General features: G+C 71.2%; 35 protein-coding genes. 13 read left to right on the forward strand and 22 right to left on the reverse strand.

Annotated features, from left to right (window positions below):
• The first annotated feature begins 131 nt into the window (after positions 1-131).
• From OTB19_RS30270 to OTB19_RS30280, 3 genes are all read left to right on the forward strand, one after another.
• On the forward strand, positions 132-725 hold the full coding sequence (locus tag OTB19_RS30270) for a tyrosine-type recombinase/integrase (protein WP_267801835.1): 594 nt from the start codon (positions 132-134) through the stop codon (positions 723-725).
• A gap of 29 nt (positions 726-754) precedes the next feature.
• On the forward strand, positions 755-943 hold the full coding sequence (locus tag OTB19_RS30275; protein ID WP_267801795.1) for a hypothetical protein: 189 nt from the start codon (positions 755-757) through the stop codon (positions 941-943).
• 190 nt (positions 944-1,133) lie between these two features.
• Positions 1,134-1,406 (forward strand): hypothetical protein, encoded by a 273-nt coding sequence (locus OTB19_RS30280; RefSeq protein ID WP_267801398.1) that lies wholly within the window; start codon positions 1,134-1,136, stop codon positions 1,404-1,406.
• Between the two features lie 245 nt (positions 1,407-1,651).
• On the opposite strand, the gene OTB19_RS30285 is transcribed toward OTB19_RS30280, so the two are convergent.
• Together OTB19_RS30285 and OTB19_RS30290 are read right to left on the reverse strand one after the other, a co-directional pair.
• Complete coding sequence (locus OTB19_RS30285) at positions 1,652-1,807, reverse strand: hypothetical protein (protein ID WP_267801797.1); 156 nt, start codon at positions 1,805-1,807, stop codon at positions 1,652-1,654.
• 10 nt (positions 1,808-1,817) lie between these two features.
• On the reverse strand, positions 1,818-2,576 hold the full coding sequence (locus tag OTB19_RS30290; protein ID WP_267801798.1) for an XRE family transcriptional regulator: 759 nt from the start codon (positions 2,574-2,576) through the stop codon (positions 1,818-1,820).
• Between the two features lie 106 nt (positions 2,577-2,682).
• Between OTB19_RS30290 and OTB19_RS30295 the strand changes: the two genes are divergently transcribed.
• Positions 2,683-2,871, forward strand: a complete 189-nt coding sequence (locus OTB19_RS30295; RefSeq protein ID WP_267801799.1) for a hypothetical protein — start codon at positions 2,683-2,685, stop codon at positions 2,869-2,871.
• Between the two features lie 870 nt (positions 2,872-3,741).
• Here the strand turns inward: OTB19_RS30295 and OTB19_RS30300 are convergent.
• The 3 genes from OTB19_RS30300 to ureA are packed head-to-tail and all read right to left on the reverse strand — an operon-like array spanning position 3,742 to position 7,306.
• Complete coding sequence (locus OTB19_RS30300) at positions 3,742-4,788, reverse strand: agmatine deiminase family protein (protein ID WP_267801801.1); 1,047 nt, start codon at positions 4,786-4,788, stop codon at positions 3,742-3,744.
• 17 nt (positions 4,789-4,805) lie between these two features.
• A complete protein-coding gene (locus OTB19_RS30305) occupies positions 4,806-6,539 on the reverse strand; it encodes an urease subunit alpha (RefSeq protein ID WP_267801803.1) in 1,734 nt (577 codons plus the stop codon).
• On the reverse strand, positions 6,536-7,306 hold the full coding sequence (gene ureA / locus OTB19_RS30310; protein WP_267801805.1) for an urease subunit gamma: 771 nt from the start codon (positions 7,304-7,306) through the stop codon (positions 6,536-6,538). Before ureA ends, OTB19_RS30305 begins: the two co-directional genes overlap by 4 nt.
• Positions 7,307-7,461: 155 nt before the next feature.
• On the opposite strand from ureA, the gene OTB19_RS30315 reads away from it, so the two are divergent.
• Positions 7,462-8,877, forward strand: coding sequence for a cytosine permease (locus OTB19_RS30315; protein WP_267801806.1), 1,416 nt, complete (start codon positions 7,462-7,464; stop codon positions 8,875-8,877).
• A gap of 25 nt (positions 8,878-8,902) precedes the next feature.
• Here the strand turns inward: OTB19_RS30315 and OTB19_RS30320 are convergent, their stop codons facing one another.
• The 4 genes from OTB19_RS30320 to OTB19_RS30335 form a co-directional block, all read right to left on the reverse strand.
• Complete coding sequence (locus OTB19_RS30320; protein WP_267801808.1) at positions 8,903-9,988, reverse strand: branched-chain amino acid aminotransferase; 1,086 nt, start codon at positions 9,986-9,988, stop codon at positions 8,903-8,905.
• A gap of 229 nt (positions 9,989-10,217) precedes the next feature.
• Positions 10,218-11,258 carry a 3-isopropylmalate dehydrogenase gene (locus OTB19_RS30325; RefSeq protein WP_267801810.1) on the reverse strand — a complete coding sequence of 347 codons (1,041 nt, stop codon included), beginning with the start codon at positions 11,256-11,258 and terminating at the stop codon, positions 10,218-10,220.
• Positions 11,259-11,384: 126 nt separating this feature from the next.
• Positions 11,385-11,516, reverse strand: coding sequence for a hypothetical protein (locus tag OTB19_RS30330; protein ID WP_266950054.1), 132 nt, complete (start codon positions 11,514-11,516; stop codon positions 11,385-11,387).
• Positions 11,517-11,786: 270 nt separating this feature from the next.
• Positions 11,787-12,668: a LysR family transcriptional regulator gene (locus OTB19_RS30335; protein ID WP_267801812.1), complete on the reverse strand. Its 882-nt coding sequence runs from the start codon at positions 12,666-12,668 to the stop codon at positions 11,787-11,789.
• Between the two features lie 101 nt (positions 12,669-12,769).
• Here OTB19_RS30335 and OTB19_RS30340 point away from each other — a divergent pair, with 101 nt between their 5' ends.
• Entirely contained in the window at positions 12,770-13,783 is a 1,014-nt protein-coding gene (locus OTB19_RS30340) for an NADP-dependent oxidoreductase (protein WP_267801814.1), read from the forward strand.
• A 119-nt stretch (positions 13,784-13,902) separates the two neighbouring features.
• Complete coding sequence (locus OTB19_RS30345; RefSeq protein ID WP_267801816.1) at positions 13,903-15,930, forward strand: phosphocholine-specific phospholipase C; 2,028 nt, start codon at positions 13,903-13,905, stop codon at positions 15,928-15,930.
• 83 nt (positions 15,931-16,013) lie between these two features.
• On the opposite strand, the gene OTB19_RS30350 is transcribed toward OTB19_RS30345, so the two are convergent.
• Positions 16,014-16,568 carry a GNAT family N-acetyltransferase gene (locus OTB19_RS30350; protein ID WP_267801818.1) on the reverse strand — a complete coding sequence of 185 codons (555 nt, stop codon included), beginning with the start codon at positions 16,566-16,568 and terminating at the stop codon, positions 16,014-16,016.
• Positions 16,565-17,296, reverse strand: coding sequence for a tyrosine-protein phosphatase (locus tag OTB19_RS30355; protein WP_267801820.1), 732 nt, complete (start codon positions 17,294-17,296; stop codon positions 16,565-16,567). The genes OTB19_RS30350 and OTB19_RS30355 overlap by 4 nt, the downstream gene beginning before the upstream one ends.
• 81 nt (positions 17,297-17,377) lie before the next feature.
• On the opposite strand from OTB19_RS30355, the gene OTB19_RS30360 reads away from it, so the two are divergent.
• A complete protein-coding gene (locus tag OTB19_RS30360) occupies positions 17,378-18,079 on the forward strand; it encodes a nitroreductase family protein (protein WP_267801821.1) in 702 nt (233 codons plus the stop codon).
• An 81-nt stretch (positions 18,080-18,160) separates the two neighbouring features.
• Here OTB19_RS30360 and pruA read toward each other — a convergent pair whose 3' ends face one another.
• Positions 18,161-19,792: an L-glutamate gamma-semialdehyde dehydrogenase gene (gene pruA / locus OTB19_RS30365; protein ID WP_267801822.1), complete on the reverse strand. Its 1,632-nt coding sequence runs from the start codon at positions 19,790-19,792 to the stop codon at positions 18,161-18,163.
• A gap of 44 nt (positions 19,793-19,836) precedes the next feature.
• Positions 19,837-20,763 carry a proline dehydrogenase family protein gene (locus OTB19_RS30370; protein WP_267801823.1) on the reverse strand — a complete coding sequence of 309 codons (927 nt, stop codon included), beginning with the start codon at positions 20,761-20,763 and terminating at the stop codon, positions 19,837-19,839.
• Positions 20,764-20,961: 198 nt separating this feature from the next.
• Here OTB19_RS30370 and OTB19_RS30375 point away from each other — a divergent pair, with 198 nt between their 5' ends.
• Positions 20,962-22,347 (forward strand): PucR family transcriptional regulator, encoded by a 1,386-nt coding sequence (locus OTB19_RS30375; RefSeq protein WP_267801825.1) that lies wholly within the window; start codon positions 20,962-20,964, stop codon positions 22,345-22,347.
• 40 nt (positions 22,348-22,387) lie between these two features.
• Here the strand turns inward: OTB19_RS30375 and OTB19_RS30380 are convergent, their stop codons facing one another.
• Positions 22,388-23,032, reverse strand: a complete 645-nt coding sequence (locus tag OTB19_RS30380; RefSeq protein ID WP_267801827.1) for a TetR/AcrR family transcriptional regulator — start codon at positions 23,030-23,032, stop codon at positions 22,388-22,390.
• Positions 23,033-23,122: 90 nt separating this feature from the next.
• Here OTB19_RS30380 and OTB19_RS30385 point away from each other — a divergent pair, with 90 nt between their 5' ends.
• Positions 23,123-24,685, forward strand: coding sequence for an MFS transporter (locus OTB19_RS30385; protein WP_267801829.1), 1,563 nt, complete (start codon positions 23,123-23,125; stop codon positions 24,683-24,685).
• Positions 24,686-24,758: 73 nt separating this feature from the next.
• Here OTB19_RS30385 and serA read toward each other — a convergent pair whose 3' ends face one another.
• The 6 genes from serA to OTB19_RS30415 form a co-directional block, all read right to left on the reverse strand.
• Entirely contained in the window at positions 24,759-26,348 is a 1,590-nt protein-coding gene (gene serA / locus OTB19_RS30390) for a phosphoglycerate dehydrogenase (protein ID WP_267801831.1), read from the reverse strand.
• Between the two features lie 291 nt (positions 26,349-26,639).
• The gene (gene ilvC, locus OTB19_RS30395; RefSeq protein WP_053677673.1) at positions 26,640-27,641 is read right to left on the reverse strand and encodes a ketol-acid reductoisomerase; all 1,002 of its coding nucleotides are present in this window, start codon (positions 27,639-27,641) and stop codon (positions 26,640-26,642) included.
• Positions 27,642-27,790: 149 nt separating this feature from the next.
• On the reverse strand, positions 27,791-28,315 hold the full coding sequence (gene ilvN, locus OTB19_RS30400) for an acetolactate synthase small subunit (RefSeq protein ID WP_053677671.1): 525 nt from the start codon (positions 28,313-28,315) through the stop codon (positions 27,791-27,793).
• A gap of 32 nt (positions 28,316-28,347) precedes the next feature.
• Positions 28,348-30,234 carry an acetolactate synthase large subunit gene (locus OTB19_RS30405; protein WP_267801832.1) on the reverse strand — a complete coding sequence of 629 codons (1,887 nt, stop codon included), beginning with the start codon at positions 30,232-30,234 and terminating at the stop codon, positions 28,348-28,350.
• 228 nt (positions 30,235-30,462) lie between these two features.
• On the reverse strand, positions 30,463-33,342 hold the full coding sequence (locus tag OTB19_RS30410) for a putative bifunctional diguanylate cyclase/phosphodiesterase (protein WP_420716946.1): 2,880 nt from the start codon (positions 33,340-33,342) through the stop codon (positions 30,463-30,465).
• A 273-nt stretch (positions 33,343-33,615) separates the two neighbouring features.
• Positions 33,616-34,563 carry a 2-hydroxyacid dehydrogenase gene (locus tag OTB19_RS30415; RefSeq protein ID WP_267801833.1) on the reverse strand — a complete coding sequence of 316 codons (948 nt, stop codon included), beginning with the start codon at positions 34,561-34,563 and terminating at the stop codon, positions 33,616-33,618.
• Between the two features lie 73 nt (positions 34,564-34,636).
• Between OTB19_RS30415 and OTB19_RS30420 the strand changes: the two genes are divergently transcribed.
• The 3 genes from OTB19_RS30420 to OTB19_RS30430 all read left to right on the forward strand — a co-directional run bounded on the left by OTB19_RS30420 (position 34,637) and on the right by OTB19_RS30430 (position 37,344).
• Positions 34,637-35,644: an aldo/keto reductase gene (locus OTB19_RS30420; RefSeq protein ID WP_267801834.1), complete on the forward strand. Its 1,008-nt coding sequence runs from the start codon at positions 34,637-34,639 to the stop codon at positions 35,642-35,644.
• A 326-nt stretch (positions 35,645-35,970) separates the two neighbouring features.
• Positions 35,971-37,128, forward strand: coding sequence for a PQQ-dependent sugar dehydrogenase (locus OTB19_RS30425; RefSeq protein WP_267801838.1), 1,158 nt, complete (start codon positions 35,971-35,973; stop codon positions 37,126-37,128).
• Positions 37,129-37,158: 30 nt separating this feature from the next.
• Positions 37,159-37,344 (forward strand): DUF6191 domain-containing protein, encoded by a 186-nt coding sequence (locus OTB19_RS30430; RefSeq protein ID WP_420716947.1) that lies wholly within the window; start codon positions 37,159-37,161, stop codon positions 37,342-37,344.
• On the opposite strand, the gene OTB19_RS30435 is transcribed toward OTB19_RS30430, so the two are convergent.
• Both OTB19_RS30435 and OTB19_RS30440 read right to left on the reverse strand, forming a co-directional pair.
• Positions 37,313-40,468, reverse strand: coding sequence for a helix-turn-helix transcriptional regulator (locus OTB19_RS30435; protein WP_267801841.1), 3,156 nt, complete (start codon positions 40,466-40,468; stop codon positions 37,313-37,315). The genes OTB19_RS30430 and OTB19_RS30435 overlap by 32 nt on opposite strands.
• Positions 40,469-40,548: 80 nt before the next feature.
• Positions 40,549-40,743, reverse strand: coding sequence for a hypothetical protein (locus tag OTB19_RS30440; RefSeq protein ID WP_267801842.1), 195 nt, complete (start codon positions 40,741-40,743; stop codon positions 40,549-40,551).
• Positions 40,744-40,950: the final 207 nt, after the last annotated feature.

Here is a 40,950-nt window from a genome sequence, read left to right on the forward strand (position 1 = left end):
GAACCCCAAGCCGTTCACTTGGACCAAGTCCGCCGACGAGATCTTCGAACGCCTCGCCGGCTACCTGAACCGCCTGCCAGAGCCCAAACCATAGTTATGAAGCGCTCCTGAGACTCGGGACACTAGATGTTCTGCGCCTACTCCTTGCACAGTGCGACCAGAACTCGCTCAGCGGTCGCAGGGATGCTGCAATCCTCGTCCTCGGCTATGGCCTTATGGGCAGACGATCAGAGCTGGCCGCCATCCAGCTCAGCCAGTTGACGCTCTCCGATGGCTGGGTGACCGTCTTCATTCCCATGTCCAAGACCGACACCGATGCGAAGGGCGAGGACGTTGACGTCCCGCGGGCCCTTGCACCGGACATCGACGCCGGCCGAGTCGTCGCCTCTTACATTGAGGGGCTCGCGGAGTTCGGCATCAGCAGCGGTCCCCTGCTTCGGGCCATCAACATCCACGGTCAGGTTGGCGAAGGCCTCAGAGGCGAGGCCGTCAATCAGATTGTGAAGAAGCTGGCCAAGGCCGCCAACCTCACGGACGCCGACCGAACCACTGCACATGGCCTCAGGGCGGGCGGCCCGACCGACGCCGCTGAACGCGGAGTGCCCGTCCCATTCATCGCGGAGCATGGACGCTGGAGCAAGAACTCCACCCAAGTCCTGGCCTACGTCCGACCTGCCGACAAGCGCCGCAACAACCCGCTGCTGCCGCGAGACACCCGCCAATAGTCAGACGTTAAGCGCTACAAGGAGGACGCATGAAGGTCATCATCGGCGGCAAGTGGGAGCTCGACCTGACGTCTCCTCCGCGCGTCGGCGAGCTCATCGCCACCACGACGGGAGGGGGGCGCGTCGCGGAAGTCGTCTGGCTCATGCCGGATGAGCACGACAATGAGGTACGTGTGCACGTCCAGCTGGAGAAGGGCGAGACGGCCACGCCCGCCTGATCCCCGCCCGAAGCCCGCCCCCGACATACGCGGGGCGGGCGTTCTGCTATCCGGAATCTTGCTCTGTCATGCGCTTACCACCCCAGGTCACGGCTCCTCGGCGCCTAACCGCCACACCGCCGGGATGCGCGCACGCGCCAGCCGGGTGAACCTGAAGGAGATCCCAACCCCTCACACACCAGGGATAGCCATGATCAAGAAGCTGCACGAGATGGGCATGCGAAGCGAGCACGCGTACATGGCAGCGTTCGCCTCGATCGGTCTTTCCATCGCCACGTGGGTGACGTCCCTCAAAGCCGAACCAGGTGCCGACATCGCCCGCGCCGACCGGTGGGGAATCTTCATTGGCGAGTGGGCCCCCACCTTCTTCGGGCTCGGCCTGGCCTTGTCCCACTACGAGCAGGCGGAAGGCACCCTCCTCGCCAGCGTCAGCGACATCCGCGAGGAGCGAGCGGCCATGTAGCACCTACGCCGGGGGCTCTTCGCTGTCAGTCCCGGCCGCTAGCCTGTTCGGTATCCCATTCAAGGATTGAGGCGGGCTGCCTCGCTGCACGAATCCGCCCCACCGGCCCCCCACGGGGACAGCGACCGGGGGGGCGGAGTGCTGTCAGGGGCGAGCCTTCGCGGCGCCGAGAACCCGGCGCGACCAGGCCTTTCCCGGTGCCGGGAAAGGTGGCGACTATCACTTTCGCGGAGCCGCGAAAGCGATCAGGCCGCCAGCTCCGCCGACTCCGACTCGGCACGCAGCGCCTCCGCCCACTCGACGACCAGCTGGTGATAGCGGTCCCGGACCTCGGGCGGCAGACTCCCACCCGCCCACAGCTGACGGATCTCGGCGTTGACGATCTCAGCGGATCGGATCATGCGGCTGATCCTACGAGGCGGCACCGACAATCGGTACGGGTCGGCCGCGGTCCCACAAGAACTCGGCGTGCTGGACGAACCGGTCGTACAGCCCGTCCTCGCCCAGCCTCCGCAGGTGCATGAGCGGGCTGTCGTGACCGAGGCCGTCGCCGATGTGCGGCGTGTACAGCAGCTGGTCGTCGAAGACGAAGACCGACTGGGAGAGATGCGCCGGCGAGTCACTGAGCCGGGCCTCCACGCCATCGACCGGGCCAACCTTGGCGAGATGCCCCAGCGTGATCCGGATACGGGTACTCACTGACAGCGGGTGCTGCTCCACCACCTCCCGGTCCCGGGTCATCTGCGAGTCCGGGTCGCCGAGAAGGAAGCGAATCGAGCAGCCGGCCGCCGCCTTCGCGCGCAACCGGTCGACGATCTTCGGGTGGTCCTGCCAGATGAAGTACGACGTGTACCCGGCCATGAGGATCGTCTCGCGGGCGCCGTCCAGAAGATCCGCCCACACCGCGGTCGGGCACTCGCTCCGGAATGGATACGCCCGGACGATCTCCCTGTCGGCGCCCAGCTTCAGATTCGACCTGACGGCCTGCGGCCACAACGAATCCGCGCTCACCTTCAGCACCTCTGCCACCCTCGTCTGCGTGTCGGTATGCGGCACCCTCTCGCCGGAGAGCCACCGGTCCACCGTCTTCCCCGCGACGCCGAGCTTACGAGCCAGGATCGACGGGGTCATCTCCGCGGCCACAATGGCAGCGCTGAGCGCGGCGCTCACGGATTCCTCCCAAGGTTGGCGCGGACGGGGGACGCGGCCGGGAAGTGTCTCAGGTGTCCGCGAATGGCACTGCAGGTGTCCCGGATGTCCAGGCAGAGTAAGCCACATGAAGCAGCCACCGCCCCCGGTCCCGCCGATCGCCTCCCTGTCCGCCGCGCAGGTTCGTGGTGCGGCGTGCGTCCACTGCGGGATCACCCTCGGCCCCGACGCCATCGACCTCGGCGAGCGGCAGGCGGGGCGCGCGGGCGAGACGGTGGCCTGGTATCCGCGGGCTTGTCGGATCCCGCACCCCTGACTCCCGCCCCTCCGGCAGCGGCGGCAGCGGGAGGGGCGGGTACCAGCCAGCGTTAGAAGGCGTTCACTTCAACAAACTTTCGGACGCCTGTTCGAGCCGACAGGCGCCAACTCGTGGGTAGAGCCTGACGGTTCGTGACGAATGTGCAGGTCATCGACAAGGTGCATCTGCATACCTCCGCGAACCCCCTGGCGGATGCACGGATGAGACAGGCAGACTGGGGCAATCGCAGGGAGTGGCCGGAAATGACTTTTCGGTCACGATCGCGATGTCAAGGCATGAGGTCCCGCGCCGGGAGGCGCAAAGCCGCAGCAATCCGGAAGAGGTGGCTGAGCTTGAGATCATTCTGGCCCAGCTCTGCCCGCTGCACTGTAGAGCGAGCGGTCCACCTCGGCGCAATGCGCCAATTCCTCTTGAGTCATTTCGGCCCCGACCCGGGCATCGCGAATCCTTAAGCCCACCCGCTGGCGGGCATGAAGGATCCAGTCTGGCCGATCTACGGGTCGCACCTACAAAAAACCGAACCGAAGATCATTAGAAGTCAGCAGTTATCTAGCCGCTTTGCTGACTTGATCCGATCGGGCGGCCGACAGAAACGGCCCCGATCCCGGAGATGACCACCGGCCGACCGCGGTACCCCCTCGGCGGCCGGCCGGTGGCAACAACTCCCCCAAGACGCCGGAGCCGGAGCGCGGTCCACCCCCCAAGGTGAGCGCTCCGGCTTCGGCTTTTCGAACACCCCCCACTCCCATGGGAGGCAGATGGGAGTTGATCAACGCGAGCAACCGCGAGGGTCCGCTAAGAACAGCGAGGATCCGCTAGGTAATTGACCCGTCTGCGCAGGTCAGAATCCTTGCCTGCAGGCCAGAGTCAGACCTTCGGCTGTTGCTGGGTGATGCAGTGGATACCGCCACCCCCGGCGAAAATCGTACGTGCGTCAACCAGTGTCACGGTCCGCTCGGGGAACAGACCCCGGAAGATCTCCGCGGCTTCCTCGTCGCGCGGGTCGTCGAAGGAGCAGAGCACCACGCCGTCGTTGCAGAGGTAGTGGTTGATGTACGAGTAGTCGACCCACTCGCCGTCCTCCTGCAGCACGGTCGGCGCCGGGATCTCCACGACCTCCAGCAGCCGGCCCCGCGCGTCGGTGGACGCGCGCAGGAGGGCGGCGATGGTCTTGCAGCGCTCGTGGTCGGGGTGGGCCGGGTCGGGCTGGCTGTGGACCATGACCACGCCGGGGCGGGCGAAGGCGGCGACGATGTCCACGTGGCCCTGGGTGCCGTAGGTGCCGTAGTCGCCGGCCAGGCCGTAGGGCAGCCAGATCGCCTTGGTCGTGCCGAGATGGGCGTGGATCTCCTCCTCCACCTGCCGGCGGTTCCAGTCGGGGTTGCGTCCGGCGCCGAGCTGCACGGTGTCGGTGAGCAGTACGGTGCCCTCGCCGTCCACGTGGACGGCGCCGCCCTCGTTGACCAGCGGGGTGCTGTAGGTGCGGGTGCCGGCCAGGTCGGAGACGTGGCGGGCGATCTTCTCGTCGTGGCCCCAGCGGGCCCACTCCTGGGCGCCCCAGCCGTTGAAGGTCCAGTCGACGGCGGCGAGCCCGCCGGCACCGTCGGTGACGAAGGTCGGGCCGATGTCCCGCATCCAGGCGTCGTCCAGCTCGCGCTCGACCAGCTCGACGTCGTCGCCGACGATCGCGCGGGCGCCCTGCGCGTCGCCCGGGGAGACGACGAGGGTCACCGGCTCGTACGCGCGCACGGCGCGGGCGACGGCTCCCCAGGCCTCGCGGGCCTCGGCGAGCTCCCTCTCTTCGGTGAAGGTCGGGTTGGGGCTCGGCCAGGCCATCCAGGTGCGCTCGTGGGGGGTCCACTCGGCGGGCATCCGGAATCCGTGGGCGGCGGGCTTGTCGGCAGCGTCAGTCATGGCGGGTCCTTACTGGCTTACAGGAAGTACAGGCGGTTGAGGGAGACCGAATCGGCCGCTTCGGAGCGCAGGGGCTCTCCGTCGAGGGAGACGAGTCCGCTGCGCGCGTCCACATCGACCGCGCCCACCCGGGAGTTGAGCAGGAGGTCCCGGGGGCCGATGCCGCGGGTGCCGCGGACGGCCACCCGGCGGCGGCGGGTCGGCATCTCGTCGGAGCCGAGCGCGGCGGCCGCCGCCGACACGAAGGCGACGGAGATGTCGGCCGCGGTGGCTCCGTACGAGCCGAACTGCGGTCCGAGGACGAGCGGTTCGCAGGTGTCGGTGGCCGCGTTGGGGTCGCCGGTGACGCCGTACGCGGGGAAGCCGGACTTGAGGACCAGTTGCGGCTTGGCGCCGAAGAACTGGGGGCGCCACAGCACGATGTCGGCGAGTTTGCCGACCTCGATGGAGCCGATCTCGTGGGCCAGGCCGTGGGCGATGGCCGGGTTGATGGTCAGCTTGGCCATGTAGCGCAGGACGCGGGCGTTGTCGTCGCCCTCGCCGTCGCCGTCGAGCGGGCCCAGTTCGCCCTTCATCTTCGCGGCCATGGCGAAGGTGCGCCGGATGGTCTCGCCCGCGCGGCCCATGCCCTGGGCGTCGGAGGAGGTGATGCCGATCGCGCCCAGGTCGTGCAGCACGTCCTCGGCGCCCATGGTGCCCGCCCGGATCCGGTCGCGGGCCATGGCCGCGTCGCCGGGGAGGTCCGGCTTGAGGTCGTGGACGGAGACGATCATGCCGTAGTGCTCGGCGACGGCGTCCCGACCGAAGGGCAGGGTCGGGTTGGTGGAGGAGCCGATGACGTTCGGCACGCCGGCCATCTTGAGCACGTTGGGCACGTGTCCGCCGCCGCAGCCCTCGATGTGGAAGGCGTGGATGGTGCGACCGTCCAGGACGCGCAGGGTGTCCTCGACGGAGAGGCACTCGTTCAGGCCGTCGCTGTGCAGGGCGACCTGGACGTCGTACTCCTCGGCGACCCGCAGGGCGGTGTCCAGGGCGCGGGTGTGGGCGCCCATGTCCTCGTGGACCTTGAAGCCACTGGCGCCGCCCTCGGCGAGGGCCTCGACCAGCGGGGCGGCGTCCGAGGAGGAGCCGCGGGCGAGGAAGCCGATGTTGACGGGCCAGGCGTCGAAGGCGTTGAAGGCGTGCTTGAGCGCCCAGGGGGAGTTGACGCCCACGCCCCAGACCGGGCCGAACTCCTGGCCGATGATCGTGGTGACGCCCGCGGCGAGCGAGGCCTCCATGATGCGCGGGGAGAGCAGGTGGACGTGGGTGTCCACGGCTCCGGCGGTGGCGATCATGCCCTCACCGGACACGATCGAGGTGCCGGTGCCGACGACCACGTCGACCCCGTCGAGGGTGTCGGGGTTGCCGGCGCGGCCGATCGCGTGGATGCGGCCCTCGCGGATGCCGATGGAGACCTTGCGGATGCCGAGGACGGCGTCGATGACCAGCACGTTGCTGATCACGACGTCGCAGGTCTCGCGGACGGCGGCGGCCTTGAGGTGCAGGCCGTCGCGGGCGGTCTTGCCGAAGCCGGCCAGGAACTCGTCGCCGGGCTTCTGCGCGTCGTGCTCGACGCGGACGGTCAGCCCGGAGTCGCCGAGGCGTACCCGGTCGCCGGCGCGGGGGCCGAAGACGGAGGCGTACTCGTGCGGGTCGATGTGGCGGCTGCCCGGCGCGCAGTGGTCGCTGTGCGGGGTCTGGCGGCTCATGCGGGGTCACCTTCCGGGTGGTCGTCGCCGCGTTCGGGGGCGCCGGGCCCCGGTGTGTCGGCCGGGGACGCCGGGGCGGCGGTCCCGCCGGCGCCGAGGTAGCCGCAGGCGACGGCGCGGCGCAGGGCCTCGTCCTTGGCTCCGGGGGCGTCGAGGGGGCCGTCGACCAGCCCGGCGAAACCGACGGCCACGCGGGCGCCGCCGATGGGGACCAGTCCGACCTCGGCCTCGCCGTGCGGGTCGAACCGTACGGAGGAGCCCGCGGGTACGCACAGCCGCATGCCGTAGGCCGCGGCGCGGTCGAAGTCGAGGCGCGGGTTGGCCTCGAAGAAGTGGAAGTGGGAGGTCACGCTGATCGGCACGGCGGCGGTGTTGCGCACGTGCAGGTGGATCGTGGGTTCCGGCTGGGGGGCGCCGGGGCCGGGCACGATCGCGCCGGGGGCGTCGTCGCCGAGGGGGACGGCGCCGCGGATGGGGCGCGAGACCACCGCGAGGCGGGAGCCGTCGTCGAAGACGGCTTCCACGTGGACCTCGGTGACCACGTCGGCGACGCCGGGCAGCACGTCGTCGGGGCCCAGCACGCTGCGGGCCTCCTCGATGGCCTCCGCCAGCCGCCTGCCGTCGCGGGCGGCCTCGCAGACCGTGTCCGCGATGAGCGCCGTGGCCTCGGGGACGTTGAGGCGCAGGCCCCGGGCCCGTCGGGCCCTGGCCAGTTCCGCGGCACTGCGGAGCAGCAGCCGGTCGCGCTCGGTTGGGGTCAGCCGCACGCCGATCCACCACCTTCGGAGTCAATGGATTAGAACATCACTCTAACTCTTCATTTCCCGGCAGTGAAGCATTGACCTGAGAGCAGGGACTGAGTCACATTGAATGTCGCTCAAACATTTGCGAACCACCCCCCGCCCTGCCAAGGGAGTTCCCCATGCCCATCGAACAGCGCGGAGTCGACACCATCCCGGAGGAGGAGCGGACGAGCGGTCCCCGCGACCTGATCTCGATCCTCCTCGGCTCCAACCTCTGCCTCGGTGTGATCGTCTTCGGCTGGCTGCCCCCGTCCTTCGGACTGGGGCTGTGGCCCTCGGTGACCGCGATCGTGACCGGCACCGTCGTCGGGATCGCCTTCACCGCCCCGCTGGCGCTGGTCTCCCTGCGCACCGCTACCAACCTGTCCACCTCCAGCGGGGCCCAGTTCGGCGTGCGCGGTCGGCTGGTCGGGTCCGTGGTGGGCCTGCTGCTCTCCCTCGGCTACACGGCGCTGACCCTGTGGATCGGCGGCGACGTGATGGTCGGCACCCTGTCCCGACTGACCGGGCTGCCGGACACCGGCGTCTCGCGCGCCGTGATGTACGGCGTACTGGCCGCCTGTACCGTCGTCGCGGCCGTGTTCGGCTACCGGCTCCTGCTGCGGATGAGCAAGATCCTGTCCGTCGCCATGGTGGTCCTGCTCGCCGTCGGCGTCTTCGCGTACGCCCCCGATTTCACCGCCGCCGCGCCGCCGGAGACCGCCTACCTCCTCGGCTCCTTCTGGCCGACCTGGTTGCTCGCCGCCGTCGCCGCCGGCCTCAGCGGCCCCGTCGCCTTCATCACCCTGCTCGGCGACTACACCCGCTACATCTCCCCCGCCCGGCACGACTCCCGCAAGGTGCTCCGATCCACCGCGCTCGGTCTCCTGGTCGGCCTGCTGGTCCCGCAGCTCTTCGGCACGTACACCGCCCTCGCCGCGCGGGCCGGCGCCGAGTACGCCGGCCCGCTGGTCGACGCCTCGCCGTTCTGGTACCTGGTCCCGCTGCTCGTCGCCGCCGCCGCGGGTTCCGTGGGCAACGCCGGGCTGATGCTCTACTCCATGGGCCTCGACCTGGACGCGATCGTGCCCCGGGCCACCCGTACGACCGCCACCCTGGTCGCGGCCGCCGTGGCCACCGCCTTCGTGTTCGTCGGCTCCTTCGAGTGGGACGTCCAATCCGCGATGACCTCGTTCGTACTGCTGCTCACCGCGCTCGGCACCCCCTGGGCGGTGATCACCCTGATCGGCTACGCCCGCTGTCGCGGCACGTACGACGCCGACGCCCTCCAGGTGTTCAACCGTCGCTCGGTGGGCGGGATCTACTGGTACCGAGGCGGTTGGAACGCGGCCGCCACCGCCTCGTGGGCGATCGGCGCGGGCGTCGGCCTGCTCGCCGTCACCACCCCCTTCTACGAGGGTCCGCTGTTGGCCCTGACGGGTGGCGTGGACTGTTCCTTCGTCCTGTCCGGCCTGGTCGGCGGCCTCGCCTACACGGCCCTCACCCGGCGGAAGGCGGCCGTCCCCGACGCCGCCGACGAGCCGGTCGCCGCCTAGTCCCCCCTGTACGGCGAGCGCCGGCCTAGCCCAGCGGGTGCATCCAGCCGTGGCGGTCGGCGGAGTGGCCGGTCTGGAGGTCGAGGAGCGCCTTGCGGAGCTTCATGGTGACCTCGCCGGGCTCGCCGGTGCCCTGCGTCCAGTTCGCGCGGCCGGACTTGACCGAGCCGACGGGGGTGATGACGGCCGCAGTGCCGCAGGCGAACACCTCGGTCAGGGTGCCGTTCTCGTTGTCGCGCTTCCAGTCCTCGGTGGTGATGCGGCCCTCCTCGGCGGTGTAGCCGAGGTCGCGGGCGATCGTGAGGAGGGAGTCGCGGGTGATGCCGGGCAGCAGCGAGCCGGTGAGCTCGGGGGTGACGATGCGGTCGCCGTACACGAAGTACAGGTTCATCCCGCCCATCTCCTCGATCCAGCGGTGCTCGACGGCGTCCAGCCAGACGACCTGGTCGCAGCCGTGCGAGGCGGCCTCGGCCTGGGCGACGAGGGAAGCCGCGTAGTTGCCGCCGGTCTTCGCCGCACCGGTGCCGCCCTTGACCGCGCGGACGTAGTCCTCGGACAGCCAGACGGAGACGGGCTTGACGCCACCGGGGAAGTAGGCGCCGGCGGGCGAGGCGATGACCATGAAGAGGAACTCGTTGGCCGGGCGGACGCCCAGACCGACCTCGGACGCGAACATGAACGGACGCAGGTACAGCGAGGCCTCGCCGGAGTCCGGGACCCAGGCGCGGTCCTGCCTGATGAGCGCGTCGCAGGCGGCGATGAACAGCTCCGAGGGCAGCTCGGGCATCGCCATGCGGCGGGCCGAGGCCTGGAAGCGGTCGGCGTTGGCCTCGGGGCGGAAGGTGGCGACGGTGCCGTCGGGCTGCTTGTAGGCCTTGAGTCCCTCGAAGATGGTCTGCGCGTAGTGCAGGGTCATGTTCGCCGGGTCCATCGACAGCGGCGCATACGGGACCAGCTCGGCGTCGTGCCAGCCGCGACCCTCGGTCCACTTGATCGTCACCATGTGGTCGGTGAAGTGGCGGCCGAAGCCGGGGCTGGCCAGGATCGCCTCGCGCTCCGCGTCGGACAGCGGGTTCGAGGAGGGCTTGAGCTCGATCGTGGGCGTCGTCATGAGTGCTTGTCCTTCACCGGTTTTGTAGGGCGGACCGCGCTCACGGCGTACTAGGACGTCCGAGCATCCCCGCATTCCGCGGCCTCGCGTTCGATTATCGCGCGCAGGGAGGCTTCGGTGAAACAGGGAGTTTGCGGCCCAGGGGAGATGGTGGCACCCGGGGCCGCACAGGAAAAGCCGCCGGGTGCGGTGTCGCGACCCGGCGGCTTCCTGAGACGGGGTTGCCGGGTCAGCCGGCTACTCGCGCGGCGAGGGCGTCGCCGATCGCCTCGGTGGAGCGGAAGGTGCCGTCGCGCTCGGCCAGGTCGGCGGAGACGGCGTCCTCGATGCGGGCGGCCTCGGCCTCGTGGCCGAGGTGGCGCAGCAGGAGGGCGACCGAGAGGATCGTCGCGGTCGGGTCCGCCTTGCCGGTGCCGGCGATGTCCGGGGCCGAGCCGTGGACGGGCTCGAACATGGACGGGAAGGCGCCGGTCGGGTTGATGTTCCCGGAGGCGGCCAGGCCGATTCCGCCGGTGACGGCGGCGGCCAGGTCGGTGAGGATGTCACCGAAGAGGTTGTCCGTGACGATGACGTCGAACCGATCGGGCTGCGTGACGAAGAAGATCGTCGCGGCGTCGACGTGCAGGTAGTCGGTGGTGACCTCGGGGTACTCCTGGCCGACCTTGTCGAAGATGTTCTTCCACAGGTGACCCGCGTACACGAGGACGTTGTTCTTGTGGACCAGCGTCAGCTTCTTGCGGGGGCGGGCGTCGGCCCGCGCGTAGGCGTCACGGACCACGCGCTCGACGCCGTACGCGGTGTTGAGGCTGACCTCGGTCGCCACTTCCGCGGGGGTGCCGGTGCGCAGCGAGCCGCCGTTGCCGGTGTACGGGCCCTCGGTGCCCTCGCGGACCACGACGAAGTCGATCTCCGGGCGGCCGGCGAGCGGGGTGGCCGTGTTGGGGAAGAGCTTCGACGGGCGCAGGTTGACGAAGTGGTCGAAGGCGAAGCGGAGCTTCAGCAGCAGACCGCGTTCCAGGACGCCGGACGGGACCGAGGGGTCGCCGATGGCGCCCAGCAGGATCGCGTCGTGGTGCTTCAGCGCTTCGAGTTCCGCGTCCGGGAGGGTCTCACCGGTGCGGTGCCAGCGCCGGGCGCCGAGGTCGTACTCCTTGGTCTCCAGCTTCACATCCTGAGGCAGGACCGCGGTAAGGACCTTGAGGCCCTGAGCCACGACTTCCTGGCCGATGCCATCACCGGGGATCACTGCGAGATTGATGCTGGTCGACATGGGAAAACCGTACTCCCTGTCCCAGCCCTCAGACATATTGCGTCCACCATGTGGACGATGGTGAACGCAACATGTCCCGGGCCCGGGCGTGTCCGGAGGGCCGCCCACGAGGGGCGGCCGGTGGGCTCAGTGGCCGGTCGAGCCGCCGTTGTCGCGGCGGTCCAGGGCTCGCTGGAGGGCGGCGGCGGCGTTCTTGCGGTCCGCCTCGGCCTGGGAGGAGTGGCGGACGCGGCGGACTGCGGGGGTGTGACGGGTCATGGTGATCGACTCCTTGAGATCACGGCGTGGCGGGGCCACGGATGAGGGGTTCCTTCAAGGCGCCGGAAGAGGCGGGGAGCGGTGCGCCGCAGGGGTTGCCTGCCAGGGGCGCGCGCTCTCGACCGCCATTCGCCGGATCGGCGAGACGTTCGGCTTCTACAAAGCTAGGCCAGGTCCCGCTGTATGTCTCCGCAATTACTCGGACTTCCTACTATCTGAGACGGCAATGCCCCGGGAAGGCCCCCGGACGGGCCGCCCCGAGGGTCCGTTTCACCCCTTGTTCGCGCGAAGTTCCCTGATCAGGGACCTGACGGCGAGAGTGGAGGCGGATTCCGCCGTCGTGACGTATCCCACGCGTCTCATGGGCCGTTCGGGGCCCAGATCGGTGATCTCGACGGCGTCGGTGGCCTCGCCCAGCGACAGTTCGGGCAGGATCGCCATCCCCAGCCCCCTGCCGACCATCGTCAGCACCATCGCGTCGTCCTCGGCCTTGACGGTGGCCCGCGGGATCCAGTCCTGGGCCCGCCACCACGCGCGGGTGTACGAGCCGCAGTTCTCGTCCCAGTCCAGCAGGGGCAGCGACCTCGGGTCCGGGTGGCCGGCGGGGTGGACCAGGGCGTACGCCTCCCGCACCAGTTCACCGGTCAGCAGCTCGGGCCGGGCGTCCGCCCCCGCGCCCAGGGTGGCGATGCCCAGGTCGGCGCGCCCGGCCAGCACCTCCCCCGCCGCCCCCGCGCCGATCTCGCGCACCACCCGCACCTCGGGCCGGATGTCGGGGTGCAGGGCCGCCAGGCGCTCCAGCGCGGGGGGCAGCAGGTGCAGGGCCGCGCTGCGGAAGGCGGCGATGCGCAGCGTCCCTTCCACCGCGCCCCGGCCGGCGCCGCGGGCCTCCGCGCCCAGCACCTCGTACAGCCGCAGGATGCGCCGGGCGAGGGCGACGGCCCGCTCCCCCGCCGGGGTCGGCGAGGCTCCCGATCGTCCGCGCTCGAACAGCACCGCGCCCACCTTGGTCTCGCTGCCGCGCACCGAGTGCGAGACGGCGGACTGGCCGATCCCCAGGGCGGCGGCCGCGGCGGAGAAGCCGCCGGTGTCGGCGACGGCGACCAGGACGCGCAGTTCCTGGGGGGCGAGTTCGGTCGAGCCCGTGGCCATGGGTGCTCCCACCTCGTCGTATGAGCGCCATTCATGGATGTGCGCCTTCCATGAGCGCAACCCCCTGCCCGGGCCCGGGATTCCTTCCTAGCGTGATCGCCATGACCACCGACACGGCCTTCGCCGTCCACCAGATCGCCCGCCCCTCCGGCTTCCCGACGGCCGCCGCGTTCACCCTCGCGGAGGGCCCCGTCCCCTCCCCCGCCCCCGGCACCGCCCTGGTGGAGAACCTGCTGCTCTCGGTGGACCCGTACCACCGGGGCCTGATGGACGGCGGGGAGGGCGGCTTCGAGCTGAACTCCCCGTTGGAGGGCCGTGCGGTGGGTCGGGTGATCGCCTCGCGGGATCCCGGGCTGGCCGAGGGCGACCTGGTCTTCCACCGGGCGGGCTGGCGCACGCACACCCTCGTCACCCTCGGTGTGGACGGCACCCGTACGCTGCGCGGCCACGAGGGCGTCCCACTGGAGGCGTACCTGAGCATCCTCGGCGGCACCGGACTGACCGCGTACGCGGCGCTCACCCGTACCGCGGCGCTGCGCGAGGGGGAGGACCTGTTCGTGTCCGCCGCCGCGGGCGGGGTCGGCACCGCGACCGGGCACATCGCCCGGCTGCTCGGCGCCCGGCGGATCGTGGGCAGCGCGGGCTCCCCCGCCAAGGTGCGCCGGCTCACCGAGGTGCTGGGTTTCGACGCGGCCTTCGACTACCACGACGGCCCGGTCGGCGAGCAGTTGACGAAGGCGGCCCCGGACGGGATCGACGTGTACGTGGACAACGTGGGCGGCGACCACCTGGAGGGTGCGATCGGCGCGCTGCGCGAGTACGGGCGGATCGCGTGGGTCGGGGGGATCTCGATGTACAACGGCGACCGGTCGCCCGCCGCTCCCCGCAATCTCTTCGAGGTCGTACACAAGTCGCTCCGCCTGGAAGGGGTATTGGTTCGCCATCACACCAATCTGCAGGAGGAGCTGGAGGACTTCCTGGTCCCGCACCTGCGCAGCGGCCGGGTGAGCACCGACACCACCGTTGTCCAGGGCATCGACCGGACGGTGGACGCTTTCCTGGGGGTGCTGCGCGGGGACAATCTGGGCAAGATGCTGGTCCGGCTCGGGGACTGATTCCGGCCACCCGTAAGTTCACCGAACTCTTACCGCACGGATGTAGACCTTTGGCGCGGGTCCGGCCACCCTTGCGCTCAATGTGCCGACGGGGCACGCGAGTTGGAGGCGAGCAGTCAGTGACACCGATCAGCCGCAGGGGTTTCGTGGGAATCGGCGCCGGACTGGTGGCGGGCGCCGGCCTGCCCGCGGTCACCGCGACCTCGGCGGCCGCGGCCGCCGCGACCGGCACGATCACCGACGTGAAGCACGTGGTGATCCTCATGCAGGAGAACCGCAGCTTCGACCACTACTTCGGCAGGCTGAAGGGCGTCCGCGGCTTCGGCGACCGTGCCGCCGGGAACCTCCCGGGCGGCTGGGGCATGTTCAACCAGCCGAACTGGGGCGGCCGTCAGTACCCGTGGAAACTCAGCGCCACCCCGCCGGCGGGCGGGGTGGACGGCGCGACCCTCGCCCAGTGCACCGGCGACCTCCCGCACAGTTGGACCTCGCAGCACGCGGCCTGGAACAAGGGCCGGATGGACAACTTCGTCACCGGTGTCGGCAACACCCGCACCCTCGGTCACCTCGACCGGGGTGACATTCCCTTCCACTACGGGCTCGCCGACCACTACACGGTCTGCGACGCGTACTTCTGCTCCGCCCTCAGCGCCACCGGCCCCAACCGCACCTTCCTGTGGAGCGGCAAGGTCGACGCGAGCAGCAAGGACGGCGGCGACGAGTCCGGGCTGACCTGGGAGACGTACGCGGAGGCGCTCCAGCGGGCCGGGATGAGCTGGAAGGTCTACCAGAACGCCCAGGACAACTACGGGGACAACGGCCTGGCCTACTTCAAAAAGTTCACCGACGCGGCCCCCGGCAACCCGCTGTGGGACCGCGGCATGGGCTCCGTCCCCAAGGTCACCGGCTCCACCCCGGACGACATCGCGGCCGCGATCCGCGCCGACGTCGTCGCCGGGACCCTCCCGCAGGTGTCCTGGGTCGTGGCGAGCGAGGCCTTCTCCGAGCACCCGTACGCGCCGCCCGGTGACGGCGCGCACTTCGTGGACCTGGTCTACCGGGCCCTCGCCGCGAACCCGGAGGTCTTCGACTCCACCATCCTCTTCCTCAACTACGACGAGAACGACGGGTTCTTCGATCACGTGCCGCCGCCCGTCGCACCACCCGGCACGCCCGACGAGTACCTCGACGGCCTGCCGATCGGGCTGGGCTTCCGCGTCCCGATGCTCGTGATGTCCCCGTGGACCCGGGGCGGCTGGGTCAGTTCCGAGGTCTTCGACCACACCTCGGTGCTGCGGTTCATGGAGACCTGGACGACGGCCCTCGGCACCCCCGCGACCTGTCCGAACATCAGCGCCTGGCGCCGCAGGGTGGTGGGCGACCTGACCGGCGTCTTCGACTTCGCGCACCCCGTCCACGGCGTTCCCGCCGGCCTGCCCTCGACCGCGAAGGTCATCGGCCAGGCCACCTGCGCCCCGCTGCCCAACCCCGCCCCGCAGGACAACGCGCTCCCGACGCAGGAGCCCGGCACCCGCCCGGCGCGCGCCCTGCCGTACCAGGTGAACGGCAACCTGGACCGCTTCGAGTTCGGGGCCGCCGGGAAGATCCTGGCCTGGTTCTCGATGTCCAACCTGGGCGCGCACGCGAAGCGGCCCGCGCACTTCTCGATCCACCCGCACCAGCACCGGGACACGACGCCCTGGCAGTACACGGTGGACGCGGGCGCCACCTCGACGGACTACTTCAGCGTCGGCCTCGGCAGCGGCTCCGGCAAGTACGACATCTCGATGCACGGGCCGAACCGTTTCCTGCGCCGCTTCATCGGCGACGCGTCGAAGGCGGGCAAGGCGATCGAGGTCGCGGCGCGCTTCGCGGTGGAGCCGGGCACGGGAAAGACCGCCGTGTACTTCAAGATGACCAACACCTCCGCGGCGGCGGTCACCTTCACGATCCGTTCCGACGCCTACCGCACGGACGGCCCGTGGACGTACAAGGTGCCGGCGAACTCCTCGCGCGAGGATTTCTTCAACGCCGTCGCCTACAACGGCGGTTGGTACGACTTCACGATCCTGGCCGACTCCGACGGCACCTGGTCGCGCCGCTACACGGGCCACATCGAGTACGGGTCGCCGAGCGTCTCGGGCTGAGCGGCCCTGACCGACGAGATCCGAAGGAGACGGACTAGGCCCTGTCGTCAAAGTGGGGCCAGGCGCCACTGTGACGACAGGTCCTAGAGCACGTCCCCGTTGCGCCAGTCGAAGTCGAGCCGCCCGGTGGGGTCCAACAGGGCCCCGCCGGGCGGCGCCCAGAGGTACGTGGAGCCCTCCTCCTCGGCGAGTCGCCGCGGTCCGGCCGGGCCGAGCACGCCGATCCGACCGCCCCAGACCCGCCAGCCGCGCCCCGCGTACAGGGCGGCGCCGTCCTCGGAGGCGGACAGCGCGCCCAGCTCGTAGGCCCGCCCGATCACACCCTCCAGTTCGGCCATGACCCGTCCGGCGAGACCGCGGCGGCGCCGGTCGGAGCGTACGGCCACCGCCTCGACGTACCCGGTCCGCAGGGCCCGGCCGGCGTGCACGACCCGGCGTTGCACCACACTGCCGTGCGCGACCAGCACGCCGTCCTCCCGCACCAGCACGTGCATCCCGCCGAGCGCGTGCTCGAAGTCCTCGTCGGCGAAGTCCCCGTCGAACGCCCCGTCCAGCAGCGCCCGGATCTCGCCGAACTCCGCCGTGCCCAGTTCGCCGGTGTGCCGCAGGAGGGTGCCGTCGCTCGTGTTCGCCGTCATCCGGCGACGGTACCAACGCCCCGGAGCCGACCGGTGAGCCTCTCCAGCGTGCCCGCGTCGAGTCCGGCGTCGAGCAGGTAGGCCCGTGCGTCCAACCGCTCGGCGGTCTGCCGGGCCAGCGCGTGGACGGTCGTGCCGAGCCCGGCGACGTACGTCTCGATCTCCGCGTCGTCGTACGGTCGGCCGCGCGCGGCGTACCCGGCCCGTACCCGGGACTCGCTCAGCCCGTGGTCGACGGCGATCTCCCGCGGGCTCGCCCCGGCGAGCCGGAGCAGGACGAGGGCGATGATCCCGGTGCGGTCCCGGCCCAGACCGCAGTGGAAGGCGACCCCGCCGGGCGGGGCGTCGGCGATCGCACGGGCCACGGCGGCGACGCGGTCGGGGAACCGCTCCAGGAAAGGCTGGAAATACGCGGGGGTGCCGAAACCGGGGGTCCCCCACCACACGTCCCAGAAGTCCCGGTGTTCGAGCCCGTCCAGGGGTATCCGCACCGTGGTCAGGAGGTCGGGACGGGGCGCGCGGTCCCCTTCCACCTCGTCGTCATTGCGCAGGTCGAGGACGGTCCGCACGCCGTGGGCGACGACGGTGGTCCAGCCCTGCCCGGTGAGCCGGTCGAGCCGGTCCGCGCGCACGGCCGCCCCCGGCACGACCTGCCCCACACCTCCCAGGTCACGCGCGTTGAAACACCCGTCCCACTCCAGAAATCGACCGGCCTGCGCCATGTTCATAGCCCCCCTGTCAGTACACATCGGACAGTGACTGATGACGCGACCCTGGCGGCGGGCGGTTCCGCGCGTGAAGATCTGCCCATGTCGCCTGAGACCCAGCAGTGGACCCCCACCCATGGCAGGCCCTACCGGCCCGTCCCCTACCGCCCCGCGCGCATGCCGGGCCCGGAATCCCTCGCGCGCGCGGCCGAGTTGAGGGCCCGGATGGACGAGCGGCGCACCGTCCGTCACTTCTCCACCGACCCGGTGCCCGAGCAGGTCGTCCGGGACGCGATCGCCTGCGCCGCCACGGCCCCGTCGGGTGCGCACCAGCAGCCCTGGACGTTCGTCCTGGTCAAGGACCCCGAGATCCGCCGGCAGATCCGCGCGGCCGCCGAGCAGGAGGAACAGATCTCCTACGACGGCCGGCTCGGCGACGAATGGCTCGCCGCGCTGCGTCCCCTCGGCACCGACGCGGTCAAGAACCACCTGACCGACGCTCCGGCCCTGATCGTGGTCTTCCAGCAGCGGTACTGGCTGGGGCCCGACGGTACGAAGCGCAAGCACTACTACGTGGACGAGTCGGTCGGCATCGCTGTCGGCATGCTCCTGTCGGCGCTCCACCTGAGCGGGCTCGCCGCGCTGATCCACACGCCGAGCCCGATGCGCTTCCTGAGGCACGTCCTGAACCGCCCGGAGAACGAGAAGGCCTTCGCGGTCATCCCCGTCGGCTACCCGGCCGACGACTGCGAGGTCCCGGACCTGCTGCGCAAGTCCCTGGACCAGGTCATCGTCGAGGTCTGAGAACGGTCCCGCAACCGTGACCGCCCCCGCTCCGGACTTGGGGGTACCGGAGCGGGGGCGGGGTTCGGCAGGGCAGGGAGGTCAGCCCATGTGCGGGTACGCGTACTCGGTCGGCGGGACCAGGGTCTCCTTGATGGAGCGGGTCGAGGTCCAGCGCAGCAGGTTGGAGGCCGCGCCCGCCTTGTCGTTCGTGCCGGACGCGCGGCCGCCGCCGAAGGGCTGCTGGCCGACGACGGCGCCGGTCGACTTGTCGTTGATGTAGAAGTTGCCCGCCGCGAAGCGGAGCTTCTCCATCGCGTCGGCCGCCGCGTAGCGGTCCTGGGCGATGACGGCGCCGGTCAGCGCGTACGCGGACACCGACTCCATCTGCTCCAGCATCGCGTCGAAGTCCGCGTCCTCGTAAACGTGCACGGCGAGGATCGGGCCGAAGTACTCGGTCGTGAAGACCTCGTTCTCCGGGTCGGTGCAGGCGATGACGGTCGGGCGGACGAAGTAGCCCTCCGAGTCGTCGTAGCTGCCGCCGGCGACGATCGTGCAGGTCGGGTCGGCCTTGGCGCGGTCGATCGCGGCCTTGTTCTTCGCGAACGAACGCTCGTCGATGACGGCGCCGACGAAGTTCGACAGGTCACGGACGTCACCCATGGTGATGCCGTCGACCTCGGCCGCGAAGGCCTCCTTGAAGCCGTCGTTCCAGATCGACGCCGGGACGTAGGCGCGCGAGGAGGCCGAGCACTTCTGGCCCTGGTACTCGAAGGAGCCGCGGGTCAGGGCGGTCTTCAGGATGTCGCGGTCCGCGGACGGGTGGGCGACGACGAAGTCCTTGCCACCGGTCTCGCCGACCAGGCGCGGGTAGGACTTGTACTTCTCGATGTTGTTGCCGACGGTCTTCCACAGGTGCTGGAAGGTCTTGGTCGAGCCGGTGAAGTGAATGCCGGCCAGCTCGGGGTGGTTCAGGGCCACCTCGGAGACGGCGATGCCGTCGCCGGTCACCAGGTTGATGACGCCCTTGGGCAGACCGGCCGCCTCCAGGACCTCCATCAGCAGGACCGCGGAGTGGGTCTGCGTCGGGGACGGCTTCCACACGACCACGTTGCCCATCAGGGCCGGGGCGGTCGGCAGGTTGCCGGCGATGGCCGTGAAGTTGAACGGCGTGATCGCGTAGACGAAGCCCTCCAGCGGGCGGTGGTCGCTGCGGTTCCACACGCCGGCGCTGTTCGCGGCGGGCTGCTCGGCCAGGATCTGGCGGGCGAAGTGGACGTTGAAGCGCCAGAAGTCGACGAGCTCGCAGGGGGTGTCGATCTCCGCCTGCTGGGCGGTCTTCGACTGGCCCAGCATGGTCGAGGCGGCCAGCTTCTCGCGCCACGGGCCGGCGAGCAGCTCGGCGGCGCGCAGGATGATCGCGGCGCGGTCGTCGAAGTCCATCGCGCGCCAGGCCGGGGCGGCGGCCAGGGCCGCGTCGACGGCGGCCTGGGCGTCGGCCTCGGTGGCGTTCGCGTAGGTGCCGATGACCGACTTGTGGTCGTGCGGCTGGACGACGTCGAAGCGCTCGCCGCCACCCATCCGCTTGACGCCGTCGATCGTCATGGGGAGGTCGATCGGGTTCTCGGACAGCTGCTTGAGCTGGATTTCGAGACGTGCGCGCTCCGGGCTGCCGGGGGCGTACGAGTGGACCGGCTCGTTGACCGGCGCGGGGACCTGGGTCACAGCATCCATGGGTCTGGCAACTCCTTGAGCTAGTTCTGAACCTGGTTCTGGACCTAGTTCTTGGTGATCATCGAGCGGAGGAAGAAGAGGAGGTTGGCCGGCTTCTCCGCGAGGCGGCGCATGAAGTAGCCGTACCAGTCGGTCCCGTACGCGGTGTAGACGCGCATCCGGTGTCCCTCGGCGGCCAGCCGCAGGTGCTCGTCGCTGCGGATCCCGTACAGCATCTGGAACTCGTACTCGTCGGGCTTGCGGCCGGCCTTGCGGGCCAGTTCCTGGGCGATGGCGATCAGGCGCGGGTCGTGGGACCCGATCATCGGGTACCCCTCGCCCTCCATCAGGATGCGCATGATGCGGACGTACGCCTTGTCGATCTCGGCCTTGTCCTGGTACGCGACCTCGGCGGGCTCCTTGTAGGCGCCCTTCACGATCCGGACGCGGCTGCCGGCCTCGGCGAGCCGGCGGGCGTCGGCCTCGGTGCGGAAGAGGTAGGCCTGGATCACGCAGCCGGTCTGCGGGAAGTCCCGGCGCAGCTCCTCGTGGATGGCGAACATCGAGTCGAGGGTGGTGTGGTCCTCGGCGTCCAGGGTGACGGTGGTGCCGATGGCCGCGGCGGCCTCGACGACCGGGCGCACGTTGGCGAGGGCCAGCTCGTGGCCGCCTTCGAGGGCCTGGCCGAACATCGAGAGCTTGACCGACATCTCGACGGTCTCGCCCAGGCCCAGCTCGGCCAGCCGCCCGATCAGTTCGAGGTAGGCGTCGCGCGCGGCGTGGGACTGCTCCACGGCGGTGATGTCCTCGCCGACCACGTCGAGGGTGACTTCGAGGCCCTTGCGCGTGAGGTCCTCGACGATCGGGATGACCTGGCCGACCGTCTCACCGGGGATGAACCGGTTCACCACGGGCTTGGTCACCGGGGCGGCGGAGACGATTCGGCGCAGCTTGTCGCTGCGGGAAGCGGCGAGGATCGCGGGACCCAGCACGGGGCACCTCCAACGGGTGGCAGAAGCAGATTCACGATCTCGCGCCGGCATGGCGTGGACGTAAGAGAAACGCATGTAAAACCACCGTGAAACCTAAGGATCTCCACGATCCTCTGCCATCGACAGCTGTCACGCATCCGATGTCGACATCTCATACATCTGTCTGAAGAACCGTTCCGCAGGTGGGAGAATGGCCGGGTGAAGGGCGATTACCAGGACCTGGTGGACGAGATCTCGGCGCTGCTCGGCGCCCCCGCGACCCTGGAGAACCGGGACTTCCGCCTCATCGCGTTCGGCGCGCACGACGGCGACGACGACGCGGCCATGGACCCGGTCCGCACCCGCTCGATCCTGACCAGGCAGTCGACGGCTGCCGTCCGGTCCTGGTTCGAGGGCTTCGGCATCGCCCGCGCCACCGGTCCGGTACGCATCCCGGCCGCCCCCGATGCCGGTGTCGTCCGGGGGCGGCTCTGTCTGCCGGTGCGCTACCGGGGAATCGTCCAGGGGTACGTGTGGCTCCTCGACCCGGAGTCGGGACCCGACGCGGGGCCCGGTCCGGCGGCGCTCGCCGCCGCCATGGAGGTCGCCGAGCGGGTGGGGGTGCTGCTCGCCGAGGAGGCCAAGGCCGGGGCGGACCTGTCGCGGGAGTTCCGCGCGGCGCTCACGGCCGACCGCGGCTGGCAGCGGGACATGGCGCTGACCGCGCTGCGCACGGCCCTGGGAGCCGACGGCGACGGGCTGCACGCGGTGGTGTGCGTGACCCCGTGGCCCGGGGAGGTCCCGGGTTCGGTGCCGGGCGCGGCGGCGGTGTGCGTGGTGCCGTGGCCCTGGCCGGGCCGCGCGAGCGGGCCGGACCGGGGCGGGCCGGACCGCGCCGGGTCGGACCAGGCCACGTCGGGTCGGGGCGCGTCCGGTCGGGCCGCGTCGGCGGGGCGGGCCGGGTCGGGGCGGGCCGCCGATCATCCGGGGGGCCGACCCGACACCCGATCGGGTGACCGTTCCGCCGCCGGGACCGGCGCCGGCGGGTCGGGCGGGGTCGACGGCGACCCGGGCCCCGGTCAGGCGGCTCTGGCGGTCCTGGTCAGACTCCGCTCGGCGGACTCCGTCGCCCCGGTGGAGGCGCTGGCCTCCCGGCTGCTCCCCCGCCCCGCGACGCCGACGGGACCCGTCGCCGCGACCGCCGGCGTCGCCGAGCCCCGGCGCGGGCTGACCACGCTCGGCGACGCGTGGGCCGAGGCCGCGGCCGCGGCCAGGGCGGCGTCCGCGCAGCCCCGGCTCGGGCAGGTCGCGCGGTGGTCGGCCATCGGACCGTACCGACTGCTGGCCTCGTTGGCTGCGGGCCGGGGGCAAGACCCCTCCACCCGGGTCCTGTTGGACGCCACGCACCGGGAACTGGCCCGTACCGCCGAGGTGTTCCTGGACTGCGCCGGGCAGGCGGGTCGGGCGGCGGCGGCCCTGGGGGTCCACCGCCAGACGCTGTACTACCGGTTGGGCCGGGTGGAGCAACTGACGGGCCTCGACCTGGACGAGGGCGAGGACCGGCTGTTGCTGCACATGTCCCTCAAGGCCGCCCGCCTCGACTGACCTGCTCGCCCCGCCCCGTGCGCGGGGCGAGAGGCACGACTCAGGCGGTGGGTTCCGCGACCGAGGCGCCGACCGCGCCCTCCACCGGCGCCCCGTCGGCCGCTCCCGCACCCGCCGCCTTCGCCATGAGTTCCGCCGCCCGCCGCATCCCCTCGGTCAACTCGGCCGGGGTGCCGGCGCTCCCGGCGTCGAACAGCCACTGGATCATGAACCCGTTGAGCAGGGCCTGGTAGAAGGTGCCCAGCGTGCGCAGGTCCTCCTCCTCCAGCCGGTCCTCCGGCATCCCCGTGAACATCGAGACCAGCCCCCGGCGCCCCTCGTCCTGCGAGGCCGCGAGCAGTCGGCGCAGCTCAGGGAGCCCGTCCCGGGTCAGCGCGACCTCCAGGCTCGCGGCCCAGATGGGGCCCGACTCCTCGTGCCCGGCGTGCACGCCCTCCCACACCGAGCGGAAGCGGTCGAGCGAGCCGCCCTCCCCCGCGAGGCCGCCGGTGAACGCGTCGCCCCAGTCGGAGATCAACTCGATGAACGCCTGGGTGAGCAGGGCGTCCTTCGAGCCGTAGTGATAGCCGATGGAGGCCAGGTTGGCGCCCGACGCCTTGACGATGTCACGCGCGGTGGTGCGCACGAACCCCTTCTCGACCAGGCATTCCTTGGCCCCCCGGAGCAGATCTTCGCGATGTCCCATGGCCGACACGGTAGCAAGACAACCGTCCTAGACGGAAGTTCCATACACTCGTACTAGACAAGTGTTTATGACGCTTGTACATTCCTGCTCATGACGAACCCCGCTGCCTCAGCGCGCCTCGCCGGCCGCCGCGAATGGACCGCCTTCACCGTCCTGCTGCTGCCGCTGCTCCTGGTCTCGATGGACGTCTCCGTCCTCTACTTCGCCATCCCCGCCATCACCCGGGAGCTGGACCCGAGCGCCACCCAGCAGCTCTGGATCTTCGACAGCTACGCCTTCGCCCTCTCCGGGCTGCTGATCACGATGGGTTCGCTCGGCGACCGCATCGGCCGCCGCAAGCTGCTGTTGATCGGCGCGGCCGCCTTCGGCCTCGCCTCCGTCGGCGCCGCGTACGCGACCAGCGCGGAGATGCTGATCGCCTGCCGGGTGCTGCTCGGCGTCGGCGGTGCGACGCTGATGCCGTCCACCCTGGCCCTCGTACGGAACCTCTTCCAGGACGCCGGGCAGCGCGCCCGGGCCATCGCCGTCTGGTCCGGCGCCATGACCGGCGGCATCGCCCTCGGCTCCGTGATGAGCGGGGTGATGCTGAACCACTTCCACTGGGGTTCGGTGTTCCTGATCAACGTCCCCGCGATGCTGCTCCTGCTGGTCCTGGTCCCGGTGCTGGTACCGGAGTTCAAGGACCCCGCCCCGGGCCGCTTCGACCTGCCGAGCGTCCCGCTGTCGATGGCCGCCGTGCTGCCCCTGGTGTACGGCCTCAAGGAGATCGCCGCCGAGGGGCTCGCCCCGCTCCCCGCCGCCTGCGTCGGCGTCGGCCTGGCCTTCGGGTACGTGTTCGTGCGCCGCCAGCGGGGTCGGGACGACGCCATGGTCGGCCGGGCCCTCTTCCGCAACCGGGGCTTCGGCGCGGGCATCGGCCTCCAGACCGTCTCCGCCTTCGCCATGATGGGTTCGGCCTACTTCACCACCCAGTACCTGCAATCGGTCCTCGGCATGGGCACCTTGGAGGCCGCCCTGTGGAGCCTGGCCCCGTCGGTCGCCATCGGCGCGGCCGCCCCCGTGGCCGCGGCCCTCGCCCGCACGCTGGACCGGTCCCTCGTCATCGCGGGCGGCTTCGTCCTCGGCGCCGTCGGGTTCGCCCTGATCGGCGGGGTCGGCACGGACTCCCTGTGGCTGCTCCTCGTCGGCGCCGGGGTGCTGGCCAGTGGGATCGTCGCCGTGATGTCCCTGGTCTGCGACATCGCGCTGGGCGCGGCCCCCGCCGAGAAGGCCAGCTCGGCGGCCTCGCTGCTGGAGACAGGCGCCGAGTTCGGCGGCGCCCTGGGCATGGCCGTCCTGGGCAGTCTCGGCACCGCGGTCTACCGCTCCGACCTGGTGGGCGCCGAGCCCGCCGTCCGGGAGACCCTGGGCGGCGCGGTCGCCACCGCCGGCTCGCTCGGCGGCGAGTCCGGGCAGCGGGTACTGGACCTGGCCCGGCAGGCGTTCGTGCACGGCATGCAGTACGCGGCCTGGGGCGGCGCCGCCCTGCTGCTCGCGGCCGCGGCCCTCGCGCCGGTCCTGCTGCGCGGCATCGGCACCACCGCCGCGACCCCGGCGGAACCGGAGCCCGAGTCGACCGGGGTCGCCGCGGCCCCCGACGCCGTCGCGCGCTGAACGACCCGTACGACACGGAACGCGGAAGGGCCCGGGGGTCTCCCCCCGGGCCCTTCCCGTGCGTACCGAAGGATCAGCCGAGGCTGACCGTGCGCGCCGAGACGGCGCCGATCTCGGCGGCGATGTCCGCGAGGACGTTCACCGGGACCTCGGCGTCGACGGTGAGGACGCCGAGCGCCTCGCCACCCTCCTCGGCGCGGGCGACCTGCATGCCCGCGATGTTCAGACCGGCCTCGCCCAGGATGCGGCCGACGGTGCCGACGACGCCCGGACGGTCGGCGTAGCGCAGGACGACCATCTGCTCGGCGAGTGCCAGGTCCAGGTCGTACTCGCCGATGCCGACGATCTTCTGAAGGTGCTTCGGGCCCGCGAGCGTGCCGGAGACCGAGACCTCCTGACCGTCCGAGAGGGTGCCGCGGACCGTGACCACGTTGCGGTGGTCCGGGGACTCCGAGCTGGTGGTCAGCCGGACCTCGACACCGCGTTCCTGCGCGAACAGCGGGGCGTTGACGTAGGAGACCGTCTCGTCGACGACGTCCTCGAAGACGCCCTTGAGCGCGGAGAGCTCCAGCACCTTGACGTCGTGCTGGGTGATCTCGCCGTAGACCTCGACGTCGAGACGGACCGCGACCTCGCCCGCGAGGGCGGTGAAGATGCGGCCGAGCTTCTCGGCGAGCGGCAGGCCCGGACGCACGTCCTCGGCGATGACGCCGCCCTGGACGTTGACCGCGTCCGGCACCAGTTCACCGGCGAGCGCGAGGCGCACCGACTTGGCGACCGAGACACCGGCCTTCTCCTGGGCCTCGTCCGTGGACGCGCCGAGGTGCGGAGTGCAGACGACCTGGTCGAGCTCGAAGAGCGGGGAGTCCGTGCAGGGCTCCTTCGCGTACACGTCGAGGCCGGCGCCGGCGACCCGGCCCTCCTTGATGGCCGTGTACAGCGCGGCCTCGTCCACGATCCCGCCGCGCGCGGCGTTGACGATGCGGACGGACGGCTTCACCTTGTGCAGCGCCTCGTCCCCGATGAGACCGAGGGTCTCGGGGGTCTTCGGCAGGTGCACGGTGATGAAGTCCGCGACCTCCAGCAGCTCGTCCAGCGTGAGCATCTTGACGCCCATCTGGGCGGCGCGCGCGGGCTGGACGTAGGGGTCGTACGCGACGACCTTCATGCCGAAGGCCGACATGCGCTGGGCCACCAGGACGCCGATGCGGCCGAGGCCCACGACACCGAGGGTCTTCTCGCTGAGCTCGACGCCCGTGTACTTGTTCCGCTTCCACTCGCCGTTCTTCAGGGCGGTGTTGGCCTGCGGGATGTTGCGGGCCGTGGCGACGAGCAGGCCACAGGCCAGCTCGGCCGCGGTGACGATGTTGGAGGTCGGCGCGTTGACGACCATCACGCCGGCCTTGGTGGCGGCGGAGACGTCGACGTTGTCGAGGCCGACACCGGCGCGGGCGACCACCCTCAGCTTCTTGGCGGCGGCGATGGCCTCGGCGTCCACCTTGGTGGCGGAGCGGACCAGGATCGCGTCGACGTCGACGATCGCGGGGAGCAGCTCCGCGCGGTCGGCTCCGTTGACGTGCCGGATCTCGAAGTCCGGACCGAGCGCGTCCACCGTGGCGGGCGACAGCTCTTCGGCGATGAGTACGACAGGTTTCGAGCTCACGTGGGTCATCCTCACAAGTCCAGTGCGGACGGCCGTCCCGACGGCCGCAGGCGGTGGAGGGGGTAGCCGCGTGGAAGACGCACGACACTGTGGGCCTGACGCGTTGTGTTGAGCAGTGTAGTGGCGTATCCGCGGCGGGTTTCCGCCTGTACGGAAGGATCACCCTTCCGTGATTGGCCGGGGTGGCCAATCCGCGCGGTCGAAGGCCGCTGTTCCGGCGGGCCGGACGGCCTCCTGGGGCGCGTGCGCGGCGGGGCCGGGACTCGTCGTCCCGGCCCCGTCGCGGCGGGATCAGCTCTCGTCGTTGTCGACCCAGCTCATCAGCTTGCGCAGCTTCTTGCCGGTGGTCTCCAGCAGGTGGGCCTCGTCGGCCTTCTTGTACTCGTTGTACTTCGGCAGACCGGCCTTGTACTCGGCCATCCAGGTGTTGGCGAACTCGCCGCTCTGGATCTCCGCGAGGACCTTCTTCATCTCGGCCTTGGTGGCGTCCGTGATGATGCGGGGGCCGGTGATGTAGTCGCCCCACTCGGCGGTCTCGGAGACCGACCAGCGCATCTTCTCCAGGCCACCCTCGTACATGAGGTCCACGATGAGCTTCAGCTCGTGCAGGCACTCGAAGTACGCGATCTCCGGCTGGTAACCGGCCTCGGTCAGGGTCTCGAAACCGGCCTTGACCAGCGCGGAGGCGCCACCGCAGAGAACGGCCTGCTCACCGAACAGGTCGGTCTCGGTCTCCTCGGTGAAGGTGGTCTTGATGACGCCGGCGCGGGTGCCGCCGATGCCGGCCGCGTAGGAGAGCGCGAGGGCGAAGGCGTTGCCGCTGTGGTCCTGCTCGACGGCGGCGATGCAGGGCACGCCGCGGCCTTCCTCGTACTGGCGGCGGACCAGGTGACCCGGGCCCTTCGGGGCGACCAGGGCGACGTCCACGTTGGCCGGGGGCTTGATGAAGCCGTAGCGGACGTTGAAGCCGTGCCCGAAGAAGAGCGCGTCGCCGTCCTGGAGGTGGTCCTTGATGGACTCCTCGTAGATCTCGGCCTGGAGCGGGTCCGGGGTCAGGATCATGATGACGTTGGCCCACTCGGCGGCCTCGGACACCGAGACGACCTTCAGGCCCTGCTCCTCGGCCTTGGCCTTGGACTTGGAGCCCTCCTTCAGGCCGACGACGACGTCGACGCCGGAGTCACGGAGCGACAGCGCGTGGGCGTGGCCCTGGCTGCCGTAGCCGATGACCGCGACCTTGCGGCCCGCGATGATGGACAGGTCGGCGTCGTTCTCGTAGAACAGCTCGGCCACTGGGATATCTCCTTGGTGCGCGTGTGTTGCTCCCACCGTACGGCGGGGAACGGAATGTGAGTTTCTCGGTCTCGCCATGCGGGCGGCCCGCCGACGCGCGGCGGGCCGCCCACGGGGGCGAGCGGTCGAACGACCCGTGGAGCGGTCGCTCAGGCGCTGCGGTCGAGCGCGCGCAGGCTGCGGTCCGTGATGGACCGTCCGCCACGCCCTATGGCGATCGTGCCGGACTGCACGAGTTCCTTGATGCCGAAGGGCTCCAGCATCTTCAGCATCGCGCCGAGCTTGTCGGTGCCGCCGGTGGCCTCGATGGTGACGGCCTCCGGGGAAACGTCGACCGTCTTGGCGCGGAACAGCTGGACGATCTCGACGATCTGCGAGCGCGTCTCGTTGTCGGCGCGGACCTTCACCAGAACGAGTTCACGCTCGATGGCGTTGTGCTGCTCCAGCTCGACGATCTTGAGCACGTTGACCAGCTTGTTGAGCTGCTTGGTCACCTGCTCCAGCGGGAGGTCCTCGACGTTCACGACGATGGTGATGCGCGAGATGTCGGGGTGCTCGGTGACACCGACCGCGAGGGAGTCGATGTTGAAGCCGCGGCGGGAGAACAGGGCGGCGATCCGGGCGAGGATGCCGGGCGTGTTCTCGACCAGGACGGAGAGCGTGTGCTTGGACATGTGAGTCGTTCTCTCTCTCAGGCTCTCTCGGCTCAGTCGTCTTCGTTGTCGCCGAAGTCGGGACGGACGCCCCGGGCTGCCATGACCTCGTCGTTGGAGGTGCCGGCGGCGACCATCGGCCACACCATGGCGTCCTCGTGGACGATGAAGTCGACGACCACCGGACGGTCGTTGATCGCGTTGGCCTCGGCGATGACCCGGTCCAGGTCGGCAGGGTCCTCGCAGCGCAGTGCGACGCAGCCCATGGCCTCGGACAGCTTCACGAAGTCCGGGACGCGGGTGCCCTTGCGGGGGGCGTTGGACTCGCCGAGCTGGGAACCCACGGTGGAGTGGCCGGTCTCGTCGGCGTGCAGGACCGTGTTGGAGTACCGCTGGTTGTAGAACAGGGTCTGCCACTGGCGGACCATGCCCAGCGCGCCGTTGTTGATGATCGCGACCTTGATCGGGATGTTGTTCAGCGCGCAGGTGACCAGTTCCTGATTGGTCATCTGGAAGCAGCCGTCGCCGTCGATCGCCCAGACCGTGCGGTCCGGCATGCCGACCTTGGCGCCCATCGCGGCCGGGACCGCGTAGCCCATGGTTCCGGCGCCGCCGGAGTTCAGCCAGGTGCGGGGCTCCTCGTAGTTCACGAAGTGCGAGGCCCACATCTGGTGTTGGCCGACGCCGGCAGCGTAGATGGTGTGCTCGGGGGCGAGCGCGCCGATCCGCTGGATGACCTGCTGCGGCGAGAGGCTGCCGTCCGCGGGCAGGTCGTAGCCCAGCGGGTACGTCTCGCGCCAGCGGTTGAGGTCCTTCCACCAGGCGGTGTAGTCGCCCGCGTTGCCGTCGGTGTGCTCGGCCTGGACCGCCTGGATCAGGTCGGCGATGACCTCGCGGGCGTCACCCACGATCGGGACGTCGACCTCGCGGTTCTTGCCGATCTCGGCCGGGTCGATGTCCGCGTGGATGATCTTGGCGAACGGGGCGAAGCTGTCCAGCTTGCCGGTGACGCGGTCGTCGAAGCGGGTGCCGAGCGCGATCAGCAGGTCCGACTTCTGCAGCGAGGTGACGCCGGTGACCGAACCGTGCATGCCGGGCATGCCGACGTGCAGCGGGTGGCTGTCGGGGAAGGAGCCGAGCGCCATCAGGGTGGTACAGACGGGGACGCCGGTCAGTTCCGCGAGGACCTTCAGCTCGGCGGTGGCGCCGGACTTCATGACACCGCCGCCGACGTACAGGACCGGGCGCTTGGCCGCGCAGATGAGCTTGGCGGCCTCCCGGATCTGCTTCGCGTGCGGCTTGGTGACGGGCCGGTAGCCCGGCAGGTCGTGGGTCGGCGGCCACGAGAAGGTGGTCTTCGACTGGAGGGCGTCCTTGGCGATGTCGACCAGGACCGGACCCGGGCGACCGGTGGAGGCGATGTGGAACGCCTCCGCGATCGTCCGCGGGATGTCCTCGGCCCGCGTGACCAGGAAGTTGTGCTTCGTGATCGGCATGGTGATGCCGACGATGTCCGCCTCCTGGAAGGCGTCGGTGCCGATCGCCTTGGAGGAGACCTGGCCGGTGATCGCGACGAGCGGCACGGAGTCCATGTGCGCGTCGGCGATCGGGGTGACCAGGTTGGTGGCGCCCGGCCCCGAGGTGGCCATGCAGACGCCGACCTTCCCGGTGGCCTGCGCGTAGCCGGTCGCGGCGTGGCCGGCCCCCTGCTCGTGGCGGACCAGGATGTGACGGACCCTCTTGCTGTCCATCATCGGGTCGTAGGCCGGAAGGATGGCGCCGCCCGGGATCCCGAACACGGTGTCGCACCCCACCTCTTCGAGAGAGCGGATGAGGGACTGCGCACCCGTGACGTGCTCAACTGCGGCGGACTGGTGTCCACCCGTACGGGGCCGCGGCTGCGGATGGTGGGCCCCGGTGGCCTGCTCGGTCATCGGCATTCTCTTCTCGAAGCTGAGGGTTTTACGAGGAGCGGGGATCCTTCGGAGCAAGGTCCGAAGGCGTGTGCCAGTGCAACAAAAAACCCCTCGTGCCGGGAGGCAAGCGAGGGGAGCGCGTCGGGCGTGTGGAGCGGGGACATGCAGGTCCCAGCTTCAGCCGACGCGCTTTCCAAGTACGAGAATTCGGGTGCGCATGGCACTGACCCTCCCTCCGGCGGGAGGTGGATGTCAAGCGGGTGGGACGGGCGTCTCATTATTTGAGCCTCTACGGATGACCATCGAGCCACTGGACGAGCCTCCGGCCAAGGCCGGCTGGGCCAAACCGCCCGGTACTGGGAACGTACCGCGCACGAGGGCGCGTCGCAGCCTGTATTCGTCGAGTGGTCCGGAGAAGGCCATTCCTTGACCATGGGTGCACCCCATCGCCCGCAGGGCCGACACCTGCTCGGGCAGGTCCACCCCGTCGGCCACCGACTGCATCCCCAGGTCGTTTGCGATCCGCAACAATCCTGCGGTGATCTTGTACAGGCGGGCCGATTCCACCAGGCCCTCGACCAGGCCCCGGTCCAGTTTCAGCATGTCCACGGGGAGGCGCCGGAGGGCGCTGATGGCCGCGTAACCGCTGCCGAAGCCGTCGAGGGCGATCAGGACGCCCAGCCGCCGCAAGGCCGTCAGGCGGCGCTCCAGCTCATCGAAGGGCACTCTGGGGTCGCTGTCGGCCAACTCGATCACGAGCGCGCCGGAGGGCAGGCCGTGCCGGGTCAGCAGGGCGTCCAGCGAGGCGAGCGGCGCGGAGCGGTCCAGCAGCCGCTGCGCGGTCATCCGGACCGCCACCGGCACGCGATGACCGGCCCGGTGCCGCTCGGCGGCCTGCTCCACGGCCTCCTCCAGCAACCAGCGCCCCAGCTCGGCGGTGCGCGAGGCGTCCGGGGCGGCGCTGTGGGCGGTGCCCTCGCTGTACTCGGCCACCCGCAGGAACTCGGCCGGCGTGAACAGGATCCCCTGGGCGGAGCGCCAACGGGCCTGCGCGGCGACGGCCGTGACCTCACCGCTCGCCAGCGAGACCACGGGCTGGTGCAGCAGGGCGAACTCGCCCTCGTGGAGCGCGGTGCGCAGCCGCCCCGCGAGTTCGGCCTTGCGCACGACCTCGGCCTGCATCTGCGGGGCGTACAGCTCGACGCGGTTCTTGCCTCCCGCCTTGGCCCGGTACATCGCGAGATCCGCGTTGCGCATCAGGTCCGAAGGGGTGATGCCGGGGTCCGCGAAGGCCACGCCGATGCTCGCGGCGACCCTGACCTCGCTGCCCCCGATCCGGTACGGCTGGGAGAGCGTGGTGCGCAGCCGGTCGGCGATCTCGTGCACCTGGTACTCGCGGGCACCGCGGTCGCGGCTCCCGTCGCCCATGATCAGCGCGGCGAACTCGTCGCCGCCGAGCCGGGCCGCGGTGTCCCCGGCCCGGACCGAGTCCTGGAGTCGGCGGGCGGCCTCGACGAGCAGCTCGTCGCCGGCCTGGTGGCCGATGGTGTCGTTGACCGCCTTGAAGCCGTCGAGGTCGATGAAGAGCACGGCGGTGCTGTGGTCCCCGGCCCTGCGGCCGGTCAGCGCCTGGCGGACCCTGCGGGTGAACAGGGCCCGGTTGGGGAGGTCGGTGAGGGGGTCGTGCTCGGCGCTGTGCTGGAGCTGGGCCTGGAGCCGGACGCGCTCGGTGACGTCGCGGCTGTTGAGGATGAGCCCGCCCTGGTGCCGGTTGACGGTGGACTCGACGTTGAGCCAGTCGCCGTCGCCCGACTCGAACCGGCACTCGATGCGGGTGGTGGGCTCCTCCGAGGGCGGCGCCGCCAGGAACCGGCGGACCTCGTGGACCACGCGGCCGAGGTCGTCGGGATGGATCAGGGTGGCGAGTTCGGTCCCGATCAGTTCCTCCGCCTCGCGGCCGTAGACCCCGGCGGCGGCGGGACTCACGTAGCGCAGGGTGCCGGTGGGCGCGGCGATCATGATGACGTCGCTGGAGCCCTGGACCAGGGAACGGAAGTGGTTCTCCTTCTGGGCCAGTTCCTGGGTCAGCGCGATGTTGTCGACGAGCATGATGCCCTGCCGGATGACGAGGGCGAGGACCACCGTGCACCCGGTGAAGATGACCATCCGGTCGACCTTCCGGCCGTCCACGACGTTGTACAGGATGCCGAGGGTGCAGACGGCGGCCGCGAGGTACGGCGTCAGCGCGGGCAGCGAGCCGGAGATGGGGCGGCTGTGCGGGCGCTCCGCGCGCGGGGGCCGCAGGGCCTGCTCGGCGGACTCGGCCCTGCGGGCGCCCCAGGGGGCGTACGCGAGCAGCAGCGAGCCCGCGAACCAGCCGGCGTCGAGGATCTCGCCGGAACGGTAGGTGGTGTTCAGCAGCGGGGAGGTGAAGAGCGCGTCGCTCAGGACGGTCAGGGCGAGGGCGGCGATGGCCGTGTTGACCGCGGAGCGGTTGTTCGCCGAGCGGCGGAAGTGCAGGACCAGCACCATCGAGACGAGCGCGATGTCGAGCAGCGGGTACGCGAGGGACAGCGCGGCGCGGGGGACGCTGCCGGGGGCGCCCGACTGGACGGTGCGCGCGGCGTTGGCGAGGGCCAGGCTCCACGACAGCGTCAGCAGCGATCCGCCGATGAGCCAGGAGTCGAGGCCGAGGCAGACCCAGCCGGCCCGGGTGACGGGGCGCTTGGCGAGGATCAGCAGCCCCACGATGGCGGGCGGCGCGAAGCAGAGGAAGGCGAAGTCGGCGAGGGAGGGCTCCGGGACGTCCTGGCCGAGAATGACCTCGTACCAGCCCCAGACGGCGTTCCCGAGGGCCCCCATCAGGGAGGAGAACGCGAACATCAGCCAGGCGGGACGTTCGCGCCGGTCGATGGTGCGCGCGTAGTGGAAGCAGGAGACGGCGGCGAGCAGTCCCGCCGTGCTGAGTCCGAAGTCGCCCATGATCTTGGCGAGTTCGGTCGATCCCCAGCCGAGGGCGGCTCCCACGGCGTAACCGCCGCTGACCACCGCGAGGAGGAGCTGGGCCGCCAGGCCCTTGCCGGCGCCCGCCGTCGGGGGCCGGGTCAGGAGTGCCGCCCCCGGGGGGCTCACCGGTCCCCCTCGCCTGCCAGCTTCGGCGCACCCCATCGTCGCCTCCGGCGGCTCTGCCGCGTCGGATCCTTCGTCCATTGGCCGTGCATCGCCCGTCGCCCCCCAAAGTGTCCGATCACTCCCCGACGCCAGACGTTCCCGGCGCAGCCCCTTCTTCCGGACGATACACCACTTTCGTCACTCAGTGACATACCTCCTCTACTCTCCGTCACCGCCTGGGGAGTTGTCGACACCGCGCGCACTCGGGTGATTGCGGAGCGTGCTCACATCGGGTCACCCGGTGGTCAACACCGTGTTCTCCAGGGGCTCGCCGGCGGCGAACCGGGTGAGCTGACGGGCCAGGAGCCGTTTGGCCCGGGGCTCGAACGCCGAGGTGCTGCCGCCCACATGGGGCGTGATCAGGACGTTCGGGGCGTGCCACAGCGGGTGGCCGGCGGGCAGCGGTTCCGGCTCGGTCACGTCGAGCGCCGCCCGCAACCGGCCCGATTCCAGCTCCGCCAGCAGGGCCGCCGTGTCGACGACCGGGCCGCGCGCCACGTTCACGAGCAGGGCTCCGTCCTTCATCCGGCTCAGGAATCCGGCGTCGGCCAGGCCGCGGGTGGCGTCGGTCAGCGGGGTGGAGAGGATCACCACATCGGCGTCCGGAAGGAGTCGGGGCAGATCGGCGAGGGCGTGCACCGGCCCGTGCGCGGTGGTGCGCGCGGAGCGCGCGACCCGCGTGACGCGCGCGCACTCGAAGGGGATCAACCGGTCCTCGATGGCCGCGCCGACCGACCCGTGGCCGACGATCAGGACCGACTTGTCGGCGAGGGCCGGGTAGAACCCGGAGCGCCACTCCTCATGGTCCTGGCCGCGGACCATGCCGGGGATGCCGCGGAGCGAGGCGAGGATCAGGGTGAGGGTCAGTTCGGCGGTGCTGGCCTCGTGCACGCCGCGGGCGTTGCACAGGCGCACGCCGGGCCGCAGTCCGTCGAGGCCGCCGAGCACGTGGTCGATGCCCGCGGTGAGGGTCTGGACGACCTGGAGGTCGGGCATCGCCGGCAGCGGTCGCAGGGTGACGGCCGGGGACTTCATGTACGGGGTGACGTAGAAGGCGCAGTCCCCCGGGTCCGCGGGGTACGCGTCCTCGCCGTCCCACCGTCGGTACCGGAAGCAGTCGGGAAGGCCTTCGATCTCGTCGGCGGCGAAGGGGAGCCAGACGTCCGGGGTCGTTGCAGTCATGATCACGAGGCTATGCCAAGGGATCCGGATCAAGCCGTTAGTTTGATGGCCGGACCGGGAGGGGGACGCACAGGTGGAGCGCAGGTCGATCGGATCGGGGCCGCTGCGGGTGGGCGCCATCGGGCTCGGCTGCATGCCGATGAGCTGGGCCTACGCGCCCTCGCACCGCCGGGGCGAGGAGTCGATGCGGACCCTGCACACGGCCCTCGACCTCGGCGCGAACCTGCTGGACACGGCCGATGTGTACGGGCCGTTCACGAACGAGCTGGTTCTGGGCCGGGTGCTGCGGGAGCGGCGTTCCGAGGCCTTCGTGTCGGCCAAGGTGGGCCTGCGGGCGGGTGAGCAGCACGTGGTGGCGGACGGTCGGCCCGGATACGTGCGGCGGGCCTGCGACGCCTCGCTGCGGCGGCTGCGGACCGACGTCATAGACCTGTACCAGCTGCACCGGGTGGACCCGGACGTGCCGGTGGAGGAGACCTGGGGCGCCATGGCGGAGCTGGTGGCGGCGGGGAAGGTGCGGGCGCTCGGCTTCTGTGCGCTGGGCGCGGGCGCCGGGCCGGGCGCGGGGCGGCGCGGTGACCGGGCCTACCGGTCGACGGTGGGGTTGTTGGAGCGGGCCCAGCAGGTGTTCCCGGTGAGCGCCGTGCAGGCCGAACTGTCGGTGTGGTCGCCGGAGGCCGCGTGGCAGTTGCTGCCGTGGTGCGCGGCGCGCGGGGTGGGGGTGCTGGCGGCGATGCCGCTGGGCAGCGGCTTCCTGACCGGGACGCTGCGACCGGGCGCCGGCTTCGAGTCGGCGGACGTGCGGGCCCGGCACCCGAGGTTCACCGCGGAGGCGATGGCTTCGAACCAGGTGCTGGTGGCGGGGCTGCGGCTGGTCGCGCGGCGGCACGGCCCGGAGGTCACCCCGGCCCAGGTGGCGCTGGCGTGGGTGCTGGCGCAGGGGCCGCACGTGGTGCCCGTCCCGGGGGCCGATCGGGCCCACTGGGCGGCGGAGAACGCCCGGGCGGCCGAGGTTCGGCTCACGGCCGGGGACCTGGCCGAGATGGCGGAGCTGCCGGCGGCGGTGGGAGCCTGGGACTGACCCCGGCCGGGGGCCGTGCCCGCGCGATCGGCGACCACCGGCACATCCACTCGATCGAGTGTACGAGTGGTGGAACTTCGGGCGGTGCCGCCGGTGTTGAGTCGGTGGGAAGGCACGATCGGAGCACCGGAAGGGACAGCGCGATGCGATACGAACCGCGGTACGGACAGGGCGACGGACGGGGCGAGGGGAACCCGGGGGTGCCGGCGGAGGTGGGTTCCCCGCGCCGCGACGACCGGCGGGTCGGGCAGCGGGACGGGCGGCGGGACGGGCCCTCCGCGCCCCCGGTCGCGTACGACGTCGCGGGCGGCCGGCCCCGGTCGGTCCTGACGGCGCTGGCCCTGGCCGGGTGCGGGGCCCTGCTGGCGGCGGGCTGCTCGCCGCCGGGCGGGGAGGCGGCCCGGCCGGGCGGTTCCCCACCGGGTACGGCCTCGCCGGGGGGCGGGTCGCCGGGTTCCTCCGGGTCCCCCTCCCCGAGCGCTCCGCCCGCCAAGGGCGCCGTGACGGTGACGGGCGAGGTCGCCAAGGGGCTGGAGTCCCCGTGGGGTGTGGCGGCGCTGCCGGGCGGGGACCTGCTGGTCGCCTCGCGGGACAAGGGGACCATCAGTCGGGTGCGGGCCGGCACGGGCGCGGTGACGCCGATCGGCGAGGTCCCCGGGGTGGTGCGGGGCGGCGAGGGCGGGCTGCTGGGTCTCGCGCTCTCCCCCACCTTCGCCTCGGATCGGCTCGTGTACGTGTACTTCACGACCGAGTCCGACAACAGGATCGCCCGGCTGCGTTATGACGACCAGAGGTCCGCCGGGCAGCGGTTGGGGGCGCCCGACACGGTGTTCCGGGGCATCCCGAAGGGCCTCGTCCACAACGGGGGTCGGATCGCGTTCGGCCCGGACAAGATGCTGTACGTCGGCACCGGGGAGACCGGCGAGACCGGGCTGGCGCAGGACAAGAAGTCCCTCGGCGGCAAGATCCTGCGGATGACCCCGGACGGGGAACCGGTGCACGGCAATCCGGAGGCGGACTCGGTCGTCTATTCGTACGGGCACCGCAATGTGCAGGGCCTCACCTGGGACGAGGACAAGCGGCTGTGGGCCGCCGAGTTCGGCCAGAACACGTGGGACGAGCTGAATCTGATCGAGCCCGGTGTGAACTACGGCTGGCCGGAGGCCGAGGGGAAGGCGGGCAGACCCGGCTTCCGGGATCCGGTGGCCGTGTGGAAGACCGGCGACGCGTCGCCGAGCGGCATCGCCTGGGCACAGGGCTCGATCTGGATGGCGGGGCTGAAGGGCGAGCGGCTGTGGCGGATCCCGCTGGCCGGGACGACCCCGGTGGCGGAGCCGGAGGCCTTCCTCCAGGGTCGGTACGGCCGGCTGCGGACCGTGGTGCCCCTGGGTGGGGACGCGTTGTTGCTGGTCACGAGCGAGACGGACGGGCGCGGGTCGCCGGAGGCCGGCGACGACAGGATTCTGACACTGACGGTGCGATGACCGACGAGGCCCCGGTCGGGGACGAAAGGCGTGGTGGACACCGTGTTCAACATGATCGAGGAGCTCTTCGCCCCGGGACGCAAGCACACGAACGAGGAGAAGAAGCGACTGGAGCTGTCCCGGACCGACGTCGATGACGGCGATCCGGGACGGGGCCCGATAGATCTCGACTCCGGCAAGGTGCTCATACGCCCTGCCGAGCGACCTCCGGCCTAGCCCCGGCGCCGCGATCCGGGGCGGATCCGGACGGCCGGCCACCGCGACCGGCCGGGCCGCCTCCCGGGATCTGGCCCTGCTCTTGGTCCGGGCGGTCCTGGACATCGGGGCCGAACAGCCTGAGCCGGTGGGCGAGGGCGGCGGCCTCACCGCGGCCGGCCACGCCCAGCTTGGCCAGGATGTTCGAGACGTGCACGCTGGCCGTCTTCGGGGAGATGAAGAGTTCCTCGGCGATCCGACGGTTGGTACTGCCCGTCGCGACCAGCCGCAGTACGTCCCGTTCGCGGCTGGTCAGCCCCAGGGCCTCGACCGGATCCACCTCCGGCGCCGGCGGCGCCCCGTGCGGGTCCGGGGCGTCGAGCGGGACCCGGGCGCGCCGCGCCAGCAGGGCCAGGTCCTCGCACAGCCGGCGGGAGCCGAGGCGCTCGGCGGCGGCATGGGCCTCGCGGAGCAGTTCGGCGGCCGTCTCCCGGTCACGGCCGGCCACGAGCAGGGCCTCGCCGAGTCGGTACACGGCCCGGGCGAGGAGGTACGGGCGGGCCAGGGGTCGGATCATGGCCACGACTGCGGTCCAGTCCGCGGTGGTGTCCCGGCCCTCGGCGCGGAGCAGCTCGGCCCGGACGTACTCGGCGTGCGCGGTCCACACCGGCACCGGGGTCGCCAGGGTGCGGGCGGCGTCGCGCAGCGCCTTCAGGGCGGCTTCCCGGCCGGGGTCGGCGGTCGGGAGTCCCCTGGCGTCGGCCTCCGCGGTGGCCCCGGCCAGCAGCAGCGGCCAGGCGTAGCGGTGTTGCCCGAGGGCGAATCCGTGGGCGATGGCCTCGGTGACGTGGTGGCGGGCCTCGACGATCCGGCCCTCGCCCGCGGCCACGCCGATCTCCAGCCGGTAGAGCGGCAGCCGGTGTTGGGGTTGGGCGTCGTGCGTGCCGAAGTACGCGTGAGCCGTGGCGAGTTGCGCGGCGGCCTCGGAGAGTTCGCCGCGGGCCAGGGCCAGGTAGGAGAGGCGGGCGGCGGCGGAGGCGCGCGGGGCGGCGCTCTGGCCGACGCGGAGGGTCTCCCGCGCCTCCTCCGCGGCCTCGTCCCAGCGGCCGAGGCTGTAGAGGCTCTCCGCCATGTTGCCCCGGACCCAGGCCTCGGAGTCCAACAGCCTTGATTTGCCGACGAGTTCAGTGCCCCGTTTGGCCACTTCCACGGCTTCCGCGGAACGGCCCTGCGATTCCAGCTGAGAGGTGAGGTTGATATGAGCACGACCGGCCAGTGCGGTCAGCCCGAGTTCCGTGGCGCGGTCCTTGATCGCGTGCAGTTCGGCGAGGCCCGTCTCGCTGTCGCCGGAGTCGACGCACAGGGAGGCGACGGTGATCCGCGCGTTGAGTTCGACGTCCTCCGCGCCGACCATCCGCGCGTACTCCACGGCGCGTTCGGCGGCGGCGAGGTTGTCGGGGCCCGGCTTGTGGAGCATGCCCCAGCCCGCGGCCCGGACCAGCACCTCGGCGTGCACCTGGGACGGGGGCAGCCCCCGGACGAGTTCCTGCGCCCTGGCTATCTCCGCCCAGCCGTCGCCGCGGGCCAGGCTCGCGACCAGCCGGGAGCGCTCGGTCCAGAACCAGGCGGCCCGCAATGGGTCCTCGTCCTCCTCCAGCATGCGCAGCGCGGTCTTGGTCAGCTTGAGGGCGCGTTCGCGTTCGCCTCCGTAGCGGGCCGCGACGGTGGCCTCGGCCAGCAGGTCGAGCCGCTGGAGTCCGGTGTTCTCCGGGTCGCATCCGCAGGGCGGGTACACGTCGGTGTAGTCCGCCGGGCGGAGTCCTTCGCGGGTCTCCTCCGGGACGCTGTCCCAGAGGTCGATGGCCCGCTCCAGCAGGCTCAGCTGCTCGGAGTAGGCGTGTCGGCGGCGGGCGGTCACGGAGGCGGCGAGGACGGCGGGCAGCGCCTTGACCGGGTCGTTGGCGTAGTACCAGTAGCTGGCCAGCCTGATGACCCGTTCGCCGGCGCGGACCAGCGTCTCGTCGGCCTCCATGGCCTCGGCGAACCGCCGGTTGACGCGGGCGCGCTCGCCGGGCAGCAGGTCGTCGCTGACGGCCTCGCGGACCAGGGAATGACGGAAGCGGTAGCCGTCCCCGTCGGAGGTGGGGAGGAGGATGTTGGCGCCGACGGCCGCCCGCAGGGCCTCGATCAGTTCGTCCTCGCCGAGCCCCGTGACGGCGCGCAGCAGCGGGTACTCGACGGTGGAACCGCCCTCGGCGACGATCCGGACGACGCGCTGCGCGGACTCCGGCAGGACCTCGACCCGGACGAGCAGCAGATCGCGCAGGGATTCGGTGAGTCCGGTACGGCAGCCGTTCTCCCGGGAGGCGACGAGTTCCTCGACGAAGAAGGCGTTGCCGTCGGAGCGCTCGAACACCGAGTCCACGAAGGCCTCGTCGGGTTGCGAGGCGAGGATGCCGGCGAGCTGTCGGCGTACTTCGGCCCGGTTGAAGCGGGGCAGTTCGATGCGTTGGACGGTGCGGAGCCGGTCGAGTTCGGCGAGGAGCGGGCGCAGCGGGTGGCGGCGGTGGATGTCGTCGGCGCGATAGGTGGCGACGACGACGAGGCGGCCGTTGCCGAGGGTGCGGAAGAGGTAGGCGAGGAGGTGCCGGGTGGAGGTGTCGGCCCAGTGCAGGTCTTCGAGGACGAGCACGATGGTGCGGTCGGCGGCGAGCCGTTCGAGCATGCGGGCCGTCAGCTCGAAGAGGCGCGCGGTGCTCTCCTCGTCGTGCGGGCCCCTCGGGGTGTCGCCGAGTTCGGGGAGGATCCGCGCGAGTTCGTCCTCCTGGCCGGCGGTCGCGGCGACCAGTTCCTCGGGGAACCGGCGGCTCAGGCTGCGCAGCGCCGTCGAGAAGGGGGCGAAGGGAAGCCCCTCCGCCCCGATCTCCACACAGCCTCCGACGGCCACCACCGCGCCGAGGCGGGCGGCCTCGCCCAGGAACTCCTCCGTGAGGCGGGTCTTGCCGACGCCTGCCTCGCCTCCGATGACCAGGGCCTGCGGCTCCTGGTGCCCGGCGCGTGTCAGGGCATCGACGAGTATGGCCAGTTCGTCGGCTCGGCCGACGAACACCGGGCTCACGGATCTGGTCTCCACGCCGCCGAGCATCGCACAGGGCGGCTGCTCGGCGTCACCGAGTATCGCCGCGCTTCTCATCACGCGTCGGTTCCCGTTGTTCGCGCCGCGGCTTACGCGGCGCGGGTGAAGCGGCTCCGAATCCCGCTCACCGACCCTTCGGGTTCCTGGCCGCGTGAGGAGCGGCGCGCCTTCTTGGCCACCCGGGCCAGTCGGTACGCGTCGGCCTCGCGGAGGAGGTCGGCGCGGCGGGCGATGGCCATCTCGTACTCGAACATCTCGTACTCCCTGGTTGCTCTCTCGGGCACCTCGTTCGGTGTGATCCAAGATTCGCTTCCCAGAGGGTGCCCGCGCATGGGGCGCTTGCCGCATCTCCGCGCGCCGGAAGCCTTAGTGGTCTGCGTCGTAAGTCCTTCGGGGGTTGATCACGCGGCCTTGGCGGCGGAGGATTCTTCTGGGTGATCGGCGGTGTGCTGGTCGAGCCTGGCCAGGAGATCGTCCAGGTCGGAGGTGGT

Origin of the sequence: Streptomyces sp. H27-H5 (assembly GCF_026627505.1) — a bacterium.
Lineage (GTDB): Bacteria > Actinomycetota > Actinomycetes > Streptomycetales > Streptomycetaceae > Streptomyces.

What these genes read in the sequence shown, in the direction of transcription:
- OTB19_RS30350 (WP_267801818.1), bottom strand. Translation starts at nt 16,568, where the DNA reads ATGACGGCGAACACGAGCGACGGCACCCTCCTGCGGCACACCGGCGAA.
- OTB19_RS30340 (WP_267801814.1), top strand. Translation starts at nt 12,770, where the DNA reads ATGACCACCGACACGGCCTTCGCCGTCCACCAGATCGCCCGCCCCTCC.
- OTB19_RS30295 (WP_267801799.1), top strand. Translation starts at nt 2,683, where the DNA reads ATGAAGCAGCCACCGCCCCCGGTCCCGCCGATCGCCTCCCTGTCCGCC.
- OTB19_RS30305 (WP_267801803.1), bottom strand. Translation starts at nt 6,539, where the DNA reads ATGAGCCGCCAGACCCCGCACAGCGACCACTGCGCGCCGGGCAGCCGC.
- OTB19_RS30385 (WP_267801829.1), top strand. Translation starts at nt 23,123, where the DNA reads ATGACGAACCCCGCTGCCTCAGCGCGCCTCGCCGGCCGCCGCGAATGG.
- OTB19_RS30300 (WP_267801801.1), bottom strand. Translation starts at nt 4,788, where the DNA reads ATGACTGACGCTGCCGACAAGCCCGCCGCCCACGGATTCCGGATGCCC.
- OTB19_RS30405 (WP_267801832.1), bottom strand. Translation starts at nt 30,234, where the DNA reads ATGCCGATGACCGAGCAGGCCACCGGGGCCCACCATCCGCAGCCGCGG.
- OTB19_RS30415 (WP_267801833.1), bottom strand. Translation starts at nt 34,563, where the DNA reads ATGACTGCAACGACCCCGGACGTCTGGCTCCCCTTCGCCGCCGACGAG.
- OTB19_RS30280 (WP_267801398.1), top strand. Translation starts at nt 1,134, where the DNA reads ATGATCAAGAAGCTGCACGAGATGGGCATGCGAAGCGAGCACGCGTAC.
- OTB19_RS30435 (WP_267801841.1), bottom strand. Translation starts at nt 40,468, where the DNA reads ATGCTCGGCGGCGTGGAGACCAGATCCGTGAGCCCGGTGTTCGTCGGC.
- OTB19_RS30335 (WP_267801812.1), bottom strand. Translation starts at nt 12,668, where the DNA reads ATGGCCACGGGCTCGACCGAACTCGCCCCCCAGGAACTGCGCGTCCTG.
- ilvN (WP_053677671.1), bottom strand. Translation starts at nt 28,315, where the DNA reads ATGTCCAAGCACACGCTCTCCGTCCTGGTCGAGAACACGCCCGGCATC.
- OTB19_RS30330 (WP_266950054.1), bottom strand. Translation starts at nt 11,516, where the DNA reads ATGACCCGTCACACCCCCGCAGTCCGCCGCGTCCGCCACTCCTCCCAG.
- OTB19_RS30355 (WP_267801820.1), bottom strand. Translation starts at nt 17,296, where the DNA reads ATGAACATGGCGCAGGCCGGTCGATTTCTGGAGTGGGACGGGTGTTTC.
- OTB19_RS30380 (WP_267801827.1), bottom strand. Translation starts at nt 23,032, where the DNA reads ATGGGACATCGCGAAGATCTGCTCCGGGGGGCCAAGGAATGCCTGGTC.
- OTB19_RS30315 (WP_267801806.1), top strand. Translation starts at nt 7,462, where the DNA reads ATGCCCATCGAACAGCGCGGAGTCGACACCATCCCGGAGGAGGAGCGG.
- OTB19_RS30360 (WP_267801821.1), top strand. Translation starts at nt 17,378, where the DNA reads ATGTCGCCTGAGACCCAGCAGTGGACCCCCACCCATGGCAGGCCCTAC.
- OTB19_RS30325 (WP_267801810.1), bottom strand. Translation starts at nt 11,258, where the DNA reads ATGTCGACCAGCATCAATCTCGCAGTGATCCCCGGTGATGGCATCGGC.
- pruA (WP_267801822.1), bottom strand. Translation starts at nt 19,792, where the DNA reads ATGGATGCTGTGACCCAGGTCCCCGCGCCGGTCAACGAGCCGGTCCAC.
- OTB19_RS30275 (WP_267801795.1), top strand. Translation starts at nt 755, where the DNA reads ATGAAGGTCATCATCGGCGGCAAGTGGGAGCTCGACCTGACGTCTCCT.
- OTB19_RS30320 (WP_267801808.1), bottom strand. Translation starts at nt 9,988, where the DNA reads ATGACGACGCCCACGATCGAGCTCAAGCCCTCCTCGAACCCGCTGTCC.
- OTB19_RS30285 (WP_267801797.1), bottom strand. Translation starts at nt 1,807, where the DNA reads ATGATCCGATCCGCTGAGATCGTCAACGCCGAGATCCGTCAGCTGTGG.